Origin of the sequence: Nitrospirillum guanabarense (assembly GCF_034653355.1) — a bacterium.
Taxonomy (GTDB): Bacteria; Pseudomonadota; Alphaproteobacteria; order Azospirillales; family Azospirillaceae; genus Nitrospirillum.
The window spans coordinates 675,564-733,234 of the sequence record NZ_JAYEER010000003.1 but is presented as its reverse complement, the minus strand read 5'-3'; the positions used below and the strand labels follow the sequence as shown (position 1 = coordinate 733,234).

44 protein-coding genes (2 of these 44 cut by a window edge) are annotated in these 57,671 nt (G+C 68.2%); 23 read left to right on the top strand and 21 right to left on the bottom strand.

The window, feature by feature from the left end; all coding sequences use genetic code 11:
- The 3 genes from UAA55_RS12790 to UAA55_RS12780 form a co-directional block, all read right to left on the bottom strand.
- On the bottom strand, positions 1-1,761 hold the 5' portion of the coding sequence (locus UAA55_RS12790) for a tetratricopeptide repeat protein (RefSeq protein ID WP_322953181.1). The gene continues 315 nt to the left of window position 1, outside the view; 1,761 of the gene's 2,076 nt are visible here — the first part of the coding sequence; the start codon lies at positions 1,759-1,761; its stop codon lies beyond the left edge, outside the window.
- A gap of 36 nt (positions 1,762-1,797) precedes the next feature.
- On the bottom strand, positions 1,798-2,514 hold the full coding sequence (locus UAA55_RS12785) for an MBL fold metallo-hydrolase (RefSeq protein ID WP_322953180.1): 717 nt from the start codon (positions 2,512-2,514) through the stop codon (positions 1,798-1,800).
- Positions 2,515-2,588: 74 nt separating this feature from the next.
- Positions 2,589-3,206 carry a hypothetical protein gene (locus tag UAA55_RS12780; RefSeq protein ID WP_322953179.1) on the bottom strand — a complete coding sequence of 206 codons (618 nt, stop codon included), beginning with the start codon at positions 3,204-3,206 and terminating at the stop codon, positions 2,589-2,591.
- Between the two features lie 182 nt (positions 3,207-3,388).
- Here UAA55_RS12780 and UAA55_RS12775 point away from each other — a divergent pair, with 182 nt between their 5' ends.
- From UAA55_RS12775 to UAA55_RS12765, 3 genes are all read left to right on the top strand, one after another.
- Positions 3,389-4,315, top strand: coding sequence for an HD-GYP domain-containing protein (locus UAA55_RS12775; RefSeq protein WP_322953178.1), 927 nt, complete (start codon positions 3,389-3,391; stop codon positions 4,313-4,315).
- Between the two features lie 758 nt (positions 4,316-5,073).
- Complete coding sequence (locus UAA55_RS12770) at positions 5,074-5,295, top strand: hypothetical protein (RefSeq protein ID WP_322953177.1); 222 nt, start codon at positions 5,074-5,076, stop codon at positions 5,293-5,295.
- Complete coding sequence (locus tag UAA55_RS12765; protein ID WP_322953175.1) at positions 5,285-5,716, top strand: MarR family winged helix-turn-helix transcriptional regulator; 432 nt, start codon at positions 5,285-5,287, stop codon at positions 5,714-5,716. Before UAA55_RS12770 ends, UAA55_RS12765 begins: the two co-directional genes overlap by 11 nt.
- A 114-nt stretch (positions 5,717-5,830) precedes the next feature.
- On the opposite strand, the gene UAA55_RS12760 is transcribed toward UAA55_RS12765, so the two are convergent.
- Together UAA55_RS12760 and UAA55_RS12755 are read right to left on the bottom strand one after the other, a co-directional pair.
- Positions 5,831-6,844, bottom strand: a complete 1,014-nt coding sequence (locus tag UAA55_RS12760) for an NADP-dependent oxidoreductase (protein WP_322953174.1) — start codon at positions 6,842-6,844, stop codon at positions 5,831-5,833.
- A gap of 264 nt (positions 6,845-7,108) precedes the next feature.
- A complete protein-coding gene (locus UAA55_RS12755) occupies positions 7,109-9,955 on the bottom strand; it encodes a TonB-dependent receptor plug domain-containing protein (protein ID WP_322953173.1) in 2,847 nt (948 codons plus the stop codon).
- Positions 9,956-10,429: 474 nt separating this feature from the next.
- Between UAA55_RS12755 and UAA55_RS12750 the strand changes: the two genes are divergently transcribed.
- Entirely contained in the window at positions 10,430-11,677 is a 1,248-nt protein-coding gene (locus UAA55_RS12750) for an aspartyl/asparaginyl beta-hydroxylase domain-containing protein (RefSeq protein WP_322953171.1), read from the top strand.
- Between the two features lie 12 nt (positions 11,678-11,689).
- Here UAA55_RS12750 and UAA55_RS12745 read toward each other — a convergent pair whose 3' ends face one another.
- On the bottom strand, positions 11,690-12,292 hold the full coding sequence (locus tag UAA55_RS12745) for a TetR/AcrR family transcriptional regulator (RefSeq protein ID WP_322953170.1): 603 nt from the start codon (positions 12,290-12,292) through the stop codon (positions 11,690-11,692).
- 202 nt (positions 12,293-12,494) lie between these two features.
- On the opposite strand from UAA55_RS12745, the gene UAA55_RS12740 reads away from it, so the two are divergent.
- Genes UAA55_RS12740 through UAA55_RS12730 form a run of 3 tightly spaced genes read left to right on the top strand, consistent with a single transcriptional unit; the run spans position 12,495 to position 16,719 of the window.
- Positions 12,495-13,982 (top strand): efflux transporter outer membrane subunit, encoded by a 1,488-nt coding sequence (locus UAA55_RS12740; RefSeq protein ID WP_322953168.1) that lies wholly within the window; start codon positions 12,495-12,497, stop codon positions 13,980-13,982.
- A gap of 26 nt (positions 13,983-14,008) precedes the next feature.
- A complete protein-coding gene (locus UAA55_RS12735; RefSeq protein ID WP_322953166.1) occupies positions 14,009-15,211 on the top strand; it encodes an HlyD family secretion protein in 1,203 nt (400 codons plus the stop codon).
- The gene (locus UAA55_RS12730; RefSeq protein ID WP_322953165.1) at positions 15,208-16,719 is read left to right on the top strand and encodes a DHA2 family efflux MFS transporter permease subunit; all 1,512 of its coding nucleotides are present in this window, start codon (positions 15,208-15,210) and stop codon (positions 16,717-16,719) included. The genes UAA55_RS12735 and UAA55_RS12730 overlap by 4 nt, the downstream gene beginning before the upstream one ends.
- 117 nt (positions 16,720-16,836) lie before the next feature.
- On the opposite strand, the gene UAA55_RS12725 is transcribed toward UAA55_RS12730, so the two are convergent.
- From UAA55_RS12725 to UAA55_RS12705, 5 genes are all read right to left on the bottom strand, one after another.
- Complete coding sequence (locus UAA55_RS12725; RefSeq protein WP_322953163.1) at positions 16,837-19,038, bottom strand: TonB-dependent receptor; 2,202 nt, start codon at positions 19,036-19,038, stop codon at positions 16,837-16,839.
- 444 nt (positions 19,039-19,482) lie between these two features.
- Positions 19,483-20,016 (bottom strand): hypothetical protein, encoded by a 534-nt coding sequence (locus tag UAA55_RS12720; RefSeq protein WP_322953162.1) that lies wholly within the window; start codon positions 20,014-20,016, stop codon positions 19,483-19,485.
- Between the two features lie 180 nt (positions 20,017-20,196).
- The gene (locus UAA55_RS12715) at positions 20,197-21,390 is read right to left on the bottom strand and encodes a TonB-dependent receptor domain-containing protein (RefSeq protein WP_322953161.1); all 1,194 of its coding nucleotides are present in this window, start codon (positions 21,388-21,390) and stop codon (positions 20,197-20,199) included.
- Positions 21,391-21,397: 7 nt separating this feature from the next.
- Entirely contained in the window at positions 21,398-23,131 is a 1,734-nt protein-coding gene (locus tag UAA55_RS12710) for a TonB-dependent receptor plug domain-containing protein (protein WP_322953160.1), read from the bottom strand.
- 577 nt (positions 23,132-23,708) lie between these two features.
- On the bottom strand, positions 23,709-26,162 hold the full coding sequence (locus tag UAA55_RS12705) for a TonB-dependent receptor (RefSeq protein WP_322953158.1): 2,454 nt from the start codon (positions 26,160-26,162) through the stop codon (positions 23,709-23,711).
- Positions 26,163-26,814: 652 nt separating this feature from the next.
- Here UAA55_RS12705 and UAA55_RS12700 point away from each other — a divergent pair.
- The gene (locus UAA55_RS12700; protein WP_322953157.1) at positions 26,815-30,417 is read left to right on the top strand and encodes an ATP-binding protein; all 3,603 of its coding nucleotides are present in this window, start codon (positions 26,815-26,817) and stop codon (positions 30,415-30,417) included.
- Between the two features lie 137 nt (positions 30,418-30,554).
- Here UAA55_RS12700 and mbfA read toward each other — a convergent pair whose 3' ends face one another.
- On the bottom strand, positions 30,555-31,565 hold the full coding sequence (mbfA, locus tag UAA55_RS12695; protein WP_416235187.1) for an iron exporter MbfA: 1,011 nt from the start codon (positions 31,563-31,565) through the stop codon (positions 30,555-30,557).
- Between the two features lie 186 nt (positions 31,566-31,751).
- On the opposite strand from mbfA, the gene UAA55_RS12690 reads away from it, so the two are divergent.
- A complete protein-coding gene (locus UAA55_RS12690; protein WP_322953156.1) occupies positions 31,752-32,402 on the top strand; it encodes a LysE family translocator in 651 nt (216 codons plus the stop codon).
- Positions 32,403-32,519: 117 nt separating this feature from the next.
- Complete coding sequence (locus tag UAA55_RS12685) at positions 32,520-33,572, top strand: tetratricopeptide repeat protein (RefSeq protein ID WP_322953155.1); 1,053 nt, start codon at positions 32,520-32,522, stop codon at positions 33,570-33,572.
- 77 nt (positions 33,573-33,649) lie between these two features.
- On the opposite strand, the gene UAA55_RS12680 is transcribed toward UAA55_RS12685, so the two are convergent.
- On the bottom strand, positions 33,650-34,681 hold the full coding sequence (locus UAA55_RS12680) for a hypothetical protein (protein ID WP_322953154.1): 1,032 nt from the start codon (positions 34,679-34,681) through the stop codon (positions 33,650-33,652).
- A 252-nt stretch (positions 34,682-34,933) separates the two neighbouring features.
- On the opposite strand from UAA55_RS12680, the gene UAA55_RS12675 reads away from it, so the two are divergent.
- Positions 34,934-36,238, top strand: coding sequence for a hypothetical protein (locus tag UAA55_RS12675; RefSeq protein WP_322953153.1), 1,305 nt, complete (start codon positions 34,934-34,936; stop codon positions 36,236-36,238).
- Between the two features lie 108 nt (positions 36,239-36,346).
- Here the strand turns inward: UAA55_RS12675 and aceB are convergent, their stop codons facing one another.
- Together aceB and aceA are read right to left on the bottom strand one after the other, a co-directional pair.
- Positions 36,347-37,993 carry a malate synthase A gene (gene aceB, locus UAA55_RS12670; protein ID WP_322953152.1) on the bottom strand — a complete coding sequence of 549 codons (1,647 nt, stop codon included), beginning with the start codon at positions 37,991-37,993 and terminating at the stop codon, positions 36,347-36,349.
- Between the two features lie 317 nt (positions 37,994-38,310).
- Positions 38,311-39,600 carry an isocitrate lyase gene (aceA, locus tag UAA55_RS12665; protein WP_322953150.1) on the bottom strand — a complete coding sequence of 430 codons (1,290 nt, stop codon included), beginning with the start codon at positions 39,598-39,600 and terminating at the stop codon, positions 38,311-38,313.
- Between the two features lie 304 nt (positions 39,601-39,904).
- Between aceA and UAA55_RS12660 the strand changes: the two genes are divergently transcribed.
- On the top strand, positions 39,905-41,347 hold the full coding sequence (locus tag UAA55_RS12660; RefSeq protein WP_322953149.1) for a helix-turn-helix domain-containing protein: 1,443 nt from the start codon (positions 39,905-39,907) through the stop codon (positions 41,345-41,347).
- A 101-nt stretch (positions 41,348-41,448) separates the two neighbouring features.
- Positions 41,449-41,973: a hypothetical protein gene (locus tag UAA55_RS12655; RefSeq protein ID WP_322953148.1), complete on the top strand. Its 525-nt coding sequence runs from the start codon at positions 41,449-41,451 to the stop codon at positions 41,971-41,973.
- Positions 41,974-42,008: 35 nt separating this feature from the next.
- Here UAA55_RS12655 and UAA55_RS12650 read toward each other — a convergent pair whose 3' ends face one another.
- Entirely contained in the window at positions 42,009-42,644 is a 636-nt protein-coding gene (locus UAA55_RS12650) for a hypothetical protein (protein ID WP_322953147.1), read from the bottom strand.
- A gap of 33 nt (positions 42,645-42,677) precedes the next feature.
- Positions 42,678-43,208: a GNAT family N-acetyltransferase gene (locus tag UAA55_RS12645; RefSeq protein WP_322953144.1), complete on the bottom strand. Its 531-nt coding sequence runs from the start codon at positions 43,206-43,208 to the stop codon at positions 42,678-42,680.
- A gap of 178 nt (positions 43,209-43,386) precedes the next feature.
- On the opposite strand from UAA55_RS12645, the gene UAA55_RS12640 reads away from it, so the two are divergent.
- The 3 genes from UAA55_RS12640 to UAA55_RS12630 are packed head-to-tail and all read left to right on the top strand — an operon-like array spanning position 43,387 to position 45,696.
- On the top strand, positions 43,387-44,496 hold the full coding sequence (locus UAA55_RS12640; protein WP_322953143.1) for an amidohydrolase family protein: 1,110 nt from the start codon (positions 43,387-43,389) through the stop codon (positions 44,494-44,496).
- The gene (locus UAA55_RS12635; RefSeq protein ID WP_322954448.1) at positions 44,379-44,711 is read left to right on the top strand and encodes an amidohydrolase family protein; all 333 of its coding nucleotides are present in this window, start codon (positions 44,379-44,381) and stop codon (positions 44,709-44,711) included. The genes UAA55_RS12640 and UAA55_RS12635 overlap by 118 nt, the downstream gene beginning before the upstream one ends.
- 37 nt (positions 44,712-44,748) lie before the next feature.
- Positions 44,749-45,696: a phytanoyl-CoA dioxygenase family protein gene (locus tag UAA55_RS12630; protein WP_322953142.1), complete on the top strand. Its 948-nt coding sequence runs from the start codon at positions 44,749-44,751 to the stop codon at positions 45,694-45,696.
- Here UAA55_RS12630 and UAA55_RS12625 read toward each other — a convergent pair.
- Positions 45,693-46,055, bottom strand: coding sequence for a VOC family protein (locus UAA55_RS12625; protein ID WP_322953141.1), 363 nt, complete (start codon positions 46,053-46,055; stop codon positions 45,693-45,695). The genes UAA55_RS12630 and UAA55_RS12625 overlap by 4 nt on opposite strands.
- A gap of 138 nt (positions 46,056-46,193) precedes the next feature.
- The gene (locus UAA55_RS12620) at positions 46,194-46,673 is read right to left on the bottom strand and encodes a YchJ family protein (RefSeq protein WP_322953140.1); all 480 of its coding nucleotides are present in this window, start codon (positions 46,671-46,673) and stop codon (positions 46,194-46,196) included.
- Positions 46,674-46,974: 301 nt separating this feature from the next.
- On the opposite strand from UAA55_RS12620, the gene UAA55_RS12615 reads away from it, so the two are divergent.
- The 4 genes from UAA55_RS12615 to UAA55_RS12600 all read left to right on the top strand — a co-directional run bounded on the left by UAA55_RS12615 (position 46,975) and on the right by UAA55_RS12600 (position 51,059).
- Entirely contained in the window at positions 46,975-47,346 is a 372-nt protein-coding gene (locus tag UAA55_RS12615) for a hypothetical protein (protein WP_322953139.1), read from the top strand.
- A 234-nt stretch (positions 47,347-47,580) separates the two neighbouring features.
- Complete coding sequence (locus tag UAA55_RS12610; protein WP_157999424.1) at positions 47,581-47,718, top strand: hypothetical protein; 138 nt, start codon at positions 47,581-47,583, stop codon at positions 47,716-47,718.
- 250 nt (positions 47,719-47,968) lie between these two features.
- Positions 47,969-49,249: a Bcr/CflA family multidrug efflux MFS transporter gene (locus UAA55_RS12605; RefSeq protein WP_322953137.1), complete on the top strand. Its 1,281-nt coding sequence runs from the start codon at positions 47,969-47,971 to the stop codon at positions 49,247-49,249.
- Positions 49,250-49,505: 256 nt separating this feature from the next.
- Positions 49,506-51,059 carry an efflux transporter outer membrane subunit gene (locus UAA55_RS12600; protein ID WP_322953136.1) on the top strand — a complete coding sequence of 518 codons (1,554 nt, stop codon included), beginning with the start codon at positions 49,506-49,508 and terminating at the stop codon, positions 51,057-51,059.
- A 153-nt stretch (positions 51,060-51,212) separates the two neighbouring features.
- On the opposite strand, the gene UAA55_RS12595 is transcribed toward UAA55_RS12600, so the two are convergent.
- Positions 51,213-53,585, bottom strand: coding sequence for a HAMP domain-containing protein (locus tag UAA55_RS12595; RefSeq protein ID WP_322953134.1), 2,373 nt, complete (start codon positions 53,583-53,585; stop codon positions 51,213-51,215).
- A 383-nt stretch (positions 53,586-53,968) separates the two neighbouring features.
- Between UAA55_RS12595 and UAA55_RS12590 the strand changes: the two genes are divergently transcribed.
- Complete coding sequence (locus UAA55_RS12590) at positions 53,969-55,153, top strand: glycosyltransferase (RefSeq protein WP_322953133.1); 1,185 nt, start codon at positions 53,969-53,971, stop codon at positions 55,151-55,153.
- Here the strand turns inward: UAA55_RS12590 and ygfZ are convergent.
- Complete coding sequence (ygfZ, locus tag UAA55_RS12585; RefSeq protein WP_322953132.1) at positions 55,122-56,045, bottom strand: CAF17-like 4Fe-4S cluster assembly/insertion protein YgfZ; 924 nt, start codon at positions 56,043-56,045, stop codon at positions 55,122-55,124. The two genes, UAA55_RS12590 and ygfZ, sit on opposite strands and share 32 nt — an antisense overlap.
- Positions 56,046-56,250: 205 nt before the next feature.
- Between ygfZ and UAA55_RS12580 the strand changes: the two genes are divergently transcribed.
- Positions 56,251-57,207: a glycosyltransferase family 9 protein gene (locus UAA55_RS12580; RefSeq protein ID WP_322953131.1), complete on the top strand. Its 957-nt coding sequence runs from the start codon at positions 56,251-56,253 to the stop codon at positions 57,205-57,207.
- A gap of 136 nt (positions 57,208-57,343) precedes the next feature.
- Positions 57,344-57,671, top strand: partial view of an O-antigen ligase family protein gene (locus UAA55_RS12575; protein WP_322953130.1) — the 5' portion only. Its footprint extends 1,070 nt past the window's final position; only the first 328 of its 1,398 coding nucleotides appear in the window; it begins with the start codon at positions 57,344-57,346; its stop codon lies beyond the right edge, outside the window.

Sequence of the window (57,671 nt, the reverse complement as noted above, 5' to 3'; positions counted from 1 at the left end):
CGCGGGGGCGCCCTTTTGCAGGCTGATGAAGCGAACATCGGTGGCGGCGGCCAGGGGAGCCAACACCGCCAGCGGCACGCTGCGCCGCCGGTCGATCAGGGCCGACACGGGATCGTCCGGTCGGGGATCGCCACCCCACACCAGGCCAACGGCCCGCATGCCGGCCGGCACGGCCCGCGCCAGCCGCGCGCGCCAGCCATCCACTGGCGGCGGCGTCAGATAGGGGCACGGGGCCGGAATGGTCTCCAGCGTGGTGCCCAGGCGGTGCGGCAGGCTCATGAGCGGGACGCGGGCGTCCCAATCGGCGGCGTTGACCGCGGCGCCGGGCGGCAGCACCGTCACGCCAGGCAGGCTCAGCGCCATCAGCCGCGCCAGCGCCGGCTGCGCCAAGAAGCCGATTTGGGCCAGGCCAAACCGGTCCGCCGCCCCCGCCAGCAGGGCGGCGTAACGGGCGAATTGCAACGTGTCGCCATGCCCCTGTTCGGCATGCAGCAGCAGGCGCGTGCCGGCGGGCGCCATCCGGCCCGGTCCCCCCCATTCCGGCAGTACGGCCAGGGTGGGGTCAAGCGGCGGCATTTGGCCCGTCTGGTGGCGCCACTCATATTCCTGCCAACCCGTGGCCAGGTCGCCCGCCAGCAGGCGGGCCAGCGACCGCTGCCAGTGCACCGCCGGTTCCTCGGGCGCCAAGGCCAGCGCCTGCAGGTAACGTGTCTCCGCCCCGCGGTCGTCACCCAGGTCCTTCAGCACGGTGGCCAGGTTGGTCAGCGGCCGGTGGTCGTCCGGCGTGGCGTCGGCGGCGCGGGTCAGGATCTCCGCCGCCTCGGACAGCCGGCCCTGGGCGTGCAACAGCACGCCCCGGTGGTTCAGCACCTCCACCCGGCCGGGTTCCAGGGCTTCGGCCTGGTCCAGCGCCGCGGCGGCGGCGTCGAAGTGGCCCAGCCGGGTTTCCACGAAGCCAAGGTTGATCAGGATTTCGACCGTTTCGGCTGGCGCGCCGGGCAGGGGCAGGGCCCGGCGCAGGGCGTCCGCCGCCGGCGCCGGCTGGTTCAAGGCCATCAGCGCCAGGCCCAGCCGGGCCCAGGCCTCGCGCCGGCCGGGGTCCAGGTCCACCGCGCGGCGGGCCAGGGTGGCGGCAATCGTCGCGTGATGGATGCCCGGGAATTTGGCGGCGTCGGCCAGATGGCTGGCGGCCTGGTTCAGCCAGAGACTCGCCAGGTTGCGCGTGGCGCCGGCATGGCCGGGTCGTCGCCGCAGAACCTCGGCGAAGGCGGCTGCGGCCTCATCCGTCAGGCCGGCGCGCGTCAGGGCCACCGCCAGGTCGTCCAGGGTGTCAATATCATCCGGCGCCAGGGCGACGGCGGCCTTCAGGGCCCGCACAGCGGCCGGCACGTCGCCGGCGGCCGCCAGGGCGCGGCCCCGTCGCCGCTGCCAGCCCGCGGCCTGGGGGGCATGCGGGTCCAGGGCCAGGGCTTGTCCCAGACCCTCCGCCTCCAGCGCAGGTCGGCCCAGGGCGGCGGCCGCGTCGGCGCGGGTGACATGGAAGGCGGCGGCGCCTGGATTGGCCTGCGTGGCCCGTCCTGCCAAGTCCAAGGCCTCGTCCGCCCGGCCCGTCTGCAGGCACAGCACGGCCAGCAGGTTCAGCGTGTCGCCCTCCGCCGGGGCCACCTCCAGGATGCGGCGGTAGATGACCTCGGCAAAGTCCAGGGCGCCTTCGCGATGGTGGCGCAGGGCCTCATTCAGGGCATCGGCGATGCTGGCCATGACGGTGCTCTCCGGGCGGCAGGCTGGGCTGGCGGCTCAGCCGCGCGCCACGGCGCGGTCGGAGACGAAGGGATTGCCGCGTCGCTCCTGACCGAAGGTCGACGGCTCGCCATGGCCGGGCAGGAAGGTGATGTCGTCGCCCAGGGGAAACAGTTTCTCGCGGATGGAGCGGATCAGGGTGGCATGATCGCCGCGGGGGAAATCGGTACGGCCGATGGAACCCTGAAAGATGACATCGCCCACGACGGCCAGGCGCGAGGCCTGGTGGATGAAGACCACATGGCCGGGCGTGTGGCCGGGGCAGTGCAACACGTCCAGCGTCAGCTCACCCACCGTGACGGTGTCGCCGTCGTCCAGCCAGCGGGTGGGGGTGAAGGGCTTGGCGTACAGCATGCCGTACTTGGCCCCGTCCTCCGGCAGGCGGTCGATCCAGAACTTGTCCTCCAGCTGCGGCCCGTCCACCGGCACGCCGGTCGCGGCCATCAGGTCGGCCACCGCGGCGGCATGGTCGACATGGCCGTGGGTCACCAGGATGCGTTCCAGCGTTAGGCCCTGACGGGCCAGGAATTCCTGGATCTGGATGACGCCGTCGCCAGGGTCCACCACCGCGGCCCGCTTGGTGGCCGTGCACCACAGGATGGAGCAGTTCTGCTGGAACGGCGTCACCGGCAGGATGGCCACCTTCAGGGGCGGCGCGCCCGGCGCGGGCTTTCCGACGGCATCCGACGCGGGGGGAACGGTCTGGTCCGGCATGGTGGGCCTCGGGCGGTGAAGAAGCGGGAGGGGCGTCCCCCGTCATACCCCGCCGGGTGGCGCCAGGTCCAGGTTTAGGCGGTGGCCGGCGCCTCGGTGGGGACGCCGGCGACCAGGGCGCGCCAACGTCGCCACAGCACGTACTGGCGGGCCAGCACCATGCCGACCGCCACGGCCAGCAGCACGTCGGACAGCACGCTGAACGACGCGGCGGGACCGCTGACGCCCGGGTCCATGCCGACCTGGCGCACCGCCTGGCGGATGATGAGCAGGGCCAGCAGCAACAGGGCGCCCACGATGGACATGCGCATGGTGACGTGGCCCGTGGCGGGGTCGTGGGCCAGGTGCACCAGCCGCCCGATGGCGACGCCGCAGGCGATACCAACAGCCAGGCCGCCGGCGATGGCCATCCAGCCCTGCGGAGTGACGTGGGGGCCCAGCCGTTGCGCGCCCCAGCCGTAAAAGGCCGCCATCGCGACGATCATCGTCGGCACCAGGGCCAGGAAGGCTGGCCGCACCCGGCGCCACACCCGGGTGCGCCGGGCGATCAAAAGCAGGGCCAGGGCCATGAAAAGATAGGGAATGTAGGGCTGCATGGTGTTCTTGCCGGTTCCCATGGAAAAAGCGGGCGGAATGAAGTGGACGGCGGCCGGTGTAAAACCGAGGGGCCCGCCGGCCTCTATTGTACGCATGCGGGAATGAAGTCCTCGCGGCATCCCTGTCATATTAACCGGAATCCCGGGCGGGAGTCCAAGGGGGTACCCCCTATGCCATTGGCCAACCGGCCTATGACTTCGGTGCGGTAGCAAATCCTTAAGCACTTCCCGCCCAGACTGCCTGCACGGGTAGAGGGAGTGGGGTTATGGATGTCGTAATGATGTGTGCCGGTACCGCGCTGGTGGTTGATGCCGCCCGCCTGGCCGGATACTGGCCCGCCCTGCTGACCGTCACCCTGGCCGCGGCCATGGCCGTGCGCGAGGTGCTGCGCCGCCGGGCGGCGGCCCGCGCCCGTCGCGCCCCCGTGGCGCCGCCTGACCGGCTGAAGGAAATGAGCCGCATCCTGGCGATGGAGGTGGCTCAGCGCCGCCGGTCGGAAGTTATGCTGGTCGACGCGCGGGCCCGGCTGGGCGAGGCGCAGTCGCAAATGATCCACCACCTGCGCTCCGCAGGTGCGCTGCGGGACAACGAGACCGCCTCACATACCGACCGGGTGGGACAGATGGCCCGGCACCTGGCCTTGTTGGCGGGGTGCGACACGGAATTCGCCAGCCAACTGGCGCTGGCCGCCCCCTTGCACGATGTGGGCAAGATCGGCATTCCCGACGCCATCCTGCTGAAGCCGGGTCCTCTGGCCCCGTCCGAGTGGGACGTGATGAAGACCCACACCACGATCGGCGCCGGCATCCTCATGGGCAGCGGTTTGCCGCTGCTGGACCTGGCGGCGGAGGTGGCGCTGTGCCATCACGAACGGTGGAATGGCCAAGGCTATCCCCGGGCGCTGAAAGGCCCCGCCATTCCCCTGTCCGGCCGCATCGTGGCCCTGGTGGACGTGTTCGACGCGTTGATGTCCGCCCGGCCTTACAAGGAGCCGTGGCCCCTTTCGCGGGCCCTGGCCCACATCGTGGCCGAGGCCGGCGGCCACTTCGACCCCAACTTGGTGCGCCTGTTCATGGACCAGATCCAGGACTTCGTCGCCATCCGGGAACGCGACCGGGATGAGGAGGCGATGCAGGGCGCAGACCAAGCCCTGGATTGGGAAGAAACGACGCCCGCCCAGGTGATCCCGCTGCCGATGCATTGACCTTATCCAGATCATTTACGGGAAACGGGGGCGGGGCCGTCGCGGGCGTCCGCCCTTTTCATGTCCGGTCCAGCGGCCGGTATGGCGAGCGCCGGGAAATTTATCCTGGATGATATACCACGCCGGAGACACGGTGGGATCCGCCGCCCGCATAGGCGGATTGGCGGATGGCGCGGAGGCGGGTGTGGCCGTTACCGTGGGACCGATCACAGGGCCCCGCCAGGGGCGCTGAACCGGTATAGGGCGGAAGCCTTTTTCTTGTCAGGTGGTTGCAAGGCTTCACCTCCATATCGGGGCGGGCGGCGCCAGGATTTCCTGGGGCGTGTGGGGGTGGTTTCGTCGTCCCCGCACGGGCCCTCCGCGGCGGAATGCGCAATCGCGCCTTAATCGTTCCTGCAAGCGACAGCTTTTGGCCGTTCGTCCGTATAACGACAAAAGCGCACCTAATTCCCGTCGCCCTGAGGGAGAGATGGCTGAAGTGCCAAGGGGTGGCGCCGGTGTCCGGACAGTTTTGGGCCGGGAACCAGGATTGGTTGCAGCGTTGCATCGGTGTGTTGGGCCCGAGCGATAGTGAGTGCCATTTCTGCAATGGCCTAAGTTGATTTCGCAACCACCAGGCGGATCCCGCGTCCGGCTGGTGGAAGCGGGGATCAGCCAGGCGGGCGCGGGTCTGGCGGTTTCGGGCGGCTTCGTCCCGCGTTCCTGGAAGGGGCACGACCAGGGCGCGCAGGGCAGGCCAAAGAAGTGGATTTGCAGAAATGAAGATCAAAAGCGTCATCGTGATCGAGGTAGAGGCCGACGACTTCGTGGCGGCGGGTGACCATCAGGCGGCAATCCGCCGCCTGTTCGAGCCCATCATGTCCACCTACCCTCAGGCCAACCTCACATTCTCGCAGGTGAAGCAGCGCGCGGCTTCCCAGGTGCGGCCGTCCCTGCGCCTGGCCTCCAACACGGGGAACATGCACCATTATGACAGCTAATCCGAACGACCACCGCCATCGGCAGCGCAGCGCGCCCTTGGCGGCCCTGGAAGCCATGCGGGCGGTGGATGAGCAGTTCTCGCTGCAGGAGGCTTGCGGCTTCCTCTACATCTGCGAGAACGAGGGCATCAGCCTGCGGGAATTGGGCCTGCTGCTGCGGGCGCAACCGCATACCGTGTCCCGCATCGTGGCCCGCCTCTCCACCGGTTTCGGCAATCGCGCCTCTGACTTGGTGGAGGCGCGCACGCTGCACCATGACAACCGGGTCCGTACCCTGCACCTGACGGAACGGGGCCGCACCTTGTGCCGGACGCTGAACAGCATCGTCCTGCAGGCCGTTCCCATCTTGGACGATGGGGAGGACGCGCCAGCCGCCGGCCGATCCGCCGCCGGTGCCACCTGGGCGTCCGCCTCAGTCTGATGTGACGTGGCGATTCCCGGCGGCGGTTGGGCCGCCGGGGCGCGTCCTGCACGCACGGCGCCCGCGGTTGCGGGCCACATCGGCGTGAGACGGCGTCTCAGCCGACGGAAGCCGTCAGTCAGCGACCTTCAGGGCCAGCTTGCCGAAATTCTCGCCCGTGAACAGCTTCAGCAGGGTCTCCGGGAAGGCCGCGACGCTGCCTTCCACGATGTCCTCGCGGCTGACCAGCCGGCCTTCCTTGATCCAGCCGGCGATCTCCGCCACGGCCTGCGGGTAGCGGTCGGCGTAATCGAACACCACCATGCCCTCCATCCGGGCGCGGTTGACCAGAAGCGACAGGTAGTTGGCCGGTCCCTTCACCGCCGTCGTGGTGTTGTATTGCGAGATGGCGCCGCACACGACGATGCGGGCCTTACGCGCCAGGTGCGCCAGCACCGCCTCCAGGATGTCGCCACCGACATTGTCGAAATAGACGTCCACGCCGTTGGGGCAGTGGGTGCGCAGGTCCTTGCGGATGTCGCCCGCCTTGTAGTCGATGGCCGCGTCATAGCCCAGCGTCTCCACCGCGTAGCGGCACTTCTCGGGCCCGCCGGCGATGGCGATGGTGCGGCATCCCTTGATTTTGGCGATCTGGCCCACGACGGCGCCCACCGCACCCGTGCCCGCCGACACCACCACCGTGTCGCCCGGCTTGGGCTGGCCCACGTCCAGCAGGCCGAAATAGGCGGTCATGCCCGGCATGCCCAGCGCGCTCAGATGCACGGGCAGGGGCGACAGGGCGGGGTCGACCTTGGTCAGGGCCTTGGCCGACAGGGTGGCGTATTCCTGCACGCCCAGCGCGCCGCTGACGTAATCGCCGGCGGCGAAGGCGGGGGCGGCGCTGGCGACCACGCGGCCGATGCCGCCGGCGCGCATGACCTCACCCAGACCCACGGGCGGGATGTATGATTTGCCCTCGTTCATCCAGCCGCGCATGGCCGGATCCAGCGACAGGTACAGGGTCTGCACCAGCACCTCGCCCTCGGCGGGCGGCCGCGCCGGCTCTTCCGTGCGCTGCCAGTCGCTGTCCTTGGGCAGGCCGACGGGCCGGGCCGCCAGACGGATCTGGTGGTTGGTGGGGGTGCTCATGGGGCGATCTCTCCCGTATCGGAGGGCCGGTGTGCCCCGGCCTTGGCTGACGCGGGATGGAGCCTAACCCCAACCGGGGCGCAGCGGTATATCGAAAATCATCGATGCGATTTTATTTCGCACAACATATTGGTGGTGAAGGAAAACGGCGGGCCCAAAGACCCGCCGTTCCCCACGTGCTCCAGGATTGATGCCGCTCAGAAGTCGGCGGTCACGCCCAGGAAGAAGGTCCGGCCCAGGGTGTCGTAGATGCCGGCGAAGGTGTTACCATTGCCGTAGACGGACGTGCCCGCGATGCCGTAGGTGTTGCTGTCCAGGATGGGCGGGTCCTTGTCGAACAGGTTGTTCACGCCAAAGCGGACCAGTGTAGTGGTCGTATAGGGTGGCCGACATGGCGATGTCGAAGTAGCTGTAGCTGTTGATGCGGCCGTCAGCCTTGTCGTAGTCGCCGGACAGCAGGGAGTTGCTGGTGTTCTGGTCCAGCTTCACGCCGCCGATGTACCGCCAGTTGCCCGACAGGTCGAAATTCCACGGCGTCTGCCAGGTGACGCGCATGGTGTGGCGCCACATGGGGGTGGGCTGGCCGCAGGTCACGCCGTACAGACCCTTGCAGTTGTAGGCGCTTTCACCCGGCTGCTGCTGCACCAGGTAGTTGGCCAACCAGGTGCCGTTGAAGTTGAACAGCACGGAACCGCGGTTCCGCACATTCAGGTCTTCCAGGTCCAGCAGGTAGTTCAGGCCGATGTCCACACCCTGCTCGTTCAGGTAGCCGGTGTTCATCTCGGTATCGATGATGTAGCCGCCGGTCAGCGCCAGGCTGCCGTTGCTGGCGCGGTGCACCAGGCTGCAGTAATAGCTGTCGCCAGTGTTCAGGCACTGGTTCAGGATGGACGACGCCGACAAGGTGCTGATCAGGTCGGTCACGCGAATGTCGAAATAATCGATGGTGGCCGAGAAGTTGCGCATGAAGGTGGGCGTGATGACGGTGCCGATGGTCCAGGTGTCGGCCGTTTCGGGCTTCAGCGCGCTGTTGCCGCCGGTCAGCACATTGCACTGCGAAGAGGTGCATTCCGCGATGGTGCCGTACTGGGCGGCGGTGACGCCGGTGCGGGCGCATTGGGCCAGCGAGGCCGACGGGCTGGACCCCGCGCAGGGATCGGAGGCGGAGGTCAGTTCGGTGGTCTGGGTGGAATAGAGTTCCAGGATGCTGGGCGCGCGGACGGCGCGGTTGAAGCCGCCGCGGAAGCTGACATCGGAGATGGGGGCGTAGGTCAGGCTGGTCTTCCAGCTGTCCACGACGCCGGACGAGCTGTAGTCCGACCAGCGGTAGCCGGCGTCCAGGACCAGGGACTTGGCCCATTCCCGACCCTCGATCAGCGGGACGCGCAGTTCGCCGTACAGTTCCTTGACGTCATAGGACCCGCTGGAGTTCTGGGTGGCGCCGCCGGAACCGGCCAGGTCGCCCGAGGAATTCTCCTCGTCCACCTTCAGGTTCAGGCCTTCCTTGCGGTATTCGGTGCCGAAGGCGATGGCGACGGGGTTCTTGGCGAACGGGCTCTGCACGCCGAATTGGCCGAAGTCGCCGGTGACGGAACCGCTGACCACGTCCTGGGTGACGTTGCCCTCCTTGAAGGAAGTGGTCTTGATGTAGTTCCAGGCGTCGCTGCTGATGCCGTTCAGCGAGAAGATGTTCAGCGGCACGCAGTTGGGGTCGGTGCCGTCAACGACGGACTGGCAGGTGGCCACACCGTTCACGTTCACCACCTGCAGGGCCTTCTGGACCTTGGAGATGGAGACGTCGTTCTCATAGTGCTCGGTGTAGATCACCTCGGAGTGCTGGGCCGAGACGTCATAGCTCCAACCGCCGCCCAGGTCGCCCTTGGTACCGATGACATAGCGATAGTCGGTGTGGCGGATGTCGTCGTACCGCTCCATGCCCGACCCGCTGAAGCGCAGGCCGATGGTGCCCGACCAATTGGCGCTGGTGCCGGCGTTGCCGCCGCACAGCGCCGTGGCTTCCGACGCCGACATCAGCGGGTTGTCGCAGTTGATGTTGTAGAGGGCGGAGTTGAAGATGGCCGACGGGGCGATCTGGGCCCGGGTGTGGTCGGTCATGAACATGAAGTCGGTGTAGACGTCGAACGCCGGGCTGATCTCATAGTGCGCGAAGGCGCCGCCGGTGTAACGCTCGTCCTGGCGCTGCAGGTAGTTATAGGGACCGTAGTTGTAGGCCAGGCTGCTGTTGTACTTCACGAACGAGGCCGAGCCGTCTGGATTCAGCGAATAACCGTTGCCCGAACCGTTGGTGCGGAAGCGGCCATAGGTGTTGTTGCTGGACCCCTGGCAGACATGGGTGTCGTTGTCGTCGCCCGAGACGGAAATGGAGCAGGCGGACCAGTCGCGGCTGGACTGCTTCACCGGTTCGGTCCAGCGGTACGTGGCATAGGCCGTGACGTTGCCGCGATTGTCGGGGGCGTTGGCGCCGATGATGAAGGAGCTGTCGCGCACGAAGCCGTCGAACTGGCTGCCCGGGACGGACACGCCGAAGTTCTTCAGCGCCGTCTGCGCTTCCTTGTTGTTGTTGTCGTGCTGGGCGGCCGACAGCTGGTAGTCGACCTTCACGCCTTCGAAATCGCGCTTCATCTTGAAGTTCACGACACCGGCCACGGCGTCGGAGCCGTAGACCGCCGAGGCGCCACCCGTCACCACATCGATGCTGTCCACAAGGGCGGCTGGGATGAAGTTCACGTCGGCATAGGGGTAGCTGGGATCGCCGCCCACCATGCGGCGGCCGTCGATCAGCACCAGGGTGCGGGAGGCGCCCAGGTTGCGCAGGTTGATGGTGGCCGTGCCGGTGGCGCCGTTGGACACGCCCTGCGTCTGGTCGGCCGTGACGCCTGGCAGGCGGTTCAGCAAGGTTTCGACGTTGGTCGTGCCTTGCAGCTTCATTTCCTTGTCGGTCACCGTCTGCAGCGGACTGTCGCTGGTCAGGTTCGCGGCCTGCTTGATGCGCGAGCCGGTGACCACGATCTCCTGCAATTCGTCATCCGCGGCGGCGGCGGTGCCCGCCGCCATCGCCATCACCACCAGCGCCATGGAACCGACCAGCATGGTCCCCATCAGCGTGGTTGACGTGAGCAATCGTCCCCGGTTTGTCATTTTCTTCACTTGCCTCTTCTCCACCCAACCGCCTGAAACGGCGTCTTGACGGTCACGCCGGCAATTCCCGTGCTGAAAAGAGCCCGTGACTGCCGGATCGCTTGGAGCAGAGTTTTTGAGGAGTGAAAAACGAGCGTCAACTAAAGGCGATAATAACGCCGAATATGGCGGGCGTATGTCACGTTTAAGCGACACTTAATCTTAGTAAAGCACTATAATTTTGGTAACTGCTTGGTAACTGGCGCTATTTTTATTTGGATTGTGCGATCAGTATTAGATGCAGCATCGCATGGCCCGTTTGGAAAGATTGCACAACGGCGGTGCAATTAAGCGTGTTTCCAAAAGGTTAGCGCTCACGTCCCTAGCATTGCGGTCAAAGTTGTGCTGCCATGGGTGGCGGCAAGGCGCTTACAACGGGGAGCAACGATGGAGCCTGATGTCCCAGCCCAGCGGTCCAATACGGCCGCCATGGCGGCCATGAAATCAGGCAATTTCGCGGAAGCGCACGCCATCCTGGAAGAGGCGTTGCGCCAGTCGCCCGGGGAACTGCCGCTGTGGCTGAACCTGGCGGCGGCCCGCCGCGCCCTGGGCCGCCATGCCGACGCCCTGGCGGCGGTGGATCACGTGCTGACGGTGGAGCCCCGGCTGTTCATGGCGCTGCTGATGCGGGCGTCGTTGTTGCAGGCCCTGGGCCGCAAGCGCGAGGCGGGCGAGGCCTACGGCGTGGCCGTGGCCCTGGGCGAGGCTCAGGAAAACCTGGATCCGCCAACTCAGCGGGCGTTGGAGCAGGCACGCAAGGCCCACGCCGCCCATGTCCAGGACATGGCCGATTTTCTGCGTCCGGTGCTGGACCGGGGTGCCGCGCGGGGCAGCAGCGCCGACGCCCGGCGCATGGCCTTCTTCACCGACCAGGTGCTGGGCCGGCGCAAGGTCTACACCCAGGAGCCGACGCACTACCATTACCCCGACATGCCGGCGATCGAGTTCTACGACCGCGAGGAATGCCCCTGGCTACCCACGCTGGAGGCTGCCACAGCCGACATCCAGGCGGAATTGGCGGCTGTTCTGGCCGACGAGGCGCTGGCCGACGCCTTTATGCCCTACATCGACTATCGCGACGGCCTGCCGCTGGACCAATGGGCGGAACTGAATCGCTCCCCGCGGTGGAGCGCCTTCCACCTGCTGCAGCATGGCCTGCCCGTTGCCGGCAACGCCGACCGCTGTCCCAAGACCATGACCGTGCTGGAACAGATGCCGCAGCCGCGCATGATCCGCCGCTCGCCGGCGGCCATGTTCTCCATTCTCAAGCCGCGCACCCACATCCCTCCCCATACCGGTGTCACCAACACCCGCCTGGTGGTGCACCTGCCTCTGGTGGTGCCGCCCGGTTGCGGCTTCCGCGTGGGCAACCAGACGCGGGAATGGAAGGTCGGCGTGGGCTGGGCTTTCGACGACACCATCGAGCATGAGGCCTGGAACGACAGCGACCAGGTGCGGGTGGTGATGATCTTCGACATCTGGAGTCCGCGCCTATCCACCGCCGAGCGCGATTTCATCGCCCACGTCATGGCGGCCATGGACGATTTCCAGGCGCAGCAGCCGGGGGGCGCCGGCGGCTTCGGCGCCGCCCCTTTGACGCCCAAGGCGACGACCGGGGGGTTCTCCAGCCTCTGAGGCCGTTCCCCGTCAGCCCGGGGCATAGGCGCGCAGGAACACATCCACCGCCGCGTCGGCGGTCGCGTCGATGGCGGCTGGGCTGGGCTTCTCCTTGGCATCCAGCAGCACCAGGTCGACATGCTCGGCCTCCACCAGGCCGCGGAAGTGGGCGGCGGCGCGGTCGGCGTCCGTTCGGCGCAGGCGCCCTCGGTCCATCAGCACGGTCAGGTAGGCGGCGAACTTCGACCAGCCCACCTTGGGTCCATTCTCATATAAAAGCCGCCCCACGTCTGACCGCAGCGCCTCCGCCACCGCCATGCGGCGGATGGATGTGGTCCAGGGCGACAGGACGAAGCGCAGATAGATGCGGCCCAGGCGGGTCAGCGTTTCCCGCACATCCGCGTCGGGGTCCAGCGCCTCGAACGATCCCTGCTTCATCTCGCCGGCGGCATGGGCCATGACGGCCACGAACAGTTCCTCCTTGGACCGGAAATAGCTGTACAGCGTGGCTTTCGAGCCCCCCACCCGGGCCGCCAGTTCGGACATGGAGGCGGCCGCGAATCCCACCTCTTGGAATAGGGCGCTGGCGGCGTCCAGGATGGCTTGGCGGCGGGCTTCGGTCTTCACCTTCATGATGGCGCGCGTTTCCTAAGGGGCCGACCGACCGGATCTGATGGGGCTGTGGTCGATGGCGGCGACCATGCCTGCACGCCCCGGCGGCGGCAAGACGTATCATTGCATAACTGAACCGTACAGTTTGTTTATGGCTTGACGAGACTTGGGCATAGCCCTATAAACCGAACCGTACGGTTCATTTATACCGATAAGGTCCCCCATGTCCGTCCCAGCACCTCATCCCGGCCGTCCACGGCGGCTGGGCGCTTCCTTATTCCTGTCCACCGCGCTGCTGGGTCTGGGCGCCTGCGCCTGGGTGCCGGATGTGGGGCCGGCGCCGGCGCCGCGCGACGCCGCGACGTTCGCCACCCAGGCGAGCTTCGCGCCGACGGGAACGGGTATCGCCGACTGGCCGCAGGACCGCTGGTGGGCGGTCTATGGCGACCCCCAGCTGGACGCGCTGATCGAGGAAGGGCTGGCTGGCGCGCCGGACCTGGCGGCGGCGGCGGCACGGCTGCGCAAGGCGGAGGCCCTGGCCAGCCAGGCGGATGCCGCCTTGTTGCCGCGTGTGACCGGCAACGCCCAGGTGACGGAGGATAAGCAGAGCTACCGTTACCTTTTTCCACCGGCCTTTGTGCCCAAGGGCTATCACGAGGTGCCGCGCGCCACCGTCGACTTCAGTTACGACTTCGATTTCTGGGGCAAGAACCGGGCCAGCCTGGCCGCCGCCACCTCGGACGCCGAAGCGGCACGGGCGGAGGTGGCGCAGGCCCGTCTGACCCTGTCGGCCGGCATCGCCGCCGCCTACGCCGACCTGGCGCAGCAGGCGGCCGACCGCGACGCCGCGGCCGAGGCGGTGGACGTGCGGGTGCGCAGCACCACCCTGGTGCGCCAGCGGCGGGAGAATGGGCTGGAAACCCTGGGCGCCGTCCGCCAGGCGGAAGCGCGAGAAGCCGCCGCGCGGGGCGACCTGGCCGCCCAGGATGAGGCCATCGCCCTGACGCGCAACCGCCTGGCCGCCCTGACGGGCGCCGGCCCCGACCGGGGACTGGCCATCCAGCCGCCGGCGGGCGCGCGGCTGCGGACGTTCGGCCTGCCGGCCAACCTGGCGGCCAATCTGCTGGGCCGCCGTCCCGACGTGGTGGCTGCCCGCCTGACGGTGGAGGCGGCCGCCAAGCGCATCGCCGTGGCCAAGGCCGCCTTCTATCCCAACGTGGACCTGGCGGCCTATTTCGGGGTGCAGACCCTGGGGCTGAACGCGTTGACCAAGTCCGGCGCCACCATCGCCAGTGTGGGCCCGGCGGTAAGCCTGCCCCTGTTCGAGGGCGGGGCGCTGGCCGCCCAGTACCGGGGCGCGCGCGCCGACTACGACGCCGCTGTCGCCAGCTACAACGGCACGGTGGCCAAGGCCTTGCAGGACGTGGCCGATGCCGCCGCCAGCGCCCGCGCGCTGGAGACGCGGCTGACCCATGCCCGCGACGCCCTGGCCGCCGCCACGGACGCCCACCGCATCGCCACGGCCCGGTATGAAGGCAAGCTGTCCACATATCTGGACGTGCTGACGGCGGAGGACACCCTCATCGCCGACCGTCGCGCCCTGGCCGATCTGCAGGCCCGCGCCTTCACCCTGGATATCGCCCTCATCCGCGCGCTGGGCGGCGGCTATCAGGCCGCGCCCGCCGCCCCCCAAACCGTCGCCGCCCGCTGAACCGCCGCGCCCCGAGGATCATTCCCATGTCCAACCCATCCCGCATCCCCGTCGCCGAGGCGGCTGAACCCTCCTCCGTCCATGTCCTGGCGCCGACCGCTAAAAAGCCGTCGCCCCGTCGCCGCCTGTTCGCCGGCCTGGGTGCCGTGGTTCTGCTGGCGGGCTTGGGCTATGGCGGCTATCGCCTGGTGACGGGCGGCCGCTACGTCGCCACCGACAACGCCTATGTCAACGCCGACGCCGCGCAGGTTACCTCCTCCGTCGACGGCACCGTGCGAACCGTGCCGGTGGTGGACACGCAAGGTGTGAAGAAGGGCGACGTGCTGGTGGTCATCGACGATACCGATGCGCGCATCGCCCTGGCCCAGGCCCAGGCGCAACTCGGCCAGGCGGAACGCCGGGTGCGAGGCTATTTCGCCAATGACGGGGCCTTGGCGGCCCAGGTGGCGGCACGCGAGGCGGACAGCGCCCGGGCCGAGGCGCAGCTGACCTCCGCCCAGGCCGACTACGACCGTGCCCGGGTGGACCTGGACCGGCGCAAGGCGCTGGCCGCCTCCGGCGCCGTGTCGGGCGAGGAACTGACCAGCGCCCAGAACGCCTTCGCGACCGCCACCGCCAACCTGGCCGTGGCCAAGGCGACCCGGGCCCAGGCCGCGGCCAACCGCGCCGCCGCCCAGGGCTCGCAAAAGGTCAACACGGTGCTGATCGCCGACAGCGACGTGGCCAGCAATCCCGAGGTCATGGCCGCCCGTGCGCGGGTGGACCAGGCGCAGGTGGACCTGGGCCGCACGGTGGTGCGGGCCCCCTTCGACGGTGTCGTCGCTCGCCGCCAGGTGCAGGTGGGCCAGCGGGTCAAGGCGGACACCGTGCTGATGAGCGTGGTGCCGGTGGGCCAGGCCTATGTCGACGCCAACTTCAAGGAGGTGCAACTGGCCCATGTGCGTCCCGGCCAGCCGGTGGAATTGACGGCCGACCTTTATGGCGGGGGCGTCATCTTCCACGGCCAGGTGGCGGGCCTGGCCGGCGGCACCGGCTCCGCCTTCGCCGTCATCCCGGCGCAGAACGCCACCGGCAACTGGATCAAGGTGGTGCAGCGCGTGCCCGTGCGCGTGGTGCTGGACCCCAACGAGCTGGCGGTCCATCCCCTGCGCGTCGGCCTGTCCATGAACGTCACGATCGACACGGCGTCTGCTGACGCCACCGCCACGCACCGAGGGGATCACCCATGAGCAGCGCCGTCTCTGGCGCCGGGGCGCCCAAGACCCTGGCCGGCGGGCAGTTGGCGGTGGCGGCGTTGCTGCTGGCCGCCGCCAACTTCCTGGTGGTGCTGGACACCACCATCGCCAACGTCTCGGTGCCCAACATCGCCGGGGGTCTGGCCGTCTCTTCCAGCCAGGGCACCTTCGTCATCACCTCCTATTCGGTGGCGGAGGCGGTGACCGTGCCGCTGACCGGCTGGCTGGCCGGCCGCTTCGGCACGGTGCGCACCTTCGTCATCGCCATGCTGGGCTTCGGCGTCTGTTCCGCCCTCTGCGGCTTCGCACAGTCGCTGGGCATGCTGGTGCTGTTCCGGGTCCTCCAGGGCCTGGCCGGCGGGCCGCTGATGCCCCTGTCGCAGACCCTGCTGCTGCGCGTGTTCCCCAAGGAAAAGGCGCCGGCGGCCATGGGCATCTGGGCCATGACCACCCTGGTGGCGCCCATCCTGGGGCCCATCCTGGGCGGCACCCTGTGCGACAGCTGGGGCTGGCCCTTCATCTTCTATATCAACGTGCCCATCGCCATCCTGTGCGCCGCCGCCTGCTGGGGGCTGCTGAAGGTGTTCGAGACGCCGACCGTCCGCCCCCGCTTCGACCTGGTGGGCCTGATCCTGCTGATCATCTGGGTCGGCGCCCTGCAGATCATGCTGGACGAGGGCAAGGACATGGACTGGTTCTCCTCCACCGAGATCGTGGCCCTGGCCATCGTCGCGGCCATCGGCCTGGTCGCCTTCCTCATCTGGGAACTGACGGAGGTGCATCCGGTGGTGGACCTGAAGGTTTTCCGCCACCGAGGCTTCGCCATGGCGGTGCTGACCATCAGCCTGGGCTTCGGCGGCTTTTTCGGGGCCACCGTGCTGACACCGCTCTGGCTGCAGAGCAACATGGGTTACACCGCCACCTGGGCCGGCTACGCCACGGCGGCCACCGGCATCCTGGCGGTCATGGCGGCGCCCATGGTCGCCAGGATGTCGGCCAAGGTCGATCCCCGGCCGCTGGTGTTTTTCGGGCTGATGTGGCTGGCGGGCGTCACTTTGTACCGCAGCGGCTCTTCCACCGACATGACGTATGGCCAGATCGCCTTTCCATTGCTGTTGCAGGGCCTGGGCATGCCCTTCTTCTTCGTGCCCCTCACCGGCCTGGCGCTGGCGAGCGTGACCGTGGAGGAAACGGCGTCGGCGGCGGGCCTCATGAACTTCCTGCGCACCCTGTCGGGCGCCTTCGCCACCTCCCTCGTCAACACGCTGTGGGAGGATGGCGCCACCCGCAACCGGGCGGAACTGGTGGATCTGCTGCGCCCCGGCCTGCTGGGTCCCGACCTGTCCATCCAGCAGCTGGACCGCATCGTCCAGGGCCAGGGGGTGATGCTGGCCACCAACCAGATCTTCCTGGGGGTGGCCGTCGCCTTCGTCTTGTCGGCCCTGGTCGTCTGGCTGGCGCCGAAGCCCACCCGCGTGGCCGACACCACCGGAGTTCATTGAGGCGGGCCCCCAGACGCCGGGCGCCCGCGGCTTTGCCAAGAAAAGGCCCCGCCCGGCGTGCCGTCCGGGCGGGGTCGCAGTGTCGGGGAAGTCAGTCAACCGCCCCCGGGGAACCCGTCAGAAGGTATAGGTGCCCTTGACGCCGAACTCGCTGCGGTCGTTGTTGCGGATGATCTCGGTGAAGCCGGCGAAGGCGTCATCCAACCGCCCCACGTCATAGCGCTTGTTGAAGATGTTCTCGCCGTAGACCGAGGCCGTCCAATTCCCATGGGCCGGCGTGTAGGCGATGTTGAAGCCGAACAGGCTGCGCGACTTGATCAGGTTGTAGCTGTCATTGGCCGACTGCCCGTATTCTTTGCCGCGATAGGAATAGTCGATGCGGGCGTCGATGGTGCCGCTGTCCAGAAACAGGTGGTACTGCGGCGCCACCGACAGGGTCCATTGCGGGGTCAGCGCGGGGGTGAAGCCCACCTTGATGGCGGTGGCGTCGCTCGGCACCGCCGTGATCTGGGCATCGATGAAGCCGACGGAGGTCTGGATGTCGAAGGCCTTGCTCAGCTTCAGCGTGCCCTCGACCTCGAAGCCCTTGGCCTCCGACTGGCCGGCGCTCTCGATGCGGGTGTTGAAGCCGGTGGCCGATGGCTGCGACACCTCCAGCGGCAGGTCGGTGTACTCGGTGTAAAAGCCCGACACGTTCATCTGCAGCAGGTCGAAGAAGACGCCCTTGATGCCGGTCTCGTAATTGGTGGCGAAGGTGGGGTTGAAAGCGGTGAAGTAGCTGGGCCCGTTGAAAGGCCGGGGCGGGAAGCCGCCGCTTTGGTAACCGCGTGAGATGGTGGCGTAGGCGGCCACGGACTTGGCGATGTCGTAGGTGGCCGACACGTCCCAGGTGGTGGCGCTCCACGACTGGCTGCGATAGACGCGCGACGGGTCGGTCCAGCTGTCGAACTGGGCGCTGGCGTTCTTGTGGTCGTCGGAATAGCGGGCGCCGGCCGACAGTTTCAGGTCGTCCAGGATCTTGTAGCCGGCGTGGGCGTAGACGGCGTAGCTGCTGGTCGTCTGTTTAAGGTCGAAATAGCCGCTGGGGCTGATGTAGACGGTGGGACCGGAATTGGTGTTGCCCTGCTCGTCGCTGGCATAGGCGCCGATGACGAAGTCCAGCTTGCCGTATTCGCCGTTCAGCTGCGGTTCCACCGAATACTGCCGCGCGAAGCCGCGCTCGGGATAGGATTCCAGGTCCAGGTAGGTCTGGTCGTCGTCCAGGCCGCCGGTGTAGCGGGTATAGCGGAAGCCGCCCAGCACCTTGGCCGTCAGGTTCTCATTCAGTTCCCAGTTGGCGGTCAGCGAGGCGCCACGGTTCTGGATGGTCTGCTTGAACAGTTCGGCGTGGTTGGAGTTGCTATCGTCCGGGTTGGCCGGCAGCAGGCTTTCGCTCAGGCCCAGGGTGCCGGTGAAGAAGCCATTGGGGTTGTTCACCTCCATGGTGGTGGGCGTCTTGCCGTAAATGCCGTTCATGGCGTCCAGGGTCAGCAGCAGGGAGAACTTTTCCGAGGCCTGCAGCTTGGCGGCGGCGCGGCCCGACACCTCGTTGATCTCGCCCACATCCTCCGGCGCGTTCACCTTCAGGGCCTGGCCGATGCCGTCGCGGCGGTTGATAGCGGCGGTGAAGGAGACGGCCAGTTTGTCGGTGACCTTGGTGTTGGTGTAGACATTGGCCTCCACCCGGGCGCGGCTGCCCACCTTCAGCTCCGCCTTGGTCACCTGCTCGTCGCCCGGCTGGGCGGTGATGACGTTGACGGCGCCGCCGATGGTGTTCTTGCCATACAGCGTGCCCTGCGGCCCGCGCAGCACCTCCACCCGCTGGATGTTGGCCAGGGTCAGGTTCGACCCCATCTGCCGCCCCAGATAGACGCCATCGACGTAGACGCCCACGCCGGGGTCGGTGGTGATGATGTGGTCCTGCAGGCCGATGCCGCGGATGAAGATGGCGGCGTGCGCCGGATTGCCGACGCCGAAGCGGTTGATCTCCAGATTGGGGACGTACTTGCCCACGTCCGCCAGGTTTTCCATGTTGCGTTGCTGCAGATCCTCCGCCGTGAAGGCGGAGATGGCGGTGGGTGTCTCCGTCAGGCTTTCGGCCCGCTTGCGCGCCGTGACCACGATTTCCTGAAAGACGCTGTCATCCGTGGCCGTTGCGCTTTGCGCCTGGGCCGCGCCGCCCGCCAGCACGGCGATGGCGCCACCCGCCAGCAGCGCCGTCAGGATGAGCCGCGTCTTCTTGCGATGATTGCCCGTTGTATGAACTGCCCTGTTCAGCATTGTTGTCCCCGTCTTTCGTGATTGATCTGACGAAAGCAGGCTCGATGGATTCCGCCCGTTTTTTTTGAGGCCCATATACCGTGGTGGGGCCGGGGGACCGCTGACGAGTCCCGACCTTCCCGTCCCGGGGGTGCGCGGGCGGTTTGCCGCACCTGCGCGCCAGGGACGCCACCAGCATCGGCGCAGCCGGGGGTTGCGGCAACAGGTTTCTGACCGGATGGTCAGGTTTTATCGCCGGGAAGGCGGGATCATGCCGATGCGCGCATATCACCGCGCCCGCCTCGTGCGCCTGAGGTATGCCGGATGGTGTAGGCGCTTGATTTCGGCGGGATTTGTCGGGGCGACGCGACAGGTCGGTAGCCCCGAGTTGGCAAGCGAAAGGGCGGCCGCGGGGGCCGCCCTTCGGAAATGAAGCGGTTGTGGCGGTGCGCCGCGCGGGGGTCGTCAGTTGACGCGCGTGGCCTTCGCGGGCCGGCTGCGGCCGATCACCATGGAGTAGCTGCCGAACAGGCCGTGCATGACGCGCACCTCGTCGCCCGGCTTGGGATCGAAGGTCAACGCTTCCTTGCTGACCCAGGTCTGGCCATTGGCCAGCGTCACGGCGAACAGTCGATAGGGCAGGGCCACCGCCGAGGCGACGGTGGAGTGCATCTCCTCATCCTGCTCGGCGTCGTCCTTGGCCTGCTGCTCTTCCGTCCGGGGCAGCTTTTCCTTGCCGAAGCGGGCCACGGGATCCTCGGGCACGGCGGGGGCGGTTGGAGTGGCCGGGGTGGCTGTGGTGGTGGGGACGGCCGGCGCGTTAGCCGCGGCGGCGGCCAGGGCGTCATAGCAGGCCAGGCGCTGGGTGGCGTCACCAATGACCCGGCAGGAGGCCAGGCTGTCGGCGGCGCGGGCCGGCTGCGAGGCGGCGGGTGCCACGGCCAGGGCCAGCAACAGGGCGGCGGCGGCCGTCGTCGACGGCGTCTTCTTGAACGGCATGGTCCGGAATTCCTAAGGCGTGATCCGTGGGCACAGTGTGCCACGGCTTTATACAGGGCGGAATAGCGGCGGCTGTCGGGCGATGTCAAACGCCTGTCGCCAACGCCTTGTAATGGCAAAAGAAAACGGCGAGTCCCGAGGGACCCGCCGTCTCTGTACCAACGCTATGCCTAGGTTCGATTAGAACTTGGCGGAAGCCTGGAAGAAGAAGTAACGGCCCAGGCTGTCGTACACCTGGGAGTAGGTGTTGCCGTTGATGAACGAGGAGTTGCCGTTCACCTGGGTCGTGACCAGCGGCGGATCCTTGTCGAAGACGTTGTTCACGCCGCCGCTCAGGGTCAGCCAATCGCTGACCTGGTAGGATGCCGCGAAGTCGAAGTAGTCGTAGCTGTCGATGTGAGCCAGCCCGGGGATGACGGAACCGTTCAGCGTGGCGTTGCTGCTGGTCCGTTCCCAATCGGCGCCGCTGATGTGGCGCCAGTTGACCGACATGGTCGCGTCCCACGGGGTTTCCCAGGTCATGCGGACCTTGTGACGCCACACCGGCAGCGGCGTGGAGCAGGTCGCGCCGTACAGGCCGGCGCAATCATAGCCGTCCGAGCCCGGCAGGGCCTGGGTGACGAAATCGATCAGATAGGTGCCCGTGAAGTTGAAGTTCAGGGCGCCCAGCTTCTCAATGCCGATGTCGGCCAGGTCCAGACGGTAGTTGGTGTTGAAGTCGATACCCGACGTCTCTTCGCTACCGGTGTTCTGGTTGGTGTTGGTGACGTAGCCCGTGGTGCCCAGCCACAGCGAACCGGTCGCCGAACGCTTGATCAGCGGGCAGTAGAAGCTGGTGTTAACACCGGTCAAGCAGTTGGTCATGATCAGGTCGGCGCCGATGCCGCTGATCAGGCCGTCGATCTTGATGTTGAAGTAGTCGGCCGAGAAGGTCAGATCCGGCAGGAAGGTCGGGGTCAGCACGGCGCCCACGGTCAGGGTGTCGGCCGATTCCGGCTGCAGGTTCGGGTTGCCACCTTCCAGGTCGTTGTACTGACCGGCGCTGTTGGCGACGATCTTGCCGTACTGGGCGGCGGTCACACCGGTGTTGGCGCACTGGGCGGCCGTGGCGGTCGGGGCCGCACCGGCGCAGGGGTCGTTGGACAGGCCCAGGGCCACGCCCGACGGCGTGAACAGTTCGACCACGTTCGGCGCGCGGACGGCGTGGTTGAAGCCGGCGCGGAAGCGGACGTCCGAGGTCGGGGCCCACTCACCACCCACCTTGTAGGTGTCGGTCTTGCCCGAGGTGCTGTAGTCGGAATAGCGGTAACCGCCTTCCAGGTTCAGGTCCTTGACGAAGGGCTTGTCCTGGACCAGCGGAATCTTGACTTCCATGAAGGCTTCACGGACGTCGTAGGCACCGGCCACACCGTGGGTCGGATCCGCCCTGGCCCGCCAGGTCGCCGCTGTCGAACTCCTGGTCGACCTTCAGGGTCAGCTCTTCACGACGGTACTCGGTACCGAACGCGATGCCGACGCCATGGCTGGCCAGCGGGCTTTGGATGCCATAACGGCCCAGATCGCCGCTGATGGAGACATCCACCACGTCCTGGACGGTCGAGCCTTCCTTGAAGCCCGGGGTCTGCAGGTAGCTCAGCGCGGCCGGATCGATGGCCGTGCTGCTGCTGAACACGTTATAGGGCACGCAGCCGGCGGCCACGGCGGCGGAGTTGGCGCAGACCAGCTTGCCGTTGGCATCGGTCGTGGCGTTGAACGCCTCGGCCGTGCGGGCCAGCGAGAAGTCGTTCTTGTAGGTTTCCGACAGGATGACGGTGCTGCGCTGGGCGTAGGCGTCATAGCTCCAGCCGTCCCACAGGTCGCCCTTCAGGCCGACCAGTTCGCGGTAGGAGGTGTGGCGCAGGTCGTCGATACGGCCGCCGCCTTCGACGTTACGGCGCAGGACGCTCACATCGGCCTTGTCAGTGGCGGTCAGGCCGTTGTTGGTGCAGAGCGTGGTGACTTCGCTGGCGGACAGCAGCGGGCTGTTACAACCGATGAGGAATTCCTGACCGAACACACCCGACGGCGCGATCTGGGCGACCGTGTGGTCGTCGTGGAACATGAACTCGGTGTAGACCTGGACATGCGGGTTGAATTCGTAGTGACCGAAGAAGCCCGCGGAGTAACGCTGGTCCGGACGCTGGTAGTAGTTGTACGGCGCGTAGTTGAACGCGTCGGCCGAGGTGTAGTCGCGCAGGCTGGTGCCGCTGACGACGTAGTCGCCGCCACCGATGTTGTCGATGATCTGGGCCGGGGCCGTGGTGCCCGAGCCGCCGCACGAATAGGCGCCCTTGGCCGAGACGCTGATGGCGCAGGCGCTGTAGTCGCGCTTGTCCTGGGTCACGGCCATCGTCTTGCGATAGTCGGCGTAGACGGTGATGTTGCCCTTGCCATCAGGGGTGTTCACACCCAACACGCCGGAGTAGGTGCGGGTGAAGCCGTCGGTGACGTCGTCTTCCGGCAGGCCGAAGTTGCGCGCCTTGACGGCGTTCTGGAACTTCGTGGCGTTGTTGTTGTGCTGGTAGAAGCTGTAGCTGATGTCAGCCTTGGCGCCTTCGAAATTGTCGTCCATCACGAAGTTGACGACGCCGGCCACGGCGTCGGCGCCGTACACGGCCGAGGCGCCGCCGGTCAGCACGTCAACGCGCTTCACCAGGGCTTCGGGGATTTCGTTCAAGTCGGCGGCCGGGTTCAGCGGCGAACCGGCGGGCATGCGGTGACCGTTGACCAGCACCAGGGTGCGCGAAGCGCCCAGGTCGCGCAGGTTGACGGTGGCGGTACCGCTGGAACCGTTGGAAATCATGCTGCCCTGGCCGGCGAAGGCCTGGGGCAGGTTGTTGATCACGTCTTCGATGCGGGTGGCGCCCTGCAGCTTGATTTCCTCGCTGCCGACGCTGGTCACCGGGCTGATGCCGGCGGACGAGTCCGTCTTAATACGCGAACCCGTGATGACGATTTCCTGCAGATCGTCGGCCGCCGCCGCGGCGTAGGCCGTCGTCGACATCGTGAGGGCGCACACGCCAAGGGCGGCGCCCGTCAGCAGCGACTGACGGATCCTGCTCTCAAATCCCTTCATGTAGTCCATCTCCATTTCGGATTGGTTGTTCCCCGTTCGGCGCCGCCCGGGGCGTGTTTCCCAGCCTCCGGCGGCAGCTCCCCAGTCCGCTTCTGCCCAGCGTTCTGTTTGGCTTGGCTGGAAGTTTTCCGATCACGTTAGCAATGCGTCAACGACCCAAGGGGTAGGGCGGCTGATTCCGTGCATGTCTGTAGCTTTTTGGTTACACTTAAGCGATAAACTTGCGCCAAAAATGTTGAAATTGGACAAAAATAACCACACGACAGAATGAGCTGTCAGACACACATCTGTTGCAAATTAAAAATCAAACGGTAACAGCAGAAAATCGCATCGTTGCGCGGGCGCGATGGGCCACGGGCCGGCGCGGCTGCCGAATCAGTGGGCACCAGTGATCATTGCCCAAAGAGCGGGCGCCGGCCCGCTCGGATGCCGGGTGTATGAGGGTGGGGCCGCAATCCACCGACGTGCGCCGCCCACGCGGGAACGGTGCGCGCAAAGAAAAAGGGACGACCCGAAGGCCGCCCCTTTCGCTATGCGGAACCGACGTCGCCGGGACGCCGGCCTCCCCATTTTCCGGTCAGAACTTCGTGGCGATGGTGCCCATGAAGGTACGCGGGGCGCCGGTCAGATACTTAGCCAAGCTGCCGCCAGTGCCGTACGAGGTGTTGTTCGTCGTCGGCATGGTGTTCAGGTAGCGTCGATCGAAGAGGTTTTCGACGTTAAACTGCAGATAAGACTCATGCATGCCGAAGAAGTCCGGCAGGTCCAGGCGGACGTTGGCGTTGGCGAGGAAGAACGGCGTCGTCTTCTCGTCGTTGGTGTCGGAGGCCGCGCGCTCGCCGGTGTACTTGCCTTCCAGGCCGATGGTCAGGCTCTGGATGGGCTTATATTCGACGCGGCTGGCGACCATCCATTCCGGCGTGTCCACCAGCATCTTGCCGGCGGTGTGGAAAGTGATGCCGCCATTGACGACGTCGTTCAGCACTTCGGAATGGGTGTAGCTGGCGGAACCGTAGAACGTCAGGTTCTCCAGGATGTTGAAGCCGGCTTCGGCCGACACGCCGTACAGCTCGACCTGGCCCAGGCTGCGGTCGATGAAGGTGCTGCCGCTGGGGTCGCTGGGGTCCTGCGACGACACGATGCGGTTGTCATACTTCGTGTACCAGGCCGACAGCGAGGAGATCAGGTCCTGCGTCTGGTAGCGGTAGCCCAGTTCCAGGTTGTAGGTCTTTTCCGGCTCGACCGCCTTGGGATCGCGGATCACGTTGTACAGGTTGTCCGTACGCGGCGCGGAGAAGCCTTCCGAGAACTGGAAGTAGACCTGATGTTCCTGGGTCAGCTGGTACGTCATGCCCAGGCTGGGCAGGGCGTCGCTGAAGTCCTTCGTGCCCGTGAACGGCGTCTTATAGACGGTGCCGGTCGTGGGCAGCGTGCCGCTGGTGCAATACTGGTTGGACGACAGCGAGACGCCGCTCGGCGCTGTGGAATAGGTGTAGCAGTACTGGTTCAGCTCACGATGGAAGAAGGGCAGGCGCAGGGCCGGAACGACCGTCAACCGCTGATCGAATGCCTTGTAGACATATTCCATCGAGGCCTGGTTCAGCTCGGCGATGGAATAGCGGTTGCGGCGTTCCAGCTGGGCGCCGTCGTTGGCGAAGATGCCGCCCGGGAACGCGGTGGCATACTTGCCGCCGAACACGTCCAGCGGAGTGCCATCGGACCCCAGCAGCGTGGGCTCGTTGGTCTGGCGATGACGGCCGTAGTCGATGGTGTAGCCGACACGCAGGCGGTTGTCCTCGTTGATGTCCCAGATGACGGACGAGGTGACGCCGGTGCGGAAGGTGTTGGTGTTGTTGGGCGAATACAGCATGACGGTGTCCAGGAAGTCGCCGTCGCCGTTCAGATCCACGCCCTTGCCGCCCTTGGTGGCGCCGATCAGGCGGGGGTCGTTCTCCTTCACACTGACCTGGCCGCCGCCGTTGGCCAGCGTATACTGGAAGTAGGGATCGACGGTCAGCATGACGTCGTCATCGAGATGGAAGCGCGACTGCCCGCGCACGTTCCCGGTGTTGGACGGGTTCTGGTACAGCTTGTAGTAGTTGCTGTCACCCGACGGCACCGCATCGGCCTTGCCCGGGGTCGCTGGCTGCGGGATCCAGGCGGTACCTTCGTCGTAGAAGTAGTTGCTGGCGTAGTTGTTGCGGGTGCCGGTGTTGTAGCTGAAGTTGCGGTTTTCGTTGTAGTGTGCGGCCACGCTGATGAAGTCGCCGCCGCCCAGATCTTCGTAAATGCGACCGTTCACCTGCTTCTTCTGCAGGTCGCCCGGGCCCTTGAACTTGTCGTAGTCCTGGTACGAGGCGGCGACGAAGGCCGAGGTGCGGTTGCCGGGACCGAAATCGCCGGTATCCAGCACGGCGAAGACACGCTTGAAGTTGTTGCTGCCGAAGGACAGTTTCGTCTCCATGCCCAGTTCATCGCGCGGCTTGCGCGTCTGGACATTGATGGTGCCGCCGGTGGCCGAAGCGGTGGGGCTGTCGACGTCCGTGGTGCCGATGTTGACGGTGGCTTGGTTGACCAGCTCGGCGTCAATCACCTGGTTGGAATAGATGGCGTAGTTGCCGGTGTCGTTCAGCGGAATGCCGTCGAAGGTGAACGACACACGGTTGCCGTCGAAACCGCGGATGCGAATGCTGCCGCCGGATGAACCATAGGCGTCACTGTTGGTGAAGTTCACGCCGGGCAGCATGTTGATGGCTTGCAGGACGGACTGGCCGGCGGTTTCGGTGGACAGGTATTTCTGGTCGACGGTGGAACGAGCCTTGGGCGCCGTCTCGGCCTGGATCAGGCCGCCAATCTGCGGCTGCTGGCGCGCGCCGGTGATGATGATCTCATCCATCTGCGACGCCGTGGACTGCGCCAGCGCCGGAGCGACCCAGGCGGTGGCGGTCGCGAGGGCGATCATGCCCGTGCCAAGCTTCAGGAAAGTGGCGTAGCGGCGCCCCGGCGCCTGCGCGCGATTAAGCTTCTTCATCGATTGCCCCCAGAATTTGGATCGTTCGTCGTTCGGTCAGCCACACACCCGTCCGCACCCGTTCGTTCAGCCAGGTGAGGCCGTGTCGGGCGCTTTATTCCCTTCTTCGTATTACAACACCATTACAGAGGCGCGGCCTTCTTGCCGAACCCCCACCAAAATGCACCGATTTGCCGCCAACTGTGGCCGTCAAAGCACATATCACGCAGGGGGCGCGACAAAGTGCAGCGCAGCTTTTTTGCGCGGAATAGGCTTAAAAATCTTTGTTTTTCAGCATGATAAATATTTATGCAGATGCGTCGGACATCTGTGTTGGGCCAAGTGTTGCAGAATGATGAAATCTTGACCTGTTGATCAGGAATTCGAGCGAATCAGAAGTGTGGCGCGACGGCGCCGCCGACCTTCTGGCCGACAGGCCCGACATGGCCATCGCGGTAACGTGGAATGAGCGGCGGGGCGCGCGGTAAAGGGGACGTCGCCACCAAGTGGTGAAGGGGGGCGTCCCTACCACCCAATCGCCAACCGTCGCGCGGGCGCCCACTCTTGGCGGGGTCGACGGACGGCCCTAATATAGCTGTCGGGCGCGCCCTTCCGGGGGCTTGTCGGCTGTAATCGGGGGCAAGGGCATGCGGCGCGCGGACGGTGAGGGGTGATGCGGCTACCGGGACTGCGCAGCAGGCTGCTGTTGCTGCTGGTGGCTGTCATCGGCGCCCTGGCGGCGCTGATGGTGGTGGAAGGCCAATCCCGGCGTCAGGCGGCGGTCACGGCCGCCCGCGCGCATGTCCGCATCTTGGCCCAGGTGGCGGAAGAGGAACACCGGGTGCTGGTGGAGCAGTTGGGACACCTGGTGGAAACCGTGGCCCTGCAGGAGGTGGATCTGTCGGCCGGCGACTGCGCCGGCGACCTGATCCGCCTGAAGGCGGCGGAACCTTGGATCGCCAACGTCTTCCTTTCGCGGCCCGACGGCACCACGATCTGCGCCTCCACCAGCAATCCACCGGCCGCCGCCTATGCCGGTGACCGCCCCTATTTCAAGGAGGCGGTGCGCACCGGGCGGACCACGCTCAGCGACTATATGATAGGCCGGACCACGCAGGCGCCCATCCTGGCCATGGCCCGCCCCATCCTGGGCCCGGACGGGCAGGTCAAGGCCGTGGCCCGGGCCAGCATGCGGCTGAACTGGGCAGGGCGCCTCGCGGCCATGGCGGCCGACATGCCCAATGGCCTGTTCGCCATCGTCGACGCCCAGGGCGAGGTGCTGGTGCGCTACCCCGGCCCAGCGCAGGCGTCCCTTCCGGCGGCCCCCCAGGAGGTTCCCCAGGTGGACGGCCCGGCCGCCCCCGTGGGGGCCGGGCAGCCGGGCGCCACCCTGACGGGCCAGCGGCTGGACAGCGCCCTGGTGTCGCAGCTGTTCACTCAGCCCACCGGCACGCTGCTGTCGGCGGGGCTGGACGGCGTGCCGCGCATCATCGGCTTCGGCACCCTGCAGGGCATCAACGCCCGCGTGGTGGTCAGCCTACCGCGGGCCGAGGCGGTGGGTGAGGCGGACGAAGATTTCTGGCGCAGCATGGTGGGTCTGGCGGCGGTGGCCGCCACCGCCCTGCTGCTGGGCATCTTCGCGGTGGAGACCTCGGTCATGAGCCGCCTCAGCACCCTGACCCGGGTGGTGGATCGCATCGGTCGTGGCGAGCGGGGCGTTCGCGCGCCGGAGCGCGCGGCCGACGCGGAATTCGCCGTGCTGGCCCGGGCCATCAACACCATGGCCTACAACCTGGAACAGGGGGCGGCCGACCTGGCGGAGCGCGAGGTGCGCTTCCGCGACCTGATCGACGTGTCCACCGACTGGTATTGGGAGGCGGATCCGGACCGGCGGCTGACCTATGTCTCCCCCGGGGTGCGATCCATCGGTCTCGATCCCTTGCGCATGGTGGGGCAGAAGCAGATGGGGGGGCTGACCCCCACGCCCGAGACGGCCGCCGCCCTGGCTGGTGGCGCCGACAAGCAGGAATTCCGCGATCTGCGCTATGTCGTCAGCCACCCCAGCGGCCGGCGCTATCACATCGTGCTGTCCGGGCGGCCGCTTTATGACGCCGACGGCGCCATCCGGGGCTGGCGCGGCGCCGGCCGCGATATCACCGCCCTGGTGGAGGCGCGCAACGCGCTGGAGGAAAGCGAGGCCCGTTTCCGCCTGCTGGCCGCCCGCGCCAGCGACATCATCCTGCTGACCCGGCCCGATGGCACCCGCCTCTATGTCTCTCCCTCGGTGGAACGCATCCTGGGTTACGACGTGGCGGAGTTCACGCGACTGCCGCTGTCGGACCTGCGCCATCCGGACGACCATGCCATCGACGCCACCCTGGATGCGCTGTCGGCGGCGGCCTCGCGGGCGGGTTCGGCAACGGTCGGTGACGGCATGGACACCTCGGGGGATCTGGCCGGCGGCGTTTCCGCCCGTTTCCGCCTGCGCCACAAGGATGGCCGCTGGATCTGGCTGGAGACCATCATCTCCCTCACCCGGGGTGATGACGGCACGCCCCTGCTGATCTCCGCCGCCCGCGACGTCACCGAACGGGTGCGACAGGAGGAGGAACTGCGCGCCGCCCGCGACACCCTGGCGGTGGCCGCCGCCGAGTTGGAGCAGGCGCGCCGCGTGGCGGAGGAGGCCAACGCCGCCAAATCCGCCTTCCTGACCGCCACCAGCCACGAGATTCGTACGCCGCTGAACGGTATCATCGGGGCGATACAGCTGCTGGCGGCGGAGCCGTTGGCGCCCTTGCAGCGCGATTTGGCCGCCATCATCCGCGACAGCGCCCAGGCCCTGCTGCTGTTGGTGGACGACCTGCTGGACCTGTCGAAGCTCGAGGCGGGGCGGGTGGTCCTGATGGCGACGGACTTCCAGCTGGCCGCGGTGGTGACGGAAGCCGCGCGCCTGATGGAGGGGCAGGCCCGGGCCAAAGGACTGTCGCTCAACACGCGCATCGCGCCCGAGGCCGCGGCCACTTTCCACGGCGACGCCCGCCGCCTGCGCCAGCTGCTGCTGAACCTGCTGGGCAATGCGGTGAAGTTCACCGACAAGGGCCAGATTCAGCTGACGGCCGAGGTGTTCGAGATCGCGCCGGCGCCGGACACCGCGGGCCCGCGCGACGCACGTGTCGTGCTGACCGTGCGCGACACCGGCATCGGCGTGACGGCGGACCAGCAGGCGCGGCTGTTCAACCGCTTCGTCCAGGGTGACGACGGCATCACCCAGCGCTATGGCGGCAGCGGCCTTGGCCTGTCCATTTGCCGTGAACTGGTGACGCTGATGGGCGGCACCATCACCCTGGACAGCACGCCCGGCCGAGGCAGCACCTTCACCATCGACCTGACCTTGCCGCGGTTGCCGGCCCAAGTGCCCGCCCCGGCCGAGGCGGCGGCGCCCCGGCCGACGGCGCCCAAGCGTGGCGCGGGCCGCCGCGTGCTGGTGGTGGAGGACAACAGCATCAACGCCCGCCTGACTGAGATGATGCTGCGCACCGAAGGCTATGCCGTGGAACTGGCCAGCGAGGGCGCCGCCGGTGCCGCCATCGCCCTGGGCCAGCCGCCGGTGGATCTGGTGCTGATGGACATCCAGATGGCTGGCCTGGACGGGCTGGAGGCCACGCGCCGTATCCGCGCCGGCGAGCCGCCGGGCCGCCGCGTGCCGGTCATCGCCATGACCGCCAACGCCATGGTGGGCATGCGGGAGGAGTACTTGGCCGCCGGCATGGACGATTATGTGTCCAAGCCCTTCGACCAGGGCCGTTTCCTGGATCTGGTGGCCCGTTGGACGGGTGGGGTCGCGGCGCCGGCCGACCAGGGCGGCGCGGAGCCGCCGCCGCCCATGGCTGGGCCCAGCGACGGCTTTCCCATGGCCGACCAGCCCCTGTTCGATGGCGAGCCGCTGGCCAAGCTGGTGGATCTGGCCGGGCGTGAGGGCACGGTGGACATGGTGCGGGAATTCGTCAGCTTCGGCCAGGCCCGCATCGCCCGCACCGCCGGGCTGGTCGCCGCTGGCAACCTGTCCGAGGCGCGGCGCGAGGCGCACAGCCTGATCTCCACCGTGGGCAATCTGGGCCTGCGTCGCCTGCAGTACCTGGCGCAGTCGCTGGAACAGGCCTGTATCGAGGACGACGCCGAAGAGGCCCGCCAACTGGTCGCCGCCATCGTCGGCGTCGCCCCCGCCTCCTGGGCCGCGCTGGCCCGCGACTACCCGGTCCCTATCGCGGCGGCTTGATTTGTTCGTCAAGCGCCGGCGGGGAGATCCACCCCTTGGCTTTCTCGTTGCGTCCTGCGGTGCTCACTCCGGCGGCCGCGGTCGCGGCCTACGGAATTGAGGCGCCTGGCGTCCGGTTGCTTGGGAACAAGTGAAAACTAGGCGCTTCCGATTAAAATCCCGGTCGCGAACACCAGCAGGCCGCCGATGATGACTTGGAAGGCGGCGGCCAGGAAGGTCGTGTCCATATAGCGGTTGCGGATCCAGGAGATGACGCCCAGTTCCACCGCCACGACGGCCGCCGCCGCGGCCGTGGCCGTCCAGAAATGGGGGATCAGGTAGGGCAGGGTGTGACCCAGGCCGCCCACGGCGGTCATGACGCCGCAGACCAGGCCGCGCAGCCAGGGGCTGCCTCGTCCGGTCAAGCTGCCGTCATCCGACAGCGCTTCGGCGAAGCCCATGCTGATGCCGGCCCCCACGGCCGAGGCGATGCCCACCAGGAAGGTCTGCCAGGTGTCGTGGGTGGCGAAGGCGGCGGCGAACAGCGGCGCCAGGGTGGAGACGGACCCGTCCATCAGGCCCGCCAGGCCCGGCTGCACCACCTGCAGCACGAACAGGCGCCGCTCCGACGCGTGCTCCTCCTCCCGCACCTCGGGCGTCACCAGGCGGGATTCCAGCTGCTCCGCCCGCGCCTCATGGCGGCGTTCCTCATCCGCCAGGTCGCCCAGCAACTGGCGGATGGCGGCGTCGGTGGAGCGGCGGGCGGCGCGGGTGTAGAAGCGCTTGGTCTCCGCCTCCATCAGTTCGGCCTGCTGGCGCACCGTTTCCAGCGACAGCGGGCGGGCCAGCCACACCGGCTTGCGCTGCACGAATCCGCGCACGTCCTGGCGGCGGATCAGGGGGATATGCTCGCCGAAGCGCTGGCGGTACAGCTCGATCAGGCGATGGCGGTGGCCATTCTCCTCCGCCGCCAGGGCGTTGAAGACCTTGGCGCTTTCCGGGAAATTCTCGCGCAGGCCGGTGGCGAATTCATCGTAGATGCGCGCGTCCTCCTCCTCCAGCGACACGGCCAGCGCCAGCAGCTCCTGTTCGGTGAGGGCGGAGAAGTCCTTCATGGGGATGGCCTTGCGGAAAAGCGGGAAGGGATGCCCGAAGACTAGCCAAGTCATGGCGCCCGTCAACCCGCCGTGTGGGGTGACGGCGTGGAATTTCCAAGTAATAATAATGAGTTGCGCTTGCCATTCCGGTCGAGGCCATGGCCTGCCGGCATGGGCTCCCTGCGTGCGATCCCTCTCATCAGCCGGGGCCTTCCGCGTTAAACTCGGGGACGTATCCCCCCTCAAGGACGCGCGGGCATGTTGAGCTGGCAGACCCTTTCGGCCTTCACCGTCACCTGCTTCTTCCTGTCGGCCACGCCGGGTCCCAACATGCTGTTCGCCATGGGCATCGGCCTGCGCCACGGTGTGCGCGCGGCGGCCTGGGCGGGCGCCGGCATGTGCCTGGCGCTGGGCGCCATGGCGGCCCTGTCGGCGGTGGGCATGGCGGCGCTGCTGCAGGCCTCCTCCACCGCCTTCATGGTGGTGAAGGTGCTGGGCGTGGCCTACCTGCTGTATCTGGGCGTCCAGGCCTGGCGCGCGGATCCGAAGGAGACGCTGCGGGCCGAGGCGGACGCGGAACAGCAGGGGGAGGCCGTGCGTCCCGCCGACGCCCGCGCCCACCGCCTGCTGCTGCGCGGCCTGCTGGTTTGCGGGTCCAATCCCAAGGCGTTGATCTTCATGGCCGCCTTCTTCCCCCAGTTCATCGATGCCGCCCTGCCGCTGACGGCGCAGCTGGTGCTGCTGACCGTGCTGATGGTGGTGATCGAATTCGGCTGGATCCTGACCTACGCCATCGGCGGGCAGACGCTGGCCAGCCGCTTGCAGACGCCCAAGGCCGCGCGCCAGCTGAACCGCCTGACCGGCGGCCTGCTGATCGGCGCCGGTGGCATATTGGCGCTGATGCGCTGACTGATGGACCCGGCGCCCGTATAAGCCCAGGTCGTTTGCAGATCCGTGCCCTTGGCCTACAGTGCGTGGGTATGGGCGGCCTTCGTTCGTCCTGGGTACCATCCATTTCGGGGTGTCATGCGTTCGCGTCGTCTTTCCGCTTCCGTCATCGCTGCCGGCCTGGCCGCGGCCCTGCTGTCCGGCTGCGCCTTTTTCGAGGGCGACGACGACACCGCCCCCGCCAAGCCCGGCGAGGGCCTGCTGTCCCGGCTGGCCCAGGACCCTGAGGCCCAACCCGCGCAGGCGCCCGTCCAGCCTGCGGGTTCCACCCAATCGGTGACGCAAGCCCTCACCGTCTCGCCGGCCGCCACGATCAATGTTCCCGTCCTGCAGGCGCCCCCTGCGCAGGCCGCACCCGTGCAGACGCCCGACACCATCATGCCCGGCGCCCAGGGCCAGGCCGGCCGGACGGCCGTGTCCAACCTGCCGCTGGACGGGCACATCACCGCCCCCGTCGATCCGCCGGACGCGCAACGGCTGGTGGCCCAGGCCGATGCCCAGATGGAAGGCAAGGACGGCAAGGGCCCGTCATCGCAGGACATGGCCTCCGCCCTGGCCCTGTTCGACCAGGCCATGGCGCGCGGCAGCCTGAAGGCGCGCGAGGCGCTGGCGGTCTATTATTACTATGGCCGGGGCACGGCCCGGGATCCGCAAAAGGCGGCGCAGGTGGTGAAGCCCGCCGCCCAGGCCGGCCTGGGCATGGCCGCCCTGATCTACGGCCAGTTGTACAATAACGGCAGCATCCCCGGCGGCGGCGCCGGCGAGGCACAGTACTGGTACAACATCGCCCGCCGCGCCGGCTGCGCCCCCTGCATGTCCAGCCACCAGGAATTCCTGAACAGCATCGAGGCCAAGCTGAACCTGCCGACCAGCAAGGGGCAAGGCGATCTGGCCAGCGATCCCATCGTGCTGACCGGCATCGCCGACAGCGCCGCGGGCGCCAAGCGCGAATACAGCACCCTGGGCATCCTCTATCCAGGCTGGAAACAGGTGGAGCAGCGCCAATTGACGGAAAATGGCCGTACCCTGGACCAGTTCACCCTGGAAAACGCCCAACAGCGCCGGGTGCGCGTCTATTTCGACGCCACCGACTGGGGCAAGCCGGCGGCCAAGGCCCCCGGCGCGAAGTAAGCATCGGGGGCCGCAGGAGCCTTTCGGGGAGCGGACAGCGCCGAAGCCGAGTCAGCGGATGCCGGCCCTGAGGGTGCCTAACCACTCCAAGCCCGGCGCAGGGCCTGGCCGCAGGCCATGCTGGCCAGATAGGCTTTGGGGGCCATGACCTCGCGCGCGATCAGGCCATAGGTGCGGCGGTCGGCGCTGATCCAGGGGTAGAAGCCCATCATGCCCGGGCTGCTGAAGGCGCCGTCGCCGTCGGGGCCGTCCTCCACCCAATGGTTCAGGCTGTAGTGCCAGGGCTGGGGCAGGTCCGGCGCCTGCACGGCCGGGCAGCCCGGCCCCTGGGTGCAGACCGGGTGGCTGCCCAGCAGGTCGTGGATGCGCAGGCGGCCCGCCACCACCTTGCGCAGGAAGGCGGCATAGGCGGCGGGGCTGGCCTTCAGGCCGCCGGACACGCGGGGGGCGGCATAGTCCAGATGCAGGTCCGGGCCCAACACCCGCCGCACCTCCGCCGCCAAGCCGTAGCGATCCAAATCGCCCAGGCCCAGGGTGGTGGCCAGATGCTGGTCGTGGCCGCCGTTATAGCTGAACCGGCCCTGGTGCTCGGCATTCAGCAAGCCGTTGCCGCGCCGGTCCAGGCAGGCGGCCACGGTGTGGGCGGCGAAGCAGGCCAATGGATTGAAGTTGTCGTAACCGAACCGCATCTCCAGAGCGTCCAGCTGGTCCGGCGTCAGCTGGCCACCCACCCGCTCCACCACATAGGCGGCGAAGACCAGCTTGCTGGCGCTGGCCACCTGCAACGGCTTGTTGGCGCTGTAGTGGCTGCCCCGGCTGCCGCTGGCCAGGGTCCCGCCGCCGTCACCGATCTCCCAATAGAAATCGCCCATCTCCCGGCAGGCGGCGTCATTGCTGGCGGCCGCCGCCACGGCCGCGCGGCGGCGGGCCAGGCCGTGATGGGGGTCGGCTTTCTGGTACGCCTGAGTTTGGAGGGCATCCAGCGGGATGGCCTGCGCCACCTCCGGCGATTGGGCCGGCGACTGGGCCCGGGCCCCGGCGGCCGCCAGCAAGGCGGCGCCCGACAGGCCGGCCGCCAGCACAGCCGTCCTTCCCCACCCCACCGTCATTTGCCGCACTCGCCTATGCCCACGCACGTCCACCGACCACACCCGTTGTCCAAAGCGCGGTCATGATATCAGCCGTCCCTGGCACGGGGTATGGACGGGGCCGGTACGGTCGTCTTTGTCGCAGGCGGGGTGGCCAGGCGATATGCATCTCATGCGCGTGTTGATCAAAAAATACATACGTATTAATTGTAACACCACTTTCACCGGGATGCGCATCGAGGCGGCATCCCGCAACCGATGGGAGTGGACCGGATGGCGACGACCTATGATGCGTGGCAGACCACCTTCTTCTTCAACAACATCGCCAACGACGCCGGCGGCCAGGACGTGACGGTGGATTTGAACAAGTCCTTGCCGAAAAGCGCCGCCCTGCAGGCGGGCGCCACGGCGGCGGCGGCGCAACTGACGGCCATCCTGACGGCCGGCGTTGACAAGGCGATCAAGGCCGCCGGATCGCAGCTGGGCGCTGACGACTGGACCGTGGTGTGGGGTCCCCAGGTCCTCTGCATCGATCCGGTCTCATTAAGCGTCCATTGGGAGGCGTCGCCGCCCACCGCCCGCTTCAACGCCGCCAACGCGCTGTTCGTGGTCTACAGCCCGACGCTGGCCCGCTATGTCGTGGCCATCGCCGCCACCAATTTCAAATCATTCTACGACTGGCTGAAGGAGGATTTCGCCGTGGCCACCGTGGTGGCGTGGGAAGGGGCGTTGCAGATGTGGAACGGCGGAACCAACGACACCCAGCCCAGCGCCCAGGTTCCCTGCATCTCGATGGCGACATACACCGGCATCACCAATCTGCTGGGCATCGTCGATACCCAGATCACCCAACAGACGTTGATCACCTTCCTCCAGGGACTGACCCCACCCGCCGGCACCACCCTGACCTTTACCGGCCATTCGCTGGCGGGCGCCCTATCGCCCACGCTGGCCATGGCCTGCTTCGATCCGACCGCCGGTCTGCTGCTGCAGGGCAAGAGCGCCTGGACGGCCGGCGACGCCATGATCTACGCCACCGCCGGCGCCACCCCGGGCAACGCACCCTTCGCCGCGCTGGTCAACGGCACCGGCTGGGCGGGTGGCGACCAGACGGGCAGCCAGCCCTGGCAGATCTGGAACCACGACATGTACAACAACGTGGATGTGGTGCCCCACGCCTGGGGTTCCGCCATGCTGGACGCCATTCCCGGTTATTACGGCACCTATTACGGCGCGCTGACCACCGACCTCATCACCCACCTCATTTCGCACGCCCGCGCCCATGCCAAGAAGGGTGAGGCCGTGGCCGGCCCCTACACCCCCATCAACAACCAGGCGCTGAACGCCGAAGGCCAGTCCGCCGCCATCGATGAATTCGTCTCCAGCTACAAGGTGTCCGAGACCGGCGGCGGCACGGTGATCGAGTACCTGACCCCGGCCCAGGCCGCGGTGGTGGCGCCGCCGCCCACGGACAAGACGCAGGTGTCGTGGACCGAACAGGTGCTGTTCCAGCACACCACCGCCTATGGCCAGTTGATCCTGCAGAACCCGCCCCAGCCGGTGAAATCGGCCTCCTGAAAACGGTGGTGATCGAATAAGGAAAGGCCGGCGCCCATATGGACGCCGGCCTTTGCCACGCGGTCACCGCCCTTATCGGCTGGGCGTTTCCTCCCTCTCCCCGGGAACTCAGGCGCCCGCCTCCATCAGCCGGTCATAGGCTGGCAGGGTCAGGAATTCGGCGAAGCGGTGCTGGAACACCAAGTCTGAGAACAGGCGGGCCGCCTCCTCATGGCGGCTGTGGGCCAGGGCCACCTCGCCCACCCGGCCGATCCAGGCGGCCAGTTCCTCCTCGATGACCCGCTCCACCAGCGTGTGGTCGACAGTGCGGCCGTCGTCCAGCTTGGCGCCGTGGCGCAGCCATTGCCAGACCTGGGCGCGGCTGATCTCCGCCGTCGCGGCGTCCTCCATCAGGTTGAACAGCGGCACGCAGCCCTGGCCGCGCAACCAAGCCTCGATATAGCCGATGCCCACCGCCACGTTCTGGCGCAGGCCCGCCTCGGTGCGGGGGCCCTGGGGGATCGCCAGCAGGTCCTCCGCCGTCACCCGCACGTCGTGGCAGGTGGCGTGGATCTGGTTGGGCGTGCGCATCAGGTCGTCGAAGATTTCACGCGCCACCGGCACCAGCGCCGGATGGGCCACCCAGGTGCCGTCATGGCCGTTGCGGGCCTCCCGTTCCTTGTCCGCCCGCACTTGGGCGAAGGCGCGGTCGTTCGCGACGGGATCGTCCTTCACCGGGATGTAGGCCGCCATGCCGCCGATGGCCGGGGCGCCGCGCCGGTGGCAGGTCTTCACCGCCAGGCGGGAATAGGCGTTAAGAAAGGCCTTGTCCATGGTGACGGCCGCGCGGTCGGGCAGCAGGGCGTCGGGGTCGTTCCGGAACTTCTTGATGAAGCTGAAGATGTAATCCCAGCGGCCGCAGTTCAGGCCGGCGGAATGGCAGCGCAGCTCATACAGGATCTCGTCCATCTCGAAAGCCGCCAGGATGCTTTCGATCAGCACGGTGGCCTTGATGGTGCCAGGGGTCAGATCCAGGCATTCCTGGGCATGCAGGAAGACATCGTTCCACAGCCGCGCCTCGGCCCGGCCCTCGATCTTGGGCAGGTAGAAGTAGGGGCCGCTGCCCCGGGCCAGCAGCTCGCGGGCGTTGTGGAAGAAATAAAGGCCGAAGTCGAACAGGGCGGCGGACACGGGCCGGCCGTCGATCAGCACATGCTTTTCCTCCAGGTGCCAGCCGCGCGGGCGGACCATCAGCACGGCGACCTTGTCGTTCAGGGCGTAGCGCTTGCCAGACACCGCGTCGGTATGGGTGATGGTGCGGCGGATGGCGTCGCGCAGGTTGACCTGGCCGTCCATGACATTGGCCCAGGTCGGGGCGTTGCTGTCCTCGAAATCGGCCATGAACACCTGCGCGCCGGAATTCAGCGCGTTGATGATCATCTTGCGCTCGACGGGGCCGGTGATCTCCACCCGGCGGTCGCGCAGGTCGGCCGGCTGCGGCTCGACCGTCCACTCCTCATGCCGGGCATAGCCGCAGGCGGGGTTGAAGGCCGGCTTCTCGCCGGCGTCCAGACGGGCCTGGCGCTCCACCCGCTTTTCCAGCAGATAGCGACGGCGCCAGCCGAAGCGGCGTTCCAGGTCGGCCACGAAGGCCAGGGCGGCGGGGGTCAGGAGGACATCATAGCCGGGCTTGGACGCGGCGCGGATCTCGATACGGCCTACCGGGGCATCCGGGGACAGGCGGGGGGCCGAGGGGGCGAGCAGTGCGTCAGGCATGATACCTCTCCCTTCAGATCAGGGGGCCCGTCGCGGATAGGCTCAGGCCCTCGGAGGCGGTGATGGGAAGCAAGGGTGCGGTGGCGGGACGCTCCAGCGTCGTTCAACCCCGTCGCCGCACCCTTGCCAGGGCGGGGGATGGACTGGGCCATCCCCCGCCGATCTCGTCGCGGACGCGTTGGAAATCAGGAGGGGAAACCGGGTGGCGGCGGGACGCTCCAGCGTCGTTTACTCCCGCCGCCGCCCGAAGGGTGATCCCAGGCGAACGGTGCGTCGGCCTTCCCTGGGATACACCCCATTCCGGGGACTTCGATCGATCAGTGGAACTGGTCGGTCTCGGTCAAGTCCTTCATGGCGGTGGTGCTGCTGGTGCCGCCGGTGATGGCCATGGACACGGCGTCGAAGTAGCCGGTCCCCACCTCGCGCTGGTGCTTCACCGCGGTGAAGCCGTGCTCGACGGCGGCGAACTCCTTCTGCTGCAGCTCGGAGAAGGCGGCCATGCCGCGCTCCTTGTAGCCGCGCGCCAGCTCGAAGGTGGCGTAGTTCAGCGAGTGGAAGCCCGCCAGGGTGATGAACTGGAACTTGTAGCCCATGGCCCCCAGTTCCTGCTGGAAGCGGGCGATGGTCGCCTCGTCCAGGTTGGCGCGCCAGTTGAAGCTGGGCGAGCAGTTGTAGGCCAGCAGCTTGCCGGGGAACTGCTTGTGCACGGCCTCGGCGAAGCGGCGGGCGTCGTCGAGGTTGGGTTTGGACGTTTCCCACCACAGCAGGTCGGCGTAGGGGGCGTAGGCCAGGCCGCGGGCGATGCAGTAATCCACGCCCATGCCCTTGCGGATGCGGAAGAAACCTTCCGGCGTGCGGTCGTTGCGGTCGATGAAGGGATGGTCGCGCTCATCCACGTCCGACGTGATCAGCTGCGCGCTTTCGGCGTCGGTGCGGGCCACCACCAGGGTGGAAGTGCCGCTGACGTCGGCGCCCAGGCGGGCGGCGTTCAGGATGCGGATGAACTGCTGGATGGGGATCAGCACCTTGCCGCCCAGATGGCCGCACTTCTTCTCCGATGCCAGCTGGTCCTCGAAATGGACGGCGGCGGCGCCGGCCTCGATCATGGACTTCATCAGCTCATGGGCGTTCAGCGGGCCGCCGAAGCCGGCCTCGGCGTCGGCCACGATGGGCACCATCCAGTTGATGTCGTCCTTGCCCTCGGAATGGGAAATCTGGTCGGCGCGCAGCAGGGCGTTGTTGATACGCTTCACGACGCTGGGGACCGAATTGGCCGGGTACAGGCTCTGGTCCGGGTACATCTGGCCCGCCAGGTTGGCGTCGGCCGCGACCTGCCAGCCGGACAGGTAGATGGCTTCCAGGCCGGCCTTGGCCATCTGCACCGCCTGATTGCCGGTGAAGGCGCCCAGGCTGTGGACGTAGGGGCGGGTGTGCAGCAGTTCCCACAGGCGGCGGGCGCCCAGCTCGGCCAGGGTGTATTCGATCTTCACCGTGCCGGACAGACGCTTCACGTCATCCGCGGTGTAGTCGCGCTTCACACCGTCGAAGCGGCGGGCATGCAGCGCCTTCAGGTCGGTGGGAGGGGTGCCGTGATCCAGCGGGGCCATGATCGCCTAATTCCTTTCGTCAAGACTTGGGGGCGGCCCTGGAAGCAGGGGTGGAACCATTCAGGTTCCGGCCGTCCCGGTGATGTTGTCGTGACCGCTGCGTTCGCCTTGTTCCGTACGGCGTTCGTCGCGTTCACTGCACTGCATTAGACTTGGCGATTTGGTAAACCGGATCAATAAGTCTTTGATTGAAAAGTGGTAACGATGTAATCTCTTGTAATGTCAGTAAGTGAAAACTTGTAAAGTTTGTAAATTCACTTACCCTTTCTGGGCGGTGCGGAAGGGGTGGGAGGGGTGGCGCGCGATGGCGGCGGAAAAGAAGGCGATGCTGGGTCACAAGGTGCGCCGCCTGCGGCGCGACCTGCACCTGACCCAGGCCCAGATGGCGGAGATGCTGGCCATCTCCCCCTCCTACCTCAATTTGATCGAGGGCAATCAGCGGCCGCTGACCGTGGCGCTGCTGCTGAAGATCGGCCAGACCTTCGACGTGGACCTCGCCACCTTCGCCGAAGATGACGAGGTGCGGCTGGTGGCCGGCCTGCGCGAGGTGTTCGCCGACCCACTGTTCGACCATAATGACATCAAGAACCAGGACATGAAGGAACTGGCGGCGGTCGCCCCCGGCCTGGGCCAGGCGGTGGTTACCCTTTACCGCGCCTATCTCGAGGCGCGGGAGGATATCCAGGCGCTGGCGGAAAAGGTGGATGACCGCGACCGCCAGCACCCCCAGGCGGCCGGCCAGCAGTTCGCCCAGGACGAGGTGGGGGAGTTCTTCCAGGACCAGAACAACCATTTCCCGGAGCTGGAGCTGGCGGCGGAAACGCTGTGGTTCGACGGGGACCTGGATTCGGCCGACCTCTATGGTTCCCTCGCCCGTTTCGTGCAGAAGGCCCACGGCCTGACGGTCAAGCTGATGCCGGTGGAGGTGATGGGCGAGACGGTGCGCCGCTACGACCGCCATTCCCGGCGGGTGCTGATCTCGGAAATGCTGCCGCCGGCGGGGCGCACCTTCCAGCTGGCGGTGCAGGTGGCCCTGATGCGTCACCGCGACCTGCTGTCGGCCACGGTGGAAAAGGCCACCATGGCCAGCGAGGATTCTCGTCAGCTGGCGCGCATCGTTCTGGCCGGCTACTTCGCCGCCGCCGTCATGATGCCCTACGGCCGCTTCCTGGAGGCGGCCAAGTCCGCCCGCTACGACATCGAGGTGCTGATGCATCGCTTCGTCGCCAGCTTCGAGCAGGTCTGCCACCGGCTGACGACGCTGCAGCGGCCGGGGGCTAAGGGCGTCCCCTTCTTCCTGGTGCGGGTGGACCCGGCGGGCAACATCTCCAAGCGGTTCAGCGCCGTGCCCGGCTTCCACATGGCGCGCTTCGGCGGCGGCTGCCCGCGCTGGACCGTGCACCAGGCCTTCCGCAACCCGGGCCAAATCCTGACCCAGCTGATGCGCATGCCGGACGGCACCAGCTATTTCGCCATCGCCCGCACCCTCAGCAAGGCCGGCGGGTGGAAAAGCGTGCCGCGCCAGTTCGCCCTCAGCCTGGGCTGCGAAGCGACGCAGGCGCACCAGCTGATCTATGCCGACGGCATCGACCTGGCCGGCGCGCAGGCGACGCCGGTCGGCACCAACTGCCGCCTGTGCCCGCGCCTGGACTGCACGCAGCGGGCCTTCCCGCCCCTCAACCACCGCCTGGTGGTGGATGAGAACATCCGGGGCTTGTCCAGCTATATCGGCCCGCCTACCGGCTGATGGTCATGTTAACGGCGGGCATCCATCCCATCCCCTTGCGTCCTTGCCGCCTAACGCCGTAGGCGGCAGGGTGGCGCCGGATCGTCGTGGGGGAATTCATCATGCGCAGGATGGCGGTGGGTATGGCCTTGGGCGCCATCGCGGGCGTGTCGATGGCCGCGTTCGCCGACCCGGCGCCGGGCCTGAAGCCCATGACCTTCCTGGCCGGCCACTGCTGGAAGGGCGAATTCCCAGGCGGCCAGCAGCGCACAGACACCCATTGCTTCACTTGGCTGTATGAGGGCAAGGCCCTGCGCGACACCCACACCGTGCGGACGCCGGGCCAGCCGGACTACGTGGGTGAGACCACCTACTACTGGGACCCGGCGGCCAAGCGGGTGGAATACCTGTACATCGAGAACCAGGGGGGCATCAGCCACGGCACGGTGACGACCGAGGGCGGCGCCCTGGTCTTCCCCGCCACCCAGTACGTGGCGGAGGGGCAGGCCATGACCTATCGCGTGCGCTGGACACCCCAGGGAACCGGCCCCGGCGGCCAACCGGACGCGTATGAGGCGTGGAGCGAGGTCCAGACCAAGGACGGTTGGTCCACCATGTTCAAGCTGGCGCTGAAGCGGCAGCCTTAAGCCCCAGGAGGGCGGCTGGACGCGACGCCCGCCGCTCAGTGCCCCTTTGAGACCTCCAACGCGCGGTCGGCCGCCGCCAGGGCGCCCTTGCCGGCCAAGGTCAGGACGACGACGTAATTCTGATAATGGCGCAGCCGTTCGATCAGGGTCTGGCGTTGGGCGGGGCTCATCTGGGCGGGATCGGCGCCGAAGAGGCGCAGGTCCTGCCATTCCGCCAGCTGCGCCTTCTCCTGCTCCGTGAACAGGCGGAAGCCGGCATAGGCCTCGGCGTAGCGGCGCACCTCGTCGTAGGGCAGTTCGCCCAGGGCCTGGGTGGCGATGGCGGCGTCCCAACTGGCGCTGGACATCAGGTCCAGACGGATGCCCGGGTATTTCAGTTCCGCGCCTGCGGCGCCCTTGCCCTGCTGCCAGGCGGTCAGCAGGGCGATATCCTCCTCGGCGCGGGCGTTGTGCCCGGCGATTTCGGCCATGACCTCCTGCACCGCCTTGCGGTTCTCCGCCAGCTCGGCATGGAAGCTCTCCACCGCCTGGCGCGCCAGTTCATGGCGGTGATAGGCCTCCACCGCCTGTTCCAGGCCCAGGGCGATCAGGATACCAACGGTCACCACGCCGATATGGATGGCGAAGTCCTTCAAGGATTGGATGGGGCTTTCCGGGGCGTGGATTTCCATGGGGCCTGTTCGCCTCTGGTCGGGATACGGGGGTCAGTTCAGGATTTTCTGCAGGAAGACCAAATCCAGCCAACGGTCGAACTTGCGTCCCACCTGGGGCAGGCGTCCGGTCTCGGTGAAGCCATAGCGCTGGTGCAGGCGGATGCTGGTCAGGTTGCTGGCCTCGATGCCGGCGATCATGACATGCAGGCCGGCGGCCGTCGCCCGCGCCAGCAGGGCGGACAGCAGCGCCGTGCCGATGCCCCGGCCCCGCGCCGCCTCATCCACATACAGCGAATTCTCCACCGTGTGCCGGTAGCCGCTGCGGGCGCGGAACTCCCCATAGGTCGCGAAGCCCAGCACCTCGCCCGGCGGGGCGTCGGGGCCGGGTGTCGCCACCAGCACCGGCTGGCCCTTGGCCTGGCGGTCGGCCAGCCAGGCCGCGCGCTCCGCCACCGAAGTGGGTTCCAGGCTCCATATCGCCGTGGTGTGGGCGATGGCCTCGTTCAGGATGGTCACGATTCGCGGCAGGTCGGCGGCGGTGGCGTCGCGGATATGGATGAAGGGGGGCTGTGCGGCGGACATGGGCGTCGGACGGACCTCGGGTTCTTGCTTTGGTGGCACCGGTAAGACACATGAACGCCGCCCCTTTGGCAATGGCCGTTGCCGGATCGGGGCCGGGGCGGATACCGTTGCCGTCAACGGGCCGCCGCCGAAACAGGCGGCCCCACAACGACATGAGATGGCAGAGAGGGCGTGTGGGATGAGGGGCTTCCTGGGAAGGTGCGCCGTGGCGGCGCTGCTGGTGTCCACGGCGGCGGTGGCGGCCGCGCGGGCGGCCGACGCGCCGCATGACACCGTGGTCTACGCTGGCGCGTTGATCGACGGCGTCACCTTCACCCCCCGCCGCCAGGTCACCATCGTGGTGCGTGACGGCAAGGTGGCGGTGGTGGAATCCGGCTACGTCGCCCACCCCGGCGCCACGGTCATCGACCTGAAGGACCAGACGGTGCTGCCGGGCCTGATCGACTGCCACATCCACGTCTCCGCCAAGTTGCCCAGCCAGACCAACGCGGTGGAGGACATGATGACCCACACCGCCGTGGACGCGGTGCTGGACGGGGCCGTCTTCGCCCGCGCCATGCTGCTGCAGGGCTTCACCAGCGCCCGCGACGTGGGCGGCGGGGATGAGACGGTGTCGCTGCGCAACGCCATCAACGAGGGCAAGGTGCCCGGCCCCCGGCTGTGGGTGTCGCTGGAACCGCTGGGCCCCACCGGCGGCCACGGCGACCCGTCCAACGGCTTCGACGGCCGCCTGCACCATCCCGACTGGCAGAACGGCATCGTCGACACCGCCGACATGGCCCGCCTGCGGGTGCGCGAACACCATAAGCGCGGCGCCGACGTCATCAAGATCATGCCCTCCGGCGGCATCGCCAGCACGGGCGACGACCCGCGCGCCCAGCTGATGACGAATGAGGAGATCAAGGCCGCCATCGACACCGCCCACGCCTTGGGTATGAAGGTGGCGGCCCACACCTACCCGGCCCAGGCCATCATCAACACCGTGAACGCCGGCGTCGATTCCATCGAGCACGGTTCCTTCGCGGATGCCGACGCGGTGAAGGCCATGAAGGCCCACGGCACCTATCTGGTGCCGACACTGACCGTCTACGACGTGTTCATGAAGGCGGCGCAGGAACATCCCGAACTGCTGCCCCCGGCACGGCGGAAAAGGAACTGGCCAACGACTCGATCCCGAAGCGCAACCTGCCGCTGGCCTACAAGGCGGGGGTCAAGATCGCCTACGGCACCGACATCGGCGAAGGCGACCACGCCCGGGAATTCGCTCTACTGGCGGAGGCGGGCGTGACCCCGGCCGACGCGCTGGCCTTCGCCACCCGCAACGCCGCCGACCTGATCGGCGCGACCGACCGCGTCGGCACCGTGCAGCCCGGCCGCTACGCCGACCTGATCGCCGTGGCCGGGGACCCGCTGGCCCATCTGGAGTTGATGGAACAGGTGCGGTTTGTCATGAAGGGGGGCGTGGTCTACAAGGCCGACGGCCACCCTGTCCTGCTGCCCTGAGCGCGGGCGGAACCAGACGGCGATGGAGGAACAAGCGGTGACGGGACCTCGGGAGGGCGACATCAGCCTGGTGGAGCGCTGGCGCACCCGCATCCCCTCCTGGCGCGTTTTCCTGGAACGGGCGCAAATCGACCGGCGGCTGGCCATTTATGACCTGCTGCCCATGATCTGGACGCCTCGGGCGCGTGATGTCGCCGCCGCCGTCGTGGCCTTCTTCCAGCCCAAGTCGCCTTGGCCCCGCCCGACCAACCAGGCCCGGTCCTGGGCGCGCGACCTGGCCTGGCAGGGCCTGGTGCCCCTGCCGGCCCTGGATGGCGAGGTGGCGGCCGAGATCCGTGCCTATTTCCAAGGCGTGCGGTGCGGCGATCCCTTCCGCGCCCATCTCGGCACATTCCCCTGGGACCAGCCGGCCAGCGATGAGACCAACATGGGTTATTACGCCGTGCAGGACATCCTGGCCGCCCCCCATGTGCTGGCGCTGCTGAACGACCCCACCATCCTGGACGTGGCGGAACTGTACCTGGGCTGCAAGCCGGTGCTGGACAACATCGGCTGCTGGTGGTCCTACGGCGGCCGCCCGGCGGCCAAGGGCACCCAGCGCTATCACCGCGACTGGGATTCGCTGAAGGGCTTCAAGCTGTTCTTCTACCTGACCGACGTGGGGGAGGAGGACGGCCCCCATGTCTTCGTGCGCGGCAGCCACCGCGACCCCCGCCTGACGGTGGGCAAGGCCTTGTCGGACGAGGTGGTGCGCGGTGTCTTCGGCGCCGACAAGGTGGCCACGGTGACCGGGGCGGCCGGCACCCGCTTCCTGGCCGACACCTTCGGCTTTCACAAGGGACAACTGCCCCGCGCCGGCCGCCGCCTGATCCTGACGGCCCAGTACAGCGTCCACTCCTCCCCCCACACCCCGCGCCAGCCCTGGCTGCCCCGCGACAGCCATTTCGACCCGGACGTGAACCGGCGGGTGATGAAGCGGCGCTAGCGCTGCTGGAAGATGAAGGTGTTGCCGCTGGGATCGTCGATATAGACCTCGCGCGTGCCCCAGGTCTGGTCCAGTGGTCCCTCATGCACAGGCGAATTCGCTCTTGTCGGTACCACCAGGCCACGCGCCGTGAAGGATGCGAACAGCCCGTCGACATCATCGCAGAGGACGATGGTCGACGCGCGCCCGTATCGCCCGTCCGGGGTGAGGTTGAGGTGCAATTCGTCCGTGCCCCTGTTCAGAAGGGCGTAGAATGGCGCTTCTGCCGGAAAGCTCCGGACCAGGTCGAAGTCGAGCACCTGGGTGAGGAACGTCAGCGCTTCCGCCATGTCCCGCACGATAAGCACAGGGATAAGCATGGGTACATCTCCCCGCCTGGCTTCACCTCAGGCGAGCCTCGCACGGACAGTGGATGCGCGGCAAGCGTGGGGCCCCCACCCCCTTGGGCGGGGGAACCGTGTGCTAGGCGGGACGGGGAGACCGGACTGCGGGTGGGCTTACGCCCCGTGGCACTTCTTGTATTTCTTGCCGCTGCCGCAGGGGCAGGGGTCGTTGCGGCCGACCTTCTCCGCCGTGCGCGGGCGCGGGCCCATGGCGCCGTCGACATAGTACCAGCGGCCGTCGCGCTTCTCGAAACGGCTGGTCTCGTGGTGCAGGTAGTCCTTGCCCTCGAAGTTGAAGCGGGCGACGAACTCCACCTTGCCGGTGTCGTCCTCGGGGCCGCCGGCCTCGGTCCAGCGCACCTCCAGGCCCTGCCACGTGCTGTCGCGGGCCCACTGCTCGGTCTCTTCGCGGTTGAAGTCCTCCGCCGTCTCCGGCAGCAGGGTGCTCTGCAGGTAGTCGATGTTCTGCACGATGAAGGCGGAATAGCGCGAGCGCATCAGCGCCTCGGCCGTGGGCGGCAGGGCGGTGCCCGCGTGATAGGGGCCGCAGCAATCTTCATAGGCGCGGGCGCTGCCGCAATGGCACTGGCTCATCGTCGTGACGTCTCAAGGCTGAAAGAAGGGGTATCTGCGCTGCCAGATACCGCAAACCGCCGCGGGACACCAGTGCGCAGGCCGCACCACCGCCTTCCCGCGCCACCAGCCGGAACCCTGCGCGCGAGTGTGGCACGCCAAATCTGCGCGGACATGCCCTTGCGGGCCGCCCCTCCCGCGCTCATTTCCATGGGATAGCAGGATGTGTGCCCGGGTCGCATGCCGGGGCCGACCACCGCCGATCCCAAGGCCGACCCCATTCCCGCCCGCCGCGCGATCCTTTTCAGGGAGTGCACGAACCATGTCCTTGCCTGACACCACCGCACTGATGACGGCCCCCGCGCCCAAGCGCGGCTGGAGATCCTTGACCTTGAAGGGCCTGGTGGCTGGCGCGGCGCTTCTGGCCCTGTCCGGCTGCGTGGCGGACGGCTACTACGCCGCGCCCGCCTATTCGTACGCTTATTCCACCTACCCTTATTACGACGGCTATGGGTACGGCTATTACGGCGCCTATCCCTACTATGTCGGCGTCGGTGGCTATTATCCCTATTACGGCTGGGGTCGCGGTTATTGGCATGGTCACTACGGCGGCTGGGCCGGTGGCCATTGGGGTGGGGGACACTGGGGTGGCGGCCATTGGGGCGGTCACGGCGGCGGGTTCGTCCATCACTGAGGGCGCGCCCCGTAGGCCCCACGGGATTAAAGCGGTCGCGGAGTTGCGAAGGCGTCCGGTCCAGCGATGGGCCGGGCGTTTTGCCGTGCGTCACCGACGGTTCGCCTGCGTCAGCGCGCCACGGCGCGAACCCGAACATGCCCCGCCGCCGCCGTCTTGTCGTCGCATTTGGCTGCCAGAGTCACTTCATGCCGATAACCGACAAGGGTCGGCCCGATAGTCCGGAGATACATCATGTCTGATCGATCCCGTTCCATTCTGACCCGGCTGGTCCTGGCCGGGATGGTGCTGGCCGGACTGTCCGGCTGCGTGATTGAGGAACGTCCTTATCACCACCACTATTGGCATCACGATTACTACGACCATTATTAAGCCATCCGGGCGCCGACGTCGGGCGCCGGAGACGATCGCGAAAGGCCGGAGGCGCCGGGGGACCGGGGGCTCCGGCCTTTATTTTGGGAAATGGCTATTTTGGGAAATGGCGGTGACGCCGCCGCCCATCGTCCGGCGCGGGGCTGATCCGCACAAAGGCCGGATTGGTTAGCGGCCCGGCTGTGGCCATCATTGTTGCACATGCTCAATGGCGTGGTTGGGGGCGGGCGCACCGCTCAAGGAGTTTAAGGTGGCGGTGGAACAGGTGGCCTCGGGATCGGCGATCGCCGGCGGCGCGTCGATGGGGGTCTCCGCGGTCGCGGGGGCTGTGGATGCGGGCAGGCGCCGGGGCGCCGGGCTGCTGACCCAGCGTGGCGTGGGTTTTGTCGCCATGCTGGCCATGCTGATGTCCTTCGGCTCCATGTCGGTCGACATGTACCTGCCGGCCATGCCGCAGATCGCCCGGGACCTGGGAGTCACCCAGGCGGGCGTGGAATCGTCGCTGACCGCCTTCTTCCTGGCCTTCGGCCTCTGTCAGCTGTTCTGGGGGCCTCTGGGCGACCGCTTCGGCCGCCGCGGGCCCATCCTGGTGGGGATCCTGCTGTACCTGGCGGGCAGCGCCGGCTGCGCCGCCGCGCAGAACATCACCACCCTCAGCCTATGCCGCGCCATCCAGGCGGCGGGCGCCGGCGCCGCGCCGGTTCTGGCCCGCGCCATGGTGCGCGACGTGTTCGACCGCGACCGCGCCGCCAGCGTCTTCTCCATGATGATGCTGGTCATGGGCATCGCCCCCATGGCCGCCCCGCTGCTGGGCGGCCAAGTGCTGGCCTATCTGGACTGGCGCGCCATCTTCTGGGTGCAGGCGGGCTTCGGCCTGGTGGCCATGGTGGGCCTGATCAGCCAGCATGAAACCCTGAACCCGGCCTTGCGCGCGCGGTCCAACGGGCTGGCCCAGCTGCGCAGCTATGGCCAGCTGATGATCAGCGGCCGTTTCCTGGGCTACGCCCTGACGTCCGCGATGATCTATGGCGGCATGTTCGCCTACATCGCCGGCACGCCCTTCGTGTACATCGAATACTTCCGCGTGCCCGCCCGGCTGTACGGCCTGCTGTTCGGCCTCAACATCGTCGGCATGATCATCGTCAACATGATCAACAGCCGCCTGGTGCTGCGCCTGGGCACGGACCGCCTGTTGGCCTGGGGGGCCGCCTGCATCGCCCTGTTCGGCATCGGTCTTGCCATCGCCGGCCACACCGGCGCGGGCGGCCTGTGGGGCATCGTCGCCGGGCTGTTCCTGTTCATGGCCTTCACTGGCCTGATCGGCGCTAACGCCACGGCGGGCGCCTTGGCCTCGTACCCCCACATGGCGGGCACGGCCTCGGCCCTCATGGGCTCAACCCAGTTCGTCACCGGCGCCGTGGTCGGCACCCTGGTGGGCTGGCTGGCTGACGGCACGCCCTGGCCCATGGCCGCCATCATTGGTGGCTTGGGGGTGCTGGGTTTCGTCTTCAACCGCCTGCTGATCCGCTGATTGCAACAGTGGCATGCGCCACTATTGTGCGCCCGCGTTAATCCATGTGCGCCGCGTCACTGAGACGCGACCGGGGTTTGCCTTAAACAACGGCACGATTGCACCGGATCGGGTGCGCGGGGCAGGGGCGGGGGGCCAACCCGATCGGCCTGGCGCACGCCGCTTCCCTCTGACACGCGTCCTGTCTGCCCAGCCCCTGCGCCGATCCCGCGCGCGAGGGGCACGAAACCGTTTTGCCGGATCGAAGGTTTCCACGATGTCCACGTCGCGTACCCTTGCTTCCACCTCCTGGTTCCGCCGCCTCGCCACCCGCCGCCTGGCCGTCGCCTTCATGCCGCTGATGCTGGCGGCCTGCGCGCTGGACGGGGAAACCCCGGCCGACCCGGCCAAGTCCCTGGTGATGCCGTCCCATTGGGATGCCACCTCCACCCAGGGCGGTGCGAAGGACGGCACCACCCAGACGGTTGCCGTCACCACCGATGCCGCCGCCTGGCCGACGACCGACTGGTGGTCGGGCTTCAACTCGCCGGAACTGACCCAGCTGTTGGCCCAGGCCCGCGCCGACAACCCCGACCTGGGCGCCGCCGCCGCCCGCATCGCCCAGGCCGAGGCCCAGGCGGAAATCTCCGGTGCCTCCTTGTGGCCCAGCGTGCAGCTGGGGCTGAGCAGCACCCGCTCCGGCAGCCGCAACATCAAGGGCTCGGCCGCCGCCGGCTTGAATGGCGCCGTGCCGCTGAGCGACTATGCCGGCAACGTGCACCAAGCCTCGCTGTCCGCCAGCTATGAGATCGACTTCTGGGGCAAGAACCGCGCCACCCGCGACAGCGCCCAGTTCAGCCTGGACGCCAGCCGCTTCGACAGCGAGACGGTGGCCCTGTCGCTCAGCAGCAACGTGGCCGCGACCTACTTCCAGATCCTGGCCATCCGCGACCGCCTGGCGGTTGCGCGCGGCAACCTGGAAAACGCCGAGCATGTGCTGTCCCTGATCGATGCCCGCGTGCAGGCCGGCGCCGACAGTCAGCTGGACCTGGTGCAGCAGCGCTCCATCGTCGCCACCCAGCGCGCCGCCGTCCCGGCCCTGGAGCAGCAGGAACGTACCCAGCTGAATGCCCTGGCCATCCTGCTGGGCCGCGCACCCGAGGGCTTCACCGTACAGGCCAAGGGCTTGGCCGACGTGCAGCCGCCGGCGCTGGGCACCGGCGTGCCGGCTGAGCTGCTGACCCGCCGCCCCGACATCCGCTTCGCCGAGGCCCAGCTGGCCGCCGCCGGCGCCGACATCAAGGTGGCGCGTACTCAGATGCTGCCGTCCGTCACCCTGAACGCCAGCACGGGCGTCGAGGCGGCGACCTTGGCCCACCTGGTGAACGCCCCCACCCTGCTGTTCAGCCTGGGTGGCGACATCGCGCAGAGCCTATTCTCCGGCGGCCGTCTGGAGGGCCAGGTGCACCAGGCCGAGGGCCGGCACCGGGAGCTTGCGGAGGATTACCGCAAGGCCGCGCTGTCCGCGCTCTCCGACGTGGAAAGCGCCGTGTACTCTATCGACCGCTACCAGGACCAGTACGGCCTGCAGAAGGACGCCGTGGCCCAGAGCCAGCGGGCCTTTGAACTGGCCGAGGATCGCTACCGCGGCGGCCTGACCGACCTGCAGACCCTGCTGGACACCCAGCGCACCCTGCTGTCCACCCAGGACACCCTGGCCCAGGTGAAGCTGTCGCGGGTGCAGGCCAGCGTCAGCCTGTTCAAGGCGCTGGGCGGCGGCTGGCAGGACGACGGCAGCAGCTTCCTGTCGCAGGCCAAGGCCGCGCGCTGATCCACAGCCGACTTGATTTCAAGGAAAAACCCGCTCCGGCGCCGGCCGGGGCGGTTTTTTTGGTGCGCCCAGCATGGGCGCGTTCTGGCGGAAGCCACCGTAAGCGATCTCCACAAGGATCATCCTTCCCGATCAGGGCGGTCCGGGTCGGTCTCAGCCGCCGGTGGCGGCGCGCAACTGGTCGGCGATCGCGGCCAGGCGATCGCCCAGATCCTTGGTGGCGGCGGTGCTGGCCTGTTCATGGGCCCGGCTGCTGTCGACCAGCGCCTTCAGGTCGCCCGTCAGGTCGAGCAGGCCGCGGATGGTACGGTCGGCCGCCTCCATGCGGATGCGCAGGCCGTCGGCCAGCGACTGCACCGTGGCCAGGTTGGGGTCGACGCGGGGGGCCAGCGCTTCCGTCAGCCCGCCAGTCAGGGCGCGCAGCGATTCCGTCGCCTCATCCTGACGGGCCAGGGCGCGGTTCAGGGCGTTCGTGGCGCCGCTGGCGTCGGTCGCCAGGCTGGCGGCTTCGCGCTGCAGGTCGCGCACCGCCCCCTCCACCCGGGCTCCCGCGTCGCCCAGGCCGGCGGCCAGCATGTCCGACAGCCGCGTGGCGGTGTCGCCGATGCTGCCGGCCCGGTCGCCCAGCGCGTGGGCTGTGGCCTCCAGCCGGGCGATGGCCTCGTCGGCGGCGGCCTTCTGGTCGGGATCGGCGCTGCGGCGCTCCAGCTCGGCGCGCATGGTCTCCGATATCTTGCCCAGGCTGTCCAGGGTGCGGGTCATCTCGCCCGCCCGCAGGGCCACGCCGGCGGCGGCGCCAGCCAGGTCGCGCTGCACCGCCGCCAGGCTTTCCGCCACCGGTTCCAGGCGGGTGCTGTTGGCCTCGGCCGCCGTCTCGATCAGGCGGTTGGCGCGGTTCAGGCCGTCCAGCGCGCCCGATAGGTTGCGCGTGACCTCGTCCGCCGTGCCGCGCAGCAGCTCGGCCGAGCCTTCCACCCGGCCCGTCACCCGCTCCAGCCGGTCGCCGGCATGGGCCAGGGCCGCCTGCAGGTTGCGGTCGCTGTTGCCCACCGCCTCGGTCGCGCGGGTCAGGCCGGCCGTGGCCTCCGCCGAACTGCTGGCCAGCATCTCACCCGAGGCGCGCAGCAGCTTGACCGAGGCCAGCAGCTTATTCTGCAGGTCGCCCATGGCGCTGTTCATGCGGTCGTTGGCCTCTTGCGCCGCGCCCGTGGCGCGCCGCAGCTCGCCTTCCGTTTCCGACAGGCCGCGCACCACGCGGCCCACGTCCTCGCCGGCCGTCAGCACGGTGTTGGCCACCAGGTCGGCGTTGCGGCGCAGCGCTTCCACCAAATTGTCCAGCCCACCGCCGCCGCCCCGATCGTCGAAGGCGTGGACCTGCAGGGCGGCGCGGCTCAACAGCTCCGTCGCCTCCTTGATCTCGCGGTTACTGTCGCCGGCGGCCTTGGCGACGGCGCCGCACAGCTCGCCCATGCGCCGTACGCTGTCGGCCAGTTCCTGCCGCGTCCCGCTCAAAAGCTCGGTCAGGTCGCGCTGGGTGCCGCTCAGCAGGCCGGTCAGGTCGCGCCGCGTGTCGGCCACCAAGGTGGATACGGCATCGCCGTTGCCGGCCAGGGCGTCGCCGGCGCTGCGCAGGCGGGTGGTCAGCTGGTCGAACAGGTCGCCGGCTTCGCCATCAAACTTCAGGCGCACGCGCCCGTTCTCGGTGAGGATGGAGACATCGGGCAGGTCGGCCACCTGGCGGCGGAAGCCCTCGACGGCGCGGGCCATGTCGCCCAGTTCGTCGGGGCGGTCGGTGCCGGCCACGGGCACGCGCCAATCCCCCCGGGCAACTCCGCCCACGCTGTCACGCAGCTGGGCCAGGGGCGCCAGCAGGCGCAGGCGGATCAGCCACAGGGCCGCCGCCGCCGTGGCGAGCATGGCGCCCACCGCGGCGATGCCCAGCCAGAAGCCGGCGCGGGCGGGACCCGCCAGCACGTCGGCCGTGGTCTGCACCTCCTGCCGGCGCAGCTGGGCGATGCGGTCGGCCACGGCGGCGTGCAGGGTCATCAGCGACAGGCCGGTGGCGCCGGACAGGGCCTGCGGCTTGTCGCCGGCGGCGTTCACCGCCGCGCGGTAACGGTCGATCAGGCGGTGCAGGTCGCGCGCCAGATCTGATTCGGCGGTGGTCAGGCGGTTGCCTTCGAAGGCGCGGACGTTGCGGTCGGCCGTTTCAAGGGCCTGCGCGATGTCGGCGCGGGCCTGGGTACTGCCGGTTTCGGCGTAGACGGCCAGGGCGTTCAGCAGTCCGCCATTGCCCAGGGCCGACCGCGCCTCATCCAGGGCGCGGGATTTGGCGGCGGCAACGGCCGGTGTCTCATCCAGCGATCGGTCAACTCGGCTGAACAGGGCCATGTTATAGGTGGCGGCGGCCACCAGGACGACCGACGCGGCGACAACCAGGCCGGCGACCCAGCCGCTGGCGCGGCGCAGACCGCCGGCGGCACCTCCGCGAAGGGCGCCTTGCGATGAACTGACCCCTGGCCTCATACCCCCACCCGCCTGTCGCCCCGATCCCCGCGTGGCACCGCCAGCCGTGTCGCCGCTGGCGGCCCCAAGTTCCACGGCGCCATGGTGTGGGAGGGCGCCCGGCCTTCGTCAATCACTTTGTACCTGTGATCGCACCTGTTCGCCGGCGGGCGACGGGTGCCCGTCGCGGCGCCGTGGCGGCGGACGACCGGTCGGTCCACGCCGACCCGTAACAGCGGGGGAGGTGGCGGCGGCCATTCGGCACAGGGCAAGGGCTTGCCCCAACGGCGGCCAGGGCGTAGGAAGGGATCAGGTCGGGCGAGGTTGGTGCGCCTGGATCCTGGGTGAGGAGGCCCGGTTGTCTGCGCCGGTGTGGCTGCGCGGGTTTCGTATCGAGGGCCTGTATGCGTATCGTCCAGATCATCTTGTCCAAGGGGTTCCGGGGGGCTGAACGCCACGTCGCGGAACTGGCCACCGCCCAGGCGCGCCATCATGACGTTCTGCTGATCGTACGGGCCGACTGCGCCGACACGGGCGGCCGTTCCATCCGCGACCAGCTGCCATCCTCGGGTGAATTGCCGGGCCTGCGGGTGGTGACGGTGGGCCCGGGCCTCATGGCGCCCGGCATCTGGAGCCATATCCGCCGCTTCCGGCCCGACGTCATCCATTGCCATGGTGGTCGCGCCGGCCAGACCGTGGGTCGCCTGCGGCCGCTGCTTCCCGGCCGCCCGTCCTTGCTGGCCACCATGCATCCGGACTACCGCCGCCGCTGGTACCAGAACCACGACGCCGTGGTCGCCACCACCGATTGGCAGGCGCAGGAGGCCAAGCTGGGTGGGTTCGAAGGGCGCATCGCCCGTGTGAACCTATGGCAACAGGTCCATGCCACCCCCCACGCCGGCCGCATCGCGGCACTACGCGAGGAGGCGGGCGCGGCGCTGCCGGGCGACGTGCTGGTGCTGGGCGTGGGGCCGCTGATCCGGGAGAAGGGCTTTGATCTGCTGGTCGGCGCGGTGCGGGGGCTGGACCGCCCGAACCTGAAGCTGGCCATCGTCGGCGACGGGCCGGAGATGGGGGCGCTGCGCCTGCAGGCTGCCGACTGCCCGGCCGTCCGTTTCCTGGGTTTTCGCGGCGACGTGAAGGACTTCTACCACGCCGCCGACCTGTTCTGCTCCTCCGCCCGATTCGAGCCCTTCGGCCTGGTGTTCCTGGAGGCGCTGGACGCCGGGGTGCCGGTGGTGGCCTCCGCCTCGGAAGGGGCCCGAACCATTCTGCAGCCCCCCTCGGAAAAGGGCCGTGACGCCTACGCCGCCGCTCCCGGTGTGCGGACGGGCAGTGGCTTGGCGCTCGCCCCGCTGGCGGCGCCCGGCGATGCCGACGACCTGGCGGAAGCGCTGGGCGTGGCGTTGGACGCGGTCGCCACGGCCCGCAAGGCGGGCACCCGCCTGCGCCACCGTCCGGATTTGCCCGCCTATAGCCAGGCCACCAGCCTGGAGGCGCTGGAACGGCTGTATGCCGAGTTGATCGCCGCCGCCGAAGCCGCCGCCGCCGCCGCGCTCAAGGCCGGGGCGCCGGCACCGGGCCATTGACGGCCAGCGGCACGCCCCCGCTGCTCAGGGCCACGTCGGGCTTCTCCACATCCTCGATCCGCAACACCGCAAGGCCTTGCGCGCCGAGGCTGCTGCGCATCTCTCCCACGTCGCGGTCCCCCCACACCACCGGGGTGCCGGCGGGGGGCAGGGCTTGGCCGTCGATCGCCGTGACGCGCATCAGGCGCTTGCGGATCAGGGCGCGATAGTGGGTGCGGGCGGTCAGTTCCTGACCCATGTAGCAACCCTTGTCGAAGGCCACGGCCGACAGGCTGTCCATGCCGTTTTCCAAGGGGATGGATTTTTCCGGCACCAGGTCGCGGCTACCATCCGGCACGCCCAGCTCCAGCCGGCGCCTGGCGTAGGCGTCGGCCGCGTCGGGCAGGCTCTCGGCCAGCGGGCGGGGCAGCAGCAGGCGCAGGCCCAGGCCGGCATGGCGCGGGTCGACATAGGCGATGGCCGGGCCTTCCGGCGTGGCTATCGTCCATGCGGCGCCCGGCGCGGCATCTCCCACCGCCCCATCCAGGGCCACACCCACCGCCCACCGGGCGCTGCCGTCGGTCAAGGCCACCTTGGATCGCAGCTTGTACATCGACAGACGGCGCAGCAAATCGGGCGCCCGCGCGGCCTCCGTCTCTATCAGCAGGGTTTCGTCGCCGCCGGCGTCCACCTGGGCGGTCAGGAACAGCTCATGCAGGAACTTGCCCTGGGCGGTCAGGAGCAAGGCATAGATGGCTTGGGACGGGCTGACACGGCGCACGTCGTTGGTGATCAGCCCCTGCAAGAAGACGCGGGCGTCAGGCCCGGTCAGCGCCAGCACGCCCCGGTCGGCCAGCCGGCCGGCCGCCGCCTGGGGGGCCGGGGGCCAGGAAAATGCGACACCTTCAGTCATGATTCCGGACCTGAACAGTTTTCCCGAGGGGTGGCTTCAACAGGTAAGGGGTGGCGCCCGCCGCCGCAAGGGTTCCCGCCCGCAGGGCCGCCCTTTGCCAACCCTGTGCAAAGGTCGACCGCCATCGCCGCATTGGCAAGCGTCTGATGGCGCTTGTATAAGGGGCCGGTCGCCGGGGTCATGCCGTGGGTTGGGGGCCAGTCTGTTGCGGGTTTTGTTCATCACCTCCACCCGTCTGGGCGACGCGGTGCTGACCACCGGCCTGCTGGGGCACCTGGTGGACCAGATGCCGGACGCGCGTTTCACCATCGCCTGCGGCCCCATCGCCGCCCCGCTATTCCACGCCGTGCCCCGTCTGGATGAGATCATCGCCATGCCCAAGCGTCGCCTGGCCGGCCATTGGCTGGACCTGTGGCGGCAGGTTGTGGGCCGGCGCTGGGATCTGGTGGTGGATTTGCGCGACAGCGCTGTGTCCCGGCTGGTCCTGGCTCGCCGCCGCGCCACCTTCCGCGGTGGTGACGACCGCCAGCCCAAGGTCGTTTCCCTGGGCCGGGTGCTGGGGCTGGAGCCGCCGCCCGCCCCGCGCCTGTTCCTGAACGACGCCGTCCGGGCCGAGGCGCGCGCCCTGGTCGGGCCTGACGAGGGCGCCCCCATCCTGGCGCTGGGCCCCGCCGCCAACTGGACGGGAAAGGAATGGCCGGGGGATCGCTTCGCCGCGTTGGCCCTGCGGCTGCTGGCCGGCCCGCTGGCGGCCGGCCCCCAAGCCGTTCTGGGGCCCGCCCGGGTGATGGTCCTGGCGGCCGAGACGGAACGGCCGCGTTGCGCCACGGTGCTGGGCGCCCTGGGCGCCGCATTGGGGGCCGGCCGGATCATCGACCTGGTGGGGCGGACCGATCCGCTGCTGGCCGGCGCTTGCCTGGAGCGGGTGCGGCTGTTCGTGGGCAACGACAGCGGGCTGATGCACGTGGCCGCCGCGGCCGGCGTGCCCACGCTGGGCCTGTTCGGGCCCACGCCCTCCCACCTTTATGCTCCCTGGGGGCCCCGGGCCCGGGCGGTGGTGGCGCCCGCGGTGGAACCGGGCGCATCGCCTGAGGCCCGCATGGCGGCGCTTTCCCTGGATCAGGTGGCTGACGCCGCGGCCGACTTGCTGGCGGGGATGTGACCAGGTGCCCCATGCCTATCCTGTGACCTGACGAAAAAACGCTGGGACCGGCGCCGTTCCCGAGTAAAAGAATGGGGCCTTGGTGGCCAGGTTGGGGCCTTGGGCCGCCGGAGAGTTACGCTGGAGCAAGATGTCGTTGACCCAGACCACGCGCGAACTGCGGACCAGTGCACCGGTTATGTCCCCCCTGTCCGCCGCGGCACCAACGGCCGAGCCCGTTTCCCCCGTTCAGCGGGCACTGCCCTTCAGCCTGGCGTGGACGGGCCTGACACTGTTCCTGCTGACCGTGTTGGGTTTCATCTGCGCCCTGGTGCCCTTGGGCACGGCGCCCACCCTGATCAGCCTGTCGTTCCTGGGTGGCATCCTGTATGCCGTCCGCGCCCGTCGGTTGCCCGCCCTGCTGACGGCCCGCGCGACTTGGCGCGCCACGCCGCTGCTGCCCCTGGCGCTGTGCCTGCTGCTGG

Excerpts from the sequence above, each read along its gene's own strand:
- UAA55_RS12725 (WP_322953163.1), bottom strand. The coding sequence starts at position 19,038 with ATGCTGAACAGGGCAGTTCATACAACGGGCAATCATCGCAAGAAGACG.
- UAA55_RS12645 (WP_322953144.1), bottom strand. The coding sequence starts at position 43,208 with ATGTCCGCCGCACAGCCCCCCTTCATCCATATCCGCGACGCCACCGCC.
- UAA55_RS12690 (WP_322953156.1), top strand. The coding sequence starts at position 31,752 with ATGTTGAGCTGGCAGACCCTTTCGGCCTTCACCGTCACCTGCTTCTTC.
- UAA55_RS12675 (WP_322953153.1), top strand. The coding sequence starts at position 34,934 with ATGGCGACGACCTATGATGCGTGGCAGACCACCTTCTTCTTCAACAAC.
- UAA55_RS12770 (WP_322953177.1), top strand. The coding sequence starts at position 5,074 with ATGAAGATCAAAAGCGTCATCGTGATCGAGGTAGAGGCCGACGACTTC.
- UAA55_RS12600 (WP_322953136.1), top strand. The coding sequence starts at position 49,506 with ATGTCCACGTCGCGTACCCTTGCTTCCACCTCCTGGTTCCGCCGCCTC.
- UAA55_RS12620 (WP_322953140.1), bottom strand. The coding sequence starts at position 46,673 with ATGAGCCAGTGCCATTGCGGCAGCGCCCGCGCCTATGAAGATTGCTGC.
- UAA55_RS12650 (WP_322953147.1), bottom strand. The coding sequence starts at position 42,644 with ATGGAAATCCACGCCCCGGAAAGCCCCATCCAATCCTTGAAGGACTTC.
- UAA55_RS12590 (WP_322953133.1), top strand. The coding sequence starts at position 53,969 with ATGCGTATCGTCCAGATCATCTTGTCCAAGGGGTTCCGGGGGGCTGAA.
- UAA55_RS12765 (WP_322953175.1), top strand. The coding sequence starts at position 5,285 with ATGACAGCTAATCCGAACGACCACCGCCATCGGCAGCGCAGCGCGCCC.
- UAA55_RS12750 (WP_322953171.1), top strand. The coding sequence starts at position 10,430 with ATGGAGCCTGATGTCCCAGCCCAGCGGTCCAATACGGCCGCCATGGCG.
- ygfZ (WP_322953132.1), bottom strand. The coding sequence starts at position 56,045 with ATGACTGAAGGTGTCGCATTTTCCTGGCCCCCGGCCCCCCAGGCGGCG.
- UAA55_RS12720 (WP_322953162.1), bottom strand. The coding sequence starts at position 20,016 with ATGCCGTTCAAGAAGACGCCGTCGACGACGGCCGCCGCCGCCCTGTTG.
- UAA55_RS12740 (WP_322953168.1), top strand. The coding sequence starts at position 12,495 with ATGTCCGTCCCAGCACCTCATCCCGGCCGTCCACGGCGGCTGGGCGCT.
- UAA55_RS12610 (WP_157999424.1), top strand. The coding sequence starts at position 47,581 with ATGTCTGATCGATCCCGTTCCATTCTGACCCGGCTGGTCCTGGCCGGG.
- UAA55_RS12680 (WP_322953154.1), bottom strand. The coding sequence starts at position 34,681 with ATGACGGTGGGGTGGGGAAGGACGGCTGTGCTGGCGGCCGGCCTGTCG.
- UAA55_RS12615 (WP_322953139.1), top strand. The coding sequence starts at position 46,975 with ATGTCCTTGCCTGACACCACCGCACTGATGACGGCCCCCGCGCCCAAG.
- UAA55_RS12685 (WP_322953155.1), top strand. The coding sequence starts at position 32,520 with ATGCGTTCGCGTCGTCTTTCCGCTTCCGTCATCGCTGCCGGCCTGGCC.
- UAA55_RS12755 (WP_322953173.1), bottom strand. The coding sequence starts at position 9,955 with ATGCTGGTCGGTTCCATGGCGCTGGTGGTGATGGCGATGGCGGCGGGC.
- UAA55_RS12785 (WP_322953180.1), bottom strand. The coding sequence starts at position 2,514 with ATGCCGGACCAGACCGTTCCCCCCGCGTCGGATGCCGTCGGAAAGCCC.
- UAA55_RS12640 (WP_322953143.1), top strand. The coding sequence starts at position 43,387 with ATGAGGGGCTTCCTGGGAAGGTGCGCCGTGGCGGCGCTGCTGGTGTCC.
- UAA55_RS12760 (WP_322953174.1), bottom strand. The coding sequence starts at position 6,844 with ATGAGCACCCCCACCAACCACCAGATCCGTCTGGCGGCCCGGCCCGTC.
- aceB (WP_322953152.1), bottom strand. The coding sequence starts at position 37,993 with ATGCCTGACGCACTGCTCGCCCCCTCGGCCCCCCGCCTGTCCCCGGAT.
- UAA55_RS12625 (WP_322953141.1), bottom strand. The coding sequence starts at position 46,055 with ATGCTTATCCCTGTGCTTATCGTGCGGGACATGGCGGAAGCGCTGACG.
- UAA55_RS12775 (WP_322953178.1), top strand. The coding sequence starts at position 3,389 with ATGATGTGTGCCGGTACCGCGCTGGTGGTTGATGCCGCCCGCCTGGCC.
- UAA55_RS12735 (WP_322953166.1), top strand. The coding sequence starts at position 14,009 with ATGTCCAACCCATCCCGCATCCCCGTCGCCGAGGCGGCTGAACCCTCC.
- mbfA (WP_416235187.1), bottom strand. The coding sequence starts at position 31,565 with ATGACTTGGCTAGTCTTCGGGCATCCCTTCCCGCTTTTCCGCAAGGCC.
- UAA55_RS12745 (WP_322953170.1), bottom strand. The coding sequence starts at position 12,292 with ATGAAGGTGAAGACCGAAGCCCGCCGCCAAGCCATCCTGGACGCCGCC.
- UAA55_RS12710 (WP_322953160.1), bottom strand. The coding sequence starts at position 23,131 with ATGAAGGGATTTGAGAGCAGGATCCGTCAGTCGCTGCTGACGGGCGCC.
- UAA55_RS12660 (WP_322953149.1), top strand. The coding sequence starts at position 39,905 with ATGGCGGCGGAAAAGAAGGCGATGCTGGGTCACAAGGTGCGCCGCCTG.
- aceA (WP_322953150.1), bottom strand. The coding sequence starts at position 39,600 with ATGGCCCCGCTGGATCACGGCACCCCTCCCACCGACCTGAAGGCGCTG.
- UAA55_RS12780 (WP_322953179.1), bottom strand. The coding sequence starts at position 3,206 with ATGCGTACAATAGAGGCCGGCGGGCCCCTCGGTTTTACACCGGCCGCC.
- UAA55_RS12595 (WP_322953134.1), bottom strand. The coding sequence starts at position 53,585 with ATGAGGCCAGGGGTCAGTTCATCGCAAGGCGCCCTTCGCGGAGGTGCC.
- UAA55_RS12655 (WP_322953148.1), top strand. The coding sequence starts at position 41,449 with ATGCGCAGGATGGCGGTGGGTATGGCCTTGGGCGCCATCGCGGGCGTG.
- UAA55_RS12730 (WP_322953165.1), top strand. The coding sequence starts at position 15,208 with ATGAGCAGCGCCGTCTCTGGCGCCGGGGCGCCCAAGACCCTGGCCGGC.
- UAA55_RS12700 (WP_322953157.1), top strand. The coding sequence starts at position 26,815 with ATGCGGCTACCGGGACTGCGCAGCAGGCTGCTGTTGCTGCTGGTGGCT.
- UAA55_RS12705 (WP_322953158.1), bottom strand. The coding sequence starts at position 26,162 with ATGAAGAAGCTTAATCGCGCGCAGGCGCCGGGGCGCCGCTACGCCACT.
- UAA55_RS12715 (WP_322953161.1), bottom strand. The coding sequence starts at position 21,390 with ATGGAAGTCAAGATTCCGCTGGTCCAGGACAAGCCCTTCGTCAAGGAC.